Source organism: Vibrio sp. 378 (assembly GCF_033339435.1).
Genome location: NZ_JAWOUO010000004.1, coordinates 173,015 through 230,685, shown reverse-complemented (window position 1 = coordinate 230,685; position 57,671 = coordinate 173,015). Strand labels below are relative to the sequence as shown.

Below are 57,671 nucleotides of genomic sequence, written 5' to 3'. Positions count from 1 at the left end.
ATAAACCACTACTATCACTCAACTGTGCGACATTAAGCGAAGGGCTAATAGATTCCGAATTGTTTGGACATGAATCCGGCTCCTTCACGGGCTCTAAAGGTAAGCATAAAGGGCGTTTCGAGCGCGCCGAGGGCGGTACTTTGTTTCTTGACGAACTGGCAACCGCACCACTTTTAGTTCAAGAAAAGCTATTACGCGTCATCGAATATGGTGAATATGAACGAGTTGGCGGTCATACCGCTCTCAATGCGGATGTTCGACTTGTTTGTGCAACCAATGCCGACCTACCAAAGTTGGCAGAGCAAGGTGATTTTCGTGCAGATCTGCTCGACAGGCTAGCCTTCGATGTCATTATGTTACCCCCTCTTCGCGAGCGCAAAGAAGACATTCTCTCTTTAGCAGAGCACTACGCGATGAAAATGTGTCGTGAACTGCAACTGGAATACTTTGTCGGTTTTACCCCAAAAGCGCAGCAGTCGCTTATTGAATATGAATGGCCCGGTAACGTCCGCGAACTAAAAAACGTGATTGAACGTGCAATTTACCAACATGGTCTGAATGCTCACCCAATTGATGAACTGGTTTTCAATCCTTTTGAAACGGTTTGGCACAGCGCGCTTGGCCATAGTGCAAAACAAGCAGAACAACAAGAAGAGGAAGCATCAAGCAACACCATCCAATTCCCTCTAGACTATAAACAATGGCAAGAGGAACAAGATATCCATTTACTCAATCGTGCATTGGAAGAAGCCAAGTTTAATCAACGACAAGCAGCCGAGCTACTTGGCTTGAGCTATCACCAATTACGAGGGATGGTTAGAAAATATGGTTTGGTCGGACAAAGCTAACTTGACCGAGAGTACTCAATCAATACACGAGCTCGTGACTGCGCTCTAATTCGCATGCATTTATGGCATAACACCTTACAGTGTATGGATTTTATGTTTGGAGCGAGTTCACAAAGGTGATAAATTAGCGAGATCATTTTCGCTTGTTAGCTTTGAAAGAGTAAGATCAAACGAAACGAGCAAGATCCAATGAACATTTCATATTATGAATGCTTTTATAAGATTATCGCTGAGCCTTATTGGGATTAGCCTACTTACCGCTTGTGGCGATGAAATTGACCACAATGATATTCGCAAAGCTGGCTTTGTGTTTTGCGGACAGGGTAAGCCGACCACGTTTAACCCTCAGCTTATTGATAGCGGTATTACCGCAGAGGCTCTGAGCCCACAGCTGTACGATACGCTGCTCACGCTCGATCCTAAATCACATCAGCCCGTGGCAAGCATCGCCGAGAGTTGGTCAGTAAATGAATCAGGGACGGAATACACGTTTAAGCTTAAACGTGGTGTTCAATTCCAAACCACGCCTTGGTTCGCACCCACTCGCCCATTGAATGCAAAAGATGTGGTATTTAGCTTCAAGCGAATCATCGATGTAGACCATCCTTTTCACCAAGTAGGTGGTGGTTTTTATCCATGGTTTGCAGGGTTAGATTTTCAAAACCTACTCCAAGACGTGGTTGCAATAGATGAGCATACGGTAAGGTTTACGTTATCTCAGCCAAACTTTTCTTTCTTGGCCAATATTGCCACCAGCCATGCGGTTATCTTGTCTGCGGAGTATGGACAGCAATTGGCTGCAAAAGATCATAAAGAAGAAATCGACCAACTTCCTATCGGTACCGGCCCTTATCAATTAAAAGAGTACCAAGTGAACGATTTGATTCGATTAGAGCGTCATTCTAATTACTGGAAGTCACCAGCAAAAATGGAACAAGTGGTGTTCGATATCTCTCACAGAGGCACGGGTACATTAGCTAAACTTTTAAGAAACGAGTGTGACGTACTCTCTTCACCTATTTCGAGCCAAATACCTGTCATTCAAGAAAATGACAACCTTGAGCTGACGGCTACACCAGCTAACAACGTTTCCTTTATTGCGATAAACACAGAAACCACCGCGCTGAGTGATGCTCGAGTTCGCCAAGCTCTTAACTTAGCGATCAACCGTCAAAATATTTTAGATTCGGTTTACTACGGAACTGGCTCCCAAGCTTATACCTTGCTACCACCTAATTCATGGGCTTATCAAAAAGACAGCGTAAAAATTCGTTATGACCGGAATTATGCATTGGCACTACTTCGAGATGCAGGCTACGAAGACGGCCTAGAATTGACCATGTGGGTACCACTTGAACCACGTGCTTTTAACCCAAGCCCTCGTAAGACTGCGGAGTTAATCCAAGCGAATTTTGCCGATATTGGGGTTAAATTAACGCTACTGACCGATGATAGGTTTGAACGTGTGGATTTGGAGAACATCAACGATATCGATTTACTTTTAACAGGTTGGATTGGTGATACCGGGGATCCTGACAACTTTTTCCGCCCTTTATTATCTTGCGAGTCTGACCGCGTTGGCCTTAACGTGTCCATGTGGTGTAACGATGACTTCGATTTCTTGCTCGATTTGGCGTTAGAAACTCAAGAACCGCGTTACCGTTTGAACCTATATCGCCAAGCACAGAACATTTTGAATCAAGAGTTCCCGGTTATTCCTCTGGCGCATGGCGTGCAGTTCCGTGTGCACGACAAATCGCTGACAGGCTTCAAATCAAGCCCTTTCAATGCCCAACCGTTTGATAGAGTTGAGAGAATTCACTGATGTTTTGGTATACCGTTCGACGCTTTAACCTATTTATCATCACTTTGATGATCCTTACATTAGTGGGCTTTTCTCTGCTACGCCTTGACCCTCTCTCGCACTGGGCAAACGTTGATTTTTGGTCTGGTTGGCAAACTTACTTAATCAACCTTTCTCAGCTTGATTTTGGCATAAGTAAAAACGGCAACGCGATTTATGACGAGCTCGCCGTTGTATTCCCAGCCACTTTGGAATTGTGTTTCTTTGCCTTTTTGGTGTCCCTTTTGATCGGTATTCCACTTGGAACCGTGGCTGGGATGAAGCAAGGTAAATGGCTCGATACCAGCATTTCATTCATGTCAATGTCTGGTTATTCCGCCCCAATCTTTTGGGTAGCTCTGCTACTTATCATGGTCTTTTCATTGGAATACCAACTATTTCCCGTTGCGGGACGGTATGATTTACTTTACGAAATTGATCATGTAACCGGGTTTGCCATTATCGACGCATTCATGGCGAAAGGCGAATACCGCGCTCACGCACTGCAAAGCGTTATTGAGCATATGGTACTGCCATGTTTGGTGCTCGCTTTGGCTCCAACCACCCAGGTTGTCGGACTAATGCGCTCCTCGGTAGCGGAAGTGATGAGCCAAAACTACATCCGTGCAGCGAGAATCAAAGGTCTTTCGAACCGCGAAATCGTAACTCAACATGTATTGCGGAATGCGATACCGCCTATCATTCCCAAAGTTGGTGTTCAACTTTCGAGTATGATTACCTTAGCTATCATCACGGAGTCTATTTTTAACTGGCCAGGTATTGGTCGTTGGCTTTTAGATGCGCTAGCAAGCCAAGACTATGCATCTATCCAAGCTGGCGTGATGGTACTTGCGACTTTGGTTCTTACCGCTAACATACTCTCGGATTTGATTGGCGCGATGATTAACCCTTTAGTTCGAAAGGAATGGTATGCTAACAAATAACGTTTATCAGGAAGAGCGCATTCCAACACAGTTTGAGCGTTTTTGGCGAAGCTACCGCGCCAACGGACTAGCCATGTTTGGCTTGTGGTGCTTGGTGTTTATCGTCCTTATTACCATTTTTGCCCCCCTACTTGCACCATTTGACTCCCAAGCACAGTCAGGTGAGTTGCTTGTGCCGCCATCATGGGCCCCAGCAGGAACGGTTGATTACTTTTTGGGGACCGATGACTTAGGTAGAGATATTCTTTCGCGCCTGATTATGGGCTCTCAGCTGACATTTGGCGCTGCTGTCGCCATCACCGCAATTGCTGCCGTTGTAGGCTGTTTAATTGGCGTATTGGCAGGTATGACGAAAGGCTTACTGTCGAGTACTCTCAACCACTTGCTCGATACCGTCATGTCGATCCCGTCGCTCTTATTAGCAATCATTTTTGTGGCATTTCTAGGCTTTGGTGGGTTCAATATTTTACTCGCAATATGCTTGGCTTTGATTCCGCGTTTTATTCGCTCCGTTTATATCGCAGTCCACACCGAAGTTGAAAAAGACTACATAATGGCAGCACGCCTTGATGGCGCTAATGATTTCTACTTACTGTGGAGTTCAATTCTTCCTAACATTCTGACGGTCATTGCCGCTGAAATCACACTCGCGCTCTCTGCTGCGATTTTAGATATTACGGCACTGGGTTTTCTTGGCCTAGGCGCACAGGCCCCAAGCACCGAGTGGGGAGCAATATTAGGTGACTCTGTCGAGCTTATTTATATTGCACCTTGGACAGTGACCCTACCCGGCCTGACCATCATGTTTACTGTTATTACCCTAAACTTAGTAGGTGAAGGTGTACGTCAAGCGCTTAATGCGGGGATCGAATAATGCCGTTGTTAGATATTCGACATTTGACCATTGAGATCGAAACACCTCAAGGGTTGGTCAAAGCCGTTGACCGAATGAGCCTAACTTTGAACGAAGGCGAAATTCGTGGTCTTGTAGGTGAGTCTGGCTCTGGAAAAAGCTTAGTTGCAAAAGCGATTGTCGGGGTAAGTAAAGATAACTGGCGCATCACCGCAGACCGTATGCGCCTTGGCAATATTGACTTGCTTCAGCTTACACCAAAAGAGCGTCGGCGCGTCATTGCTCGTGATATTGCGATGATTTTCCAAGAACCTTCAACTTGTCTTGACCCTTCAGAGGAAGTCGGGCGTCAATTGATTGAATCCATTCCATCTCGCGCATTTGAAGGGAAATGGTGGGAGCGATTTAAATGGCGTAAAAAACAGGCCATCGCGCTTTTGCATAAAGTGGGTATTAAAGATCACAAGCGTTTAATGGGTAGCTACCCTTATGAACTGACTGATGGTGAGTGTCAAAAAGTCATGATTGCCATGGCGATAGCGACCAAACCAAAGTTGCTGATCGCAGATGAGCCAACCAACGACTTAGACCCGATTACTCAATCGCAAATTTTGCGTCTGTTGAGCCGCATGAACCAACTTAATAACACAACCATTTTGCTTATCGGCCACGACTTAGCGACCATAACACAGTGGGCAGGACGTATTACGGTAATGTATTGTGGTCAGTCGGTGGAGTCTGCCGATACCAGTAAAATCATTGCGGCACCCAAGCACCCGTACACCGATGCCTTGCTTAAAGCGATGCCTGACTTTAATGATTGGGTACCACACAAGCAAAAACTCCAATCCCTACCGGGCTCGATTCCGCCATTGCAGCATCTGCCTATCGGTTGTCGCCTCGGACCACGTTGCCCATATGCGCAGAAACAATGTGTAGAAATTCCACACACCAGACGAATTAAGAATCATAAATTTAACTGCCACTTTCCATTGAACACGGAGAAAAAGTCATGAGTGCGTTACTTGAAGTCGATAATTTATCGAAGCAATTTGTTACGCGCTCCCGTCTGTTCAAACGTCAGGTTAATGAGGCAGTTAAACCGGTAAGCTTTACTTTAGAGCCAGGACAAACTATTGGTTTTATTGGTCAAAACGGGTCAGGAAAATCCACACTAGCTCGTATGCTTGCTGGCGTTGTTGAACCAAGCTCCGGAGAGATCCGTGTGAATGGCGAACGATTGGAGCACAAAGATTACGCGACACGCTGCAAGCTCATCCGCATGATTTTCCAAGATCCAAACACATCGTTAAACCCACGAATCCAGATTGGTCGTATTTTAGAAGGTCCGCTAAAGCGAAATACCAACATGCCGCCAGATGCGCGCATGCAGCGTGTAAAGAACACCCTGCTCCGCGTAGGATTGCTGCCTGAGCACGCCTATTTTTATCCACAAATGCTAGCTGCCGGTCAAAAACAGCGCGTGTGTTTGGCTCGTGCACTTATTCTTCAACCTTCCATCATTGTCGCTGATGAGGCGTTAAACGGTTTGGATATGGCAATGCGCTCGCAGATCATTAACTTATTCCTCGAGTTGCAAGAAGAGATGGGATTGTCATTTGTGTACGTGTCTCAGCATATTGGCATTGTTAAGCATATTACTGATAAAGTGATGGTGATGCATGAAGGTGAAGTGGTCGAGTTTGGCGAGACCAACCAAGTATTGACTCATCCCGAGCATCCTATTACTCAACGACTAGTCGAAAGCCACTTTTATAAAGCGCCAAGCCATCAAACAAAATAGCTTATCAAAGATGTAATCGTGCAAATGTAAAGAAGCCTGCTTTAACGCAGGCTTCTTTATTGCATGGGTACTAATCAAAAAACTAACGGCGGCTCGCTTGTTTGCGCAGTTCAAAATCAAACTCGTCAGGAAACAATACGACCCCTTCTTCATTTTGATTTGGGAATACAACAATCGATAGCTCGTCATCCTCTAGACCAGAGGTCCAACGGCTGTGCCACTTGTTTAAAGAGATCGCCTCAGGCTCGCAATCTTCCCAATCACCATTCGCCCATTGCAAAGCAAATTCTTCGTTTGGCCATACTGGTACACAATCATCATCTTCTGTATTTAACATGACACAGCCATGTTCGTCTTTCAGAATCCAAACCTTACGATTCGCCACAATCTCTTTTACGCAGTACTTTAAACGTTGCTCTTCGTTGTAGCGATTAATGGTATCCATCTGCTCTTGGGTCAGTTGCTCAGACATATTCGTCTCCTATTTCCCATAGAAAAATGCCCGCAGCTAGGCGGGCATTTAAAGTATATGCTAGAAAATTAAGCTAGCTCAGTTTGAAGCCAAGGCCAACCTTGCTTCTTACGGCTTAGCGTGTTTTCCATCATTAGCATGCCGTCTTTTTCGTGCTTAACAAGCTTCTCAGCCCACTCACCTTTGTATAGAAGACGAGTTTGAGCAGTCGTGATGTCTGTTAGCATTACAGCAGCGAACGCTAGGTTATCTTTCTCACAACGAGATTCTAGGTCTGCTTCTAGTGCTTCGATCATACCGTCAACTTGCTCAAGAGTTGCAAGTTCAACCTGACCAACCACTACGTCACGACCGTTGAATGGGTAACCTTTAAGGTCTTTCTCAACAAGCTCAGCCGCTGATAGACCTTCGATGTTTGTTTTAGCAATTAGAAGATCTTTAGTGAACGCGTCAACATCTTGTACGTCTGCGATTGCCGCTAGTTCAGCAACGGCATCTTTGTCTTTTTGTGTACAAGTTGGAGAAGCAAAACCTACTGTGTCAGATAGAATTGCTGACATCATTAGCTTAGCAATTTGTGGAGTAATCGCGTGACCTTCAATCTTGAACATGTTGAATAGAACAGTGTTGGTACAACCAACAGGCCAGATCCATGCTTCCATTGGGTTTACTGTCATCACGTCACCTAGACGGTGGTGGTCAACAATACCCGCAATTTCAGCTTCTGCGATATCGTCTGGTGCTTGTGCTAGATCTGAGTAATCTACTAGCCAAACGGTCTCACCCGCAACTGATGTGCGAAGCTCAGGAACTTCAGCGCCAGCAACTTCTAGGATGTGCTGAGTTTCACGGTTGATTTCGCCTTGGCGAATTGGCATAGCTTCAACGCCACGCGCTTTTAGAAGTTCAGTTGCAACGAGTGCACTACAAATACTGTCACTGTCTGGGTTCTTATGACCTACAACTAGAATCATGTTTCTTCCTATTCAAGTCAATTTTATACGCCGCCTAATACAGTTAATTAGGGCGTGTTTGCTCACAAAGGCCGATACTTTACCTGATTTCAGAGAGTTTGACACGAAGAAAAGTTCACAATGCTATTGCGAATAAATCTCATTTACATATAATGATAATTATTCCTATTTGCATTTGAGTAAACGATGAACGCGACCCAATTATTACACTCTGCACAACAGTTGTTTCAGCCTACTCAGTTTCGTTTAGCTTATAAGCGATTGCTGATCCCTATCGTCATGCTCATTTTGCTAGGCAATGAAAATACACGTGACGTAGCCGTACAGACGCTATCCGACTCATTCTGGGCGGTGTCATGCTATGTTGCTGCCACATTGGCTATTTATCATTATCTTTCAAACTTTATGTCGAAAACCAATCGAATTACCGAGCTATATCATCGCTCGCGTAATCATCAGGTTTTCTTTGCTTCTTTGTTGGGTGCTTTGCCTGGCTGTGGTGGCGCTATTGTTGTGACAACGCAATTTATTAGTGGCCGAGTAGGATTTGGTGCGATTGTCGCGGTACTTACTTCAACAATGGGTGACGCTGCCTTTTTACTTCTGGCCGCCAAACCAAGTGTTGGATTAGGCGTGGTTGGATTAGGCATTATCGTGGGTACTCTTTCAGGGTTAGTCGTTAATGCTTTTCATGCTGATAACTTTCTGCGACCAGAACCAAAAGAAGCACCTCAGACACATGCTTGTTGCCAACACCAGACAGACCGACACACACCCCTTGAACAACGTGCAATCAATCTACAAGGCGCATTTTGGAAATGGCTTATTGTGCCTGCTAGTGTCGTTGCTGTGTTAATGTCTTTCCAAATCGATATTAATCAGCTGTTGTCTTTGCAGGCCAATACCATTGAATGGCTGGGCGCTATCTTCGCGGTGATCACAATGTCGTTGTGGGCTATGACAAAAGAGCTCGGCGATTATCAGTCAACGGTCTCTGAAGATGAAAAAATCGTGGACTCACACCCGATTCAAAAAGCAGCACAAGATACGAATTTCGTCAGTGCTTGGGTGATCGTGGCGTTTCTGGCGTTTGAACTGACGACCTATTTTTCTGGACTCGACCTTGTAGAAACCTTTTCTCATTGGGGAATTTGGATGCCATTAGCTGGCCTAGCCATTGGTATGTTGCCTGGTTGTGGACCGCAAATTTTAGTCACTAGCCTATACATTTCTGGTGCAGCGCCACTTTCTGCGCAACTGGCCAATGCGATTTCTAACGATGGTGACGCCCTATTCCCCGCTATTGCAATGGCACCGAAAGCTGCTTTGGTCGCGACTATTTACTCGTCCATTCCTGCGTTTATTGTTGGATACGGGTATTACTTTTTATTCGAGTTCTAACGCTCAGAGCATCAAACGAGAAAGGAGCCGCAATAGGCTCCTTTCTTGATCTTGGTATTAGGCGATTTACTTCACGTTATGCTGTAACGATCGCTTTCGCATTGAGCCCTTTATCCACGCTCACCATTAACAACTGGCAAGGTTCTTGGTTTAGCTTTTCCCCTGTCCAGTAATCATACCAGTCCACCGGTTGATCAGACGTCAGCGTAAATTCCATCGCTCCGTAACTCGCATAATTAAACAAACAATGGAGGTCATTCTTCGTCGTTAGTTTTAAAAACGCGTGATTTAAACTCAAAGCGGTAAACTTTGCAGATTGCTGGTTACGTTGTTGACGTAACATGAGCTTAGACAGTGTCTTCTTAGCAAACGGCGTAATCTCAGGGAGCGGGTCACCAGACAGCAGCAAACCACCACTCGCTAATAACACCGTGCGATGAAATTCATACTCTTCTCTAGATGCAGATTGATTAGCTAATGAAGTGAACGTGGCGCAATCCGGGTCAATTTGCCACAATTTTCGATGCTGCCAACTACGGTAAAAGGTTTCTTTGGCTATCTGTTCGAATCGACGACTATGACGCTCTACATCGTCAGAAACACGCATTGCATCCACAAGCCCCAGAGATGGCCACATTGGCGCGTTGCAACCTAAAAGCCACGCATCACCAGCGCCTTTGGCAATCGCTTCCATTCCTAAGCGATACGCCTCAACGCCTGTAATACCAGATTGTTTACGAACACCTTTTAAGGTGCCCCAATAGTTCGCGTCTAGCTTGAACAACTCAACGCCCCACTCTTGTCTCATGACAGAGACTACATTCGTCAGATGGTCTTGTACTTCTGGGTTTGAGGTATCGAGTATGTACCAAGGCGTGCATCGCCAACCACCGTATGTGACATCTTCTGCTTTAAGTAAGCCACCATCCTTGTGGCGAACAAACCACTCTGGATGCTGTTTGAAGATCTCCGACTCAGGCTGTGCAATGAAAGGCGCCATCCAAATTGCCGGCTTTTTTCCTTTTGCACGGATGTTATGAATGAGCTCTTTTACGCCACCAGAAAACTTATCTGATGGGGTTAACCAATCGCCCATAAAGGCTTGATAGCCATCATCCAGAAGTACCCACTCTAGGTCTTCGAGCTTATCTTGCATACAATCTACGTTCTGCATGATGTTTTGCTCTGTCACGTCTGCGTAGTACGCGTACCACGAACACCAACCAACAGGCGCATCTTGTGTCACACCTTGGCGAACAGGATGATGCTCTGCAATCATCTCGCCATAGGTTTGATAAAGCTCGGACAGTGATTGACCGCAGAGTACCGCCACGGACTCAAGTTGATTACTTTCCCAATCCGCCACTTGAGTCAACTCACCATCAATTGCGGCTGATAAAACCCAATGCCCATCACGCAGCACAACATCAAAATAGCCTGCAAAGCGATGACATGATGTGAAGCCAAATAATGTGTAGCCCGCTGAACCTTCCACCACTAAATAGTTGTAATAACGCTTAGGGGCATCTTTAGGGTAGATTCGATAAGAAGGATTATTGTCTGGGCAGCGACCAATATCAACGGGGTGATTGATCGTTCCCGCCGTTTGCGCCAACATTTGAAAACCATCCCCAATTACGTTGGCCTCGTGCTCGTACAAAAACGGCATTTCGAATAACACTTCACGGTCGGTAAAGGTTTTATTGTGAAGACCGGCAAAAGAAAAATGTAATTGATTACCCTTGACTTCAACTTGGGAGTCATTGTTATTCACAGTGATCTCAGTGTGATTTGCTAATTGAATGCTCTGAGCCATAAAGAGTCTACTCACTTAATTATTATTGTTTAGCTTGGCGCATTATCTCCTGCTTGTCTCACCCAATTCGTTACCATCATCACGAATACCAGTCTTGTTTAACGTTATGAAGTTACTATTGAGACAACGCTCACTGAAATTTTGATAAAAAAATACCAGCCCTGAGGCTGGTATTTCGATTTATGCAAACTGCACTAATTAAGCAACTTCGATCGGACCACCAAATGAAGTGACTGGCGGCACTTTACCTGTGAACTTCTCGAAGTCTACGATACATGTGTTCGCAGAAGTCGCCTGTGCAAGCTCAGAAGAACCGATGTCTTGCGTTAGCGTGTTAGGATCACCGTAGGTACAGATTGCGCCCTCTTTCTCGTTTAGAGGACCGTACCATGCACCTTCTTCGATACGAATAACGCCACGTGGGTAGCTGTCAGTCAAAACAGCACCAGCTAACAGCTGACCACGACCGTTGAATACACGTACCAAATCACCATCTTTGATGCCTTTTGCTTTGGCATCCGCTGGGTTGATGTAAACCGGCTCACGACCTTGTACCGCGTAAGTCGCGCGGAACTCTTCAGACTCACACATTTGAGAGTGAAGACGCTTATCAGGGTGGCAAGACTGCAACCAGAATGGATATTTATCTGAACCAGGACCACCGTGTGAACGCTCTGATTTTTCGAACCACATTGGGTGCTCTTGACAGTGTTCGTAACCGTAACGGCCGATCTTGCGTGATGTAATCTCGATGAAGCCAGACGGTGTACCTAGTGGGTTAAGCTCAGGATCTTTACGGAAGTCCGCATGACGAACCCAAGGTTTACCTTCACCGAAGTCTAGTACGCTCTTCTCCCAGAACTCGTTGAATTCTGGCATTTCGAACTTACCTTCGTTCGCTTTTTTACAATCGTTGTAAAGGCTTTCGATCCATTCCATCTCGCTCATACCACGAGTGTATTCTTCGCGGCGACCAAAACGCTGAGTTAGTTCACTCATGATTTGGAAGTCAGGCTTAGATTGGAACAATGGATCAACTAGGCGATGCATCGCAATCAGACCTTTGTTCGAGTATGAACCGTATACGTCGATGTCGTTACGTTCCCATTGCGTACACGCCGGTAGAACGATATCTGAGAAACGACATGTCGCAGTCCAAGCAAACTCGATCGTTACAACCGTTTGAAGCTTGCGGAACGCTTTCTTCATGCGGTTACGATCTTGATGGTGGTGCCATGGGTTACAACCCGAGATAACCATCATCTTGAAGTCTGGCAGTTTCACTTTACCGCCGTTGTAGTTGATCTCTTTGCCAGGCTCTAGCAGACAGTCGATCCAACGTGCAACAGGGATAGTACGACTGTAACCGTTAAAGTCGTTGTTGTCCCACTTCGGTTTCATACCTGTATCTAGGTTACGAGGGAAACCACCAGGGCCCGCGAAACCGGTTGAAGGTACACCGATACTTGAGTAGTGGTGACCGTAAGAGATACCACCGCCAGGTAGACCGATTTGACCAACCATTGCAGCAACCACAGCCGCTGCCCAGTATGGCTGCTCACCGTGCTCTTGACGCTGGATACACCAACCCATCAGGATCTGTGTACGACCGCTGACTAGCATGCGTGCGAATTCACGGATCTTGTCCGCTTTCACGCCACAAATTGCTGCTGCCCACTCAGGCGTTCTCTCTACTTTGTCTTTTGTCTTACCTTGAACGTATTGAATGAACTCTTCAAAGCCTAGACAGTAAGTATCAATGAACTTCTTATCGTACAGGTTTTCGTTGTACAACACGTGTGCCACAGCGAGCATGAACGCTACGTCTGTCAGCGGGTTGATGTACAAGTGATCGTTCTCTAAGTAGCGCTGAGTTTTGTTCTTCACTGGGTCTACAGATAGAACGTTGATCTCACCTTTCGCCACTTTTTCTTTTAGTTGTGCAAGGTACTTAAACGACTCATGCGTTTCACAGTTCCAACCTACTTGAAGGTTTTTCACTGGGTCGTTGGCCCAAAGAACGATGTTATCAGAGTTTTCTAGGATCTCAGACCAAGACGTACCTTGTGCGTAAACTTCGGTTGAACCTAGCACGTACGGCATAATGGTTTGGCCTGCACCCGTCGAGTAGTCACCTACTTTAGTGATGAAGTTGCCATGCATGCCTACTGCACGTTGCATGTGCGCAGTACAGTTGTTGAATGAGCCTGTTTGGTTCCAACCTGTTTGACCTGCATGCAGCGCCCATGGGCCGTAGTCTTTTTGAATACGTTCTAGCTCACGGTAGAACAAGTCTAGCGCTTCATCCCAAGTTACTCGGATGAAACGGTTGTTACCACGAGTATCTGCGCTGTATTTGTGTTTCTTCAACCAATCTAGACGAACCATTGGGTAACGAACACGTGAAGGGCTGTAGATAATGCCCTTGATACCGTTCAACATTTCTGTTGGGTTTTTGTCTAGCTCTAGCGGCTTGATCTCTTGAACTTTACCCGCGTAGATGTGGGCGCGGAACGCGCCCCAGTGAGAACCGGTTACTTTCCAAGTACCTGTCGTCTCAACGGCATTTGCAGAGGCGGACGCCAATAAGCTAGGACCAATTACTGACGCTGCACTTGTGGTTGCTACACCTTTAAGAAAACTTCTTCGTGTAATAGCCATTTAAAATTACTCCAATCCGACGCTTATTAGTGGTGACCTTCAGCATAATCTGAAGAGTGTTTCTGTAGATACTTCAAGATCAGTGCTTCACTGTCTGTATCTAGGTTAACGAACGCCAACATACCGTCGAACATACCTGGCCAGGTGTTCGCGTCGAAGTGCGCTTCCGCAGGTTGAGTGTGACATACAGAACAATTGGTCTTGTAGGCTTCACGAGATTTTTCCCAAACAGGATTGATGTCGTTCAGCATAGACTCTTTCTTAATCCATACTTTCGCCGCTACTTTTTCCCAAGGAAGGCCTGTTAACTCATCCACTTTTTTCTCACCAGTCGTCACAATGTTGCTGTCTGTTGCTGCTTCTTTCATCAGAGACGCAGTCGCAATGTTCTTACCGAAGTCTTCTTGAATTACACGACCAAAACCTTTTGCTTTGCGCCAACCGTCAATTTCGATCTCAACAAACTCGCCTTTGTCTTCAAGAACTTTAACGGTCGATGCAGGATTAAGAAGACCAGCTTCTTTACTGCCTTGCGCATCAAAGTAAATTGGTAGGTGACGAACGCTCACGAGTTGCTGACCAACGCCGTAATCCGTGTTAGAAGTCATACCCTCTAGATCACCCACGATACCGCCAATGCTGTCCATGCCTGCTGGTAGGTTGTGCGCAATACCCTTGTGACAGTCAACACAGCTTTGATCTTTCTCAGCGGCTTGCTTCATTTGGATACGAGCGGTTGGAGACATTTGCTCGAAATCCATCGATTCGTAGTTGTGACAGTTTTTACACTCCAGAGATTTGTTTGCCGAGAAACGATCCCATTCGTGTTTAGCAAGTTCGATACGACGCTCTTCGAACACACCCGGTTCGTCGTAGTTGCCAAATACTTGTGCAAATACTTCTTTAGAAGCTTGCATCTTACGAGCGATCTTATCTGTCCAGTTATGTGGAACGTGACAATCAGGACAGGTAGCACGAACACCAGAGTGGTTTTTCCAGTGCACCGTTTCTTGTAGCTCAACGTACACGTTGTCACGCATTGTGTGACAACTAATACAGAATTCTTCTGTGTTGGTTGCTTCTAGAGCGGTGTTAAAGCCACCCCAAAAGATAACACCAGCAATAAAGCCGCCCATAGTCAGCACACCTAGGCTGATATGTACAGCTGGGCGCGTCATGGTACGCCACAGTTTAATGATTAATGATTTCATTATTTGCTCTCTTAAAATCTTTTCAAAAGTGTGGTTATGAGCTCACTGGCTTACATACCGTGCGCGCCTGGAGGTCCAAAGAAGAAGACTTGCAACATCCAAACGATGAACCCGTAGCCGCCAACAAAGGCCACACTCAGAATTGGGAAGAGAACAACTGCAATGAAGAGGAACGACTTCCACTCCAGGGAGCGTTTTTCACCACTCTCAATTTTATTAACATCACTCATACATTTGCCTATTTTGTATCTAGTGTTATTGAAAAGCCCGCGTAACCAAGCTTAAGTTTTTTACAATCTCTAATGGAAAATGTTAGACCATACTAATAGTAGGGTTCAATCAAATAAGCGACCTCAGACCTTGTAATTCAACACTTTTTTGAGCTCATCCAGAGATATGATGGATTGATGTTATTTATTAAAAAACATGAACAGATGTGACAAAATAAGTCTTTTAAGGAGTTGTTAAATAACCAACATTTAAGAAACATCGATCACATTTAAATCGTAATTACCATGCCATAAATCGACTTAAAAACTCCGAAAAAGATAACCACTTGTAAACAGAATGCTGCGTATTAATGTCTAAAATAGCACTCAAGGTTTACTTTAAGAACAGCAAAAAGTGCACATAGTGGTTCATATAAAGGGGAGGCTTAGATACAATTATTCGCGTATTTTCAAGGAGCGATTATGGATAACGTGGTGGATATAAGCTGGGTCAAACTGGCACTGTTTGGTTTGATTTTATTGGTCCCCTTCTTTATCAATGCCCGCTACAAATTAGGGATAGCAAAAGACACCATAATCAGTGTTATCCGAATGACACTTCAGCTCATATTGATTGGCGTGTATTTAGAATATCTTTTTCAATTGAACAGCTTACTTGTCAATATACTTTGGCTTGCCATCATGCTACTGATTGGTGCCAGCTCAATTGCGGGAAAAGCTCACTTACCTAAAAAGCCACTTATGCTTCCGCTACTAACGGGCCTTACCTGTGGTCTAATACCACTTCTGATAGCAATTACAGTAGGCTTAGTGCAACCATCCCCTATTTACAATGCGCAGTACATGATCCCACTTGCTGGTATGTTATTGGGTAACAGCTTGAGTAGTAATATCATCGCTCTTCAGAATTTGTTTACGGCTTTTGAGCAGAGACAAGCAGAATATGAGGCTGCAATCTCACTTGGAGCCTCTCCTCGCTACGCATCCTTCCCCTTCATTCAGGAGGCTCTTAGAAAGTCCCTTGCCCCGACTTTAGCTTCTATGGCCACTACAGGGCTGGTTACCTTACCGGGTATGATGACCGGTCAAATTCTAGGTGGCGCGAGCCCGATGGTTGCGATCAAATACCAGTTAGTAATTATGCTGGCTATTTTCGTCATGTTGAGTGCCTCCGTAACCATAACGTTAGAAATGACATTGCGCTGGGTACAAACCAAAGAAGGCCGAATCAAGATAAAAATCGAGCAACCCGAATCGACCAAAACTCATGGTTAGCTGGCGCTTGTGGGTAAAGACCGTTAAACAACTCATGTTGCCAAGTCGAACGTACTTATAACTGAATAACTCAACTATTCTTCGAGCACTCATCAAGACGCTTTCAGATGAAAAGTCAGGCAGAATTCTTTTTGATATAAGCCTCTAATTTTATGAAATTTTCTTTGCAAGTTTAGATACGCACGACCTTTGATACAGGTTATCCACAGAAAATGTGGATAAGCCCCCAAAACCCATACGCAACCAGAAACATAGCAACATAAGTGATCAATCGAATCGTCATGCATTGATCACGTGACTGACATGTTCTAATTTTAAAGTAAAGGCAGTGACCACAAACTTGGAGAGACGTACATGGATGTCTTAATGATCAAAGAAAATTACGATGAACTTCTGTCCGATGCACCTCTGGATTGGCTCGTTCAAGAACCAAAGGAAGTAACTTCTCATTGGCTCCCAACCGATTTTGGCATCAACGAAGAGTTGATTTAGCATAACTCGACTTATTTGACATTTGCAGAGACAAATAAAAAGAAAGGCGAACCATCTGGTTCGCCTTTCTTGTGATCTTCTAAACTTATCGCAAATGGTTATCTTCATCGCGTAGATAAATCATCCAATACCACATGCCAACAAATACGCCACCACCAATAATGTTTCCTATCGTAACAGGAATTAGGTTGTTTACGATGAACCCCATCATGTTTAAGTCCGCGTAGTTTGCAATATCTGCCCCTGTCATTTGCCAAAACGCTTCTGGCGCAAAGTACTTAATACCAATCGCCATAGGTACTTGGAACATATTCGCAATACAGTGCTCAAAACCTGCCGACACGAACATAGCCACAGGCAAAATCATGACCGCTATTTTATCTGTCAATGTTCGCCCACTAAACGTCATCCAAACTGCAATACAAACTAATACGTTACACATGATGCCAAGCGCAACAGCAGCAAAGAAACCATGATGTAATTTGTGTTGGGAGATCGCCATCGCGTTGAGACCAACTTGGCCATGATCAAACATATATTGCTTGGTAACTAGCATACAGGCCACGAGCAAAATGGCCCCAATCATATTGCCAAAATAAACCACCAACCAGTTTTTGATAAGTGCTTGCCAAGAGATTTTTCCACTCGCACGCGCAACTAGTGTCAGCACAGAGCTAGTGAAAAGCTCGCCGCCAGTAACCACCACCAAAATCAAACCAAGGCTAAATGCCAGACCACCAATGAGTCGTGTAATGCCCCAAGGCAGCTCGCCTGCGCCTGTCGTTACTGTGGTATAGAAGATGAAAGCAATACCAATATGAAGCCCCGCAGAAATGGCGAGCAGAAAAGATTTGATTGGAGCTTTCGTTGCTTTGCCTACCCCCACTTCAGCCGCGCGTTCCGCAGCTTGTGGCGGTAATAGTGAGTCAAACTGATTAAAGTTCATTCTGGCGTAACATTTAGAAACATTTAAAGAGGCGCGGATAATCGCTCTATTTCCCTATTTTTTCAAGTGCTATTTGGCGTGTTTACTAAAATCGTTGTTATTGGGAGAACAAGCAATAAATGGCGCCTATCATTCGCTACCGTAAGTATCAATGATACTTAACAAGTATTCGGCCTTTCGAACAAAGATCCTGCGTTATATCAGCCTGATAGCGCCATACTTAACACTTCTTGTCGTTGAATGTTGCCCAACGCTACTTTTCAGACTAGCTTGGTAAAAAAAGCGCAAAGGAATCATTTATGAAATATTCAGCTGAACATATCGCCGAATTGAATCTACTTCTTCAGTTCGACCTAAGTAGTGCTGCAACTGGTATTAAAGTTCATACAGACGCGTCAGAAGAAATGCAGGCAGCCGTTGCTCGTCTATATAAGAAGCAACTTTGTACACAGCCTGACGGTGGTTATCTAACAGACGAAGGCATTGAAGTTGCAGAACATGCAGATAAGATTTTAAGAGTTTTGTCTGTGTAATTTGAACAAAAAACGCCACCGAACTCGGTGGCGTTTTTTAGTCCTATATTTTTCCTGTCGATGCCTGTGGCAATAATCGCTTTTTCATTTTGCTAAATGGTTGAACCTTGTCATACAACCAGTTAAAACCAGTGGCATAAAATAGGAAGAAAACGAGGAAGCCGGCTTCCAGCATTAGAGCTTGAAGAAGCGTAATTTCTAAGAACCAGGCAATCACAGGTAGAGAGATAAAGATCAATCCTCCCTCGAAACCAATAGTGTGTCCAAGCCGCATCGCTAAACTTCGCTCAGCTCGATTGTCACCAAACCACTTATCAAAATACAAGTTGTAGATGTAGTTCCATATCACGGTATACATGCTCAACCCGACCCCAACCAACGCGAGATCACTAGAACCCTTTCCAGTGATCAATGAAGCCGCTGGTACAATAATCGCGAGTGCGATTAACTCAAAAAGTACTGCATGAAAAATTCGTTCGTTACGAGTCATATTTCTCTGTCCAAATAGTTCTACTCAATGCTTAGAATTTTATCTATTATTTAGATAACCAAAAGTTAGATACCATCGGTTTAAGCGATATGTTTACCATCGAACAACTGCAAGCTTTCATTGCTACATCAGAAGCAGGATCATTTTCAGGAGCAGCTAGAAAACTGGGGCGAGCTCAATCTGTAGTGAGCCAGCACATCATGAATATGGAGATCGACTGTGGCGTTGAGCTTTTCGATCGATCAGGCAGGTACCCTAAATTAACTGAGAATGGCCTCGCGCTCGTACCTTATGCACAAGCAACAATCAGCCAACTCGACCGCCTAAACAATAGGGCATCACAGCTCTTTTCCACGCCAACGAACAAATTAGTCTTAGCTATTGATGAAGGGATTCCTCTGACTCGCTTGCCGGATGTGCTAAAGAAGTTAGAGCAACGCTTTCCACACTTACAAGTTGAATGCTTAACGGCATCAAGCCCTGATATCATTGAATTGGTTAAGTCGGAACGCGCCACGACTGGGATTATTTTGAGTGATTTACAAATGCCAAGGCACATCGATTTCACCAATCTTGGCAATATTGCATTTGATGTCTATGTCTCTTCAACACATCCTTTAGCAAAGCAGCAAATCACTCACATTGATCAACTAAAACAACATCGTCAATTGGTCATACGATCCAAAAGTGCAGAGCCATGTGGCCTCAATCAAGCATTTAGCCCAGATATCTGGTACGCTGATAACTACTATATTTTGTTGGAATTGGCGAATAAAGGGTTTGGTTGGTGCTTTCTACCACAGCATTTAGTCGTGTATTCACCTAATACATTAAAAAAAGTTGGGGATGATTTCACAAAACTGGCTTGGCAAGTCAATGTTGACCTTATTCAGCACCAGAAATGGCATTCAGATCCCCTCCATCAACAAGCCAAAGCAGAACTGCTCAACCTATTCGGGCAGACATAAGTAAGTAGGAAGACCCAAATGGCAAATACATTGATCGTAGGTGCAGGCTGGCTCGGAACTCCGCTAGCAGAAAAATTGATGAAAGATGGACACTATGTTGTCGTCACTCGTCGTAGCCAAACTCGATTAAAAGAGTTACCCACCTCATTAACTCACTCCGCATTGTTCGATTTCAATCAATTGAACGCCACAGCACGGCTAGATGAGCTGCTCAAACAGCATCAAATTACGCACGTTATCGGTGCTTTTCCTCCAGGATTTCGTAAAGGACGCGGTCAAGAATATGCACAGCAATGGCAAATACTTGCCAACGCAGCTAAGCAAAACAACGTTGAAAAACTTCTCATGATCAGCTCTACAACGGTTTACCCTAACCTTGCTTCCGATATGGAAGAAGCTGACGCGTCAATCTCTTTAGCAGCCGAAAGCCCTTATTTCTCTGACAATGCACGTATTATGCTTCAAGCAGAGCAGCATGTTATCGACTCGAATATTAGCTTTGTTATTCTACGTTGTAGCGGATTAATCGGGCCAGATAGACACCCATCTCGCTTTGCAGCAAGGCTTCAACAAGTTAGTCGTAAAGCACCAGCTAATATGCTTCATCAAGATGATGCTGTCTCGGCTGCGAAATTTGCCTTAGGCAATTTAAGCAACCAAGTCATTAATGTTACGACACCTCATACTGTCAGCAAGGCTGAGTTCTACCAAGCTGCCATAAACAAAATCGGAAGTGAGATACCTCTTCCACCCGTCACAGAGCAAGCTGACAAGCGTATTCTTGCTGACAAACTACTCTCACTTGGTTATCGATTTCACTTCAATTCAACTTTGGATGCGCTATGAGACTCTATAGACATATAGAAACGCTTTGGGATTACATGCAACTTAAACATGAACTGAAGCCTGCGGACTGTTTGTTTGTGATGTGCAGCAATGATGTGCGTGTAGCGGAGCACGCTGCCAAGCTCTACCACCAAAAGTTGGCACCTTTGATTGTATTTTCAGGGGGTGAAGGTCGCTTCACAGATGGACTGTTTGAAAAAAGCGAAGCAGAAACCTTTGCCGAGATTGCAAAGTTGTCGGGCGTTCCAAGCAAAGCAATTTTGCTCGAGACTAAATCCACAAACAGCGGAGAAAACGTCCGCTTTACTGAGCAACGATTAAAAGAGGAAGGAAAACAATGTTCCTCGTTTATTCTGGTACAAAAACCGTTTATGGAGCGTAGAGCAATCGCGACATTTGAAAAACAGTGGCAGTCACCCTACACTCAGCTCCAAGTAAGCTCTGCGGCTCTTCCATTTTTTGAATACATTAATGAAGACATGCCATTAATGATGGTGCTAGAAGCACTAATGGAAGATTTCTCTCGCGTAAAAAGCTATCCAGAGAAAGGATTTCAAACCGAGCAGAACATCCCTCAGCAAGTCGAATCTTCTTACCAGGTTTTACTCGAGCGGTTTGGTTTTGACTTAGTCTAATTTTTTCTAACCGACAACAAAAAGCCACCAAGTTCGGTGGCTTTTCTGTATCAATACGGCTTATTTACCGAGTGCTTCTTTGTAATGTTGGCGGCATACGGAGACATACTTATCGTTACCGCCGATCGCAACTTGATCGCCTTCTTTAATTGCCACGCCGTGTTCATCGGTACGAATAACCATATTCGCTTTGCGGCCACAATGGCAGATTGTTTTGAGCTCAACCAGCTTGTCTGCCCAAGATAATAGATACTTACTGCCTTCAAAAAGTTCGCCTAGAAAATCGGTGCGAAGGCCGTAACACAATACTGGAATATGCAACTTATCAACAACTTCAGTAAGTTGATAAACTTGTTCTTTCGACAAGAACTGACACTCATCAACAAGAATACAGTGACGTTTTTCAACCTCATTCAGAGCTGCGATCTCTTGATACAAATTGGTATCCTGACGAAATAAATGTGCGTCAGATTGAAGACCAATACGAGAGCTCACTTTACCGACACCAAAACGATCATCTAGCGCAGCCGTAAAAATAACTGGCGTCATGCCGCGTTCTTGGTAGTTGAAAGAGGATTGAAGAAGCGTTGTTGATTTACCCGCATTCATTGCTGAGTAATAGAAATACATCTGAGCCACAGAGCATTACCTAAAGTTAAAGTTTTAATTTATGGAAATGGAAAATAAAAGGGCTGAATTATCAGCCCTTTAAAAATGAAAATTCAATTACTTACGACGCCACGTTGTGCCTTCTGGACCATCTTCCAGAACAATGCCCATTTCGGTCAGCTTGTCACGAGCCATATCTGCATTCGCCCAATCTTTCGCAGCACGAGAGTCGTTACGCAGCTTGATCAGAGCTTCGATTTCAGCCACTTCATCATCGTTACCCGCATCACCTTTTAGGAAGGCTTCAGGATCTTGGTGAAGAATACCGATCACGTCAGCTAGTTCACGCATTAGCGCACCGAGTTCGCTCGCTTTCTCTAGGTTTTCTGTCTTCAGGCGGTTAACTTCTCGCGCCATGTCGAACAGTACTGAGTAAGCTTCTGGTGTGTTGAAGTCATCATTCATCGCTGCAGTGAAGCGAGATACGTATTCTTCACCACCAGCAGGCGCCGCGTTTAGGTCTAAACCACGTAGAGATGTGTACAGGCGCTCAAGCGAAGCACGTGCTTGGTTTAGGTTATCTTCGCTGTAGTTTAACTGGCTACGGTAGTGACCAGACATTAGGAAGTAACGCACTGTTTCAGCATCGTAGTGACCAAGAACGTCACGGATAGTAAAGAAGTTACCTAGAGATTTAGACATCTTCTCACGGTCTACCATTACCATGCCGCTGTGCATCCATGTGTTCACGTATTGTGTATCGTGTGCACAGCATGATTGCGCGATTTCATTTTCATGGTGTGGGAACTGAAGGTCAGAACCGCCGCCGTGAATGTCGAAGTGGTTACCTAGGATTGAAGAGTTCATTGCTGAACACTCTATGTGCCAACCTGGACGACCTGGACCCCATGGTGACTCCCACGTTGGTTCACCCGGCTTAGACATCTTCCAAAGTACAAAGTCTAGAGGGCTGCGTTTTGCTGTTTCGATATCAACGCGCGCGCCAGCTTGAAGCTGATCAAGGTCTTGCTTAGAAAGCTTGCCGTATTCGTTGAATTTACCCACTTCAAACATTACGTCACCGTTATCTGCAACGTATGCAAAACCGCGCTCGATTAGCTTCTCAACCAATTCGATGATTTCAGCAATAAACTGTGTCGCACGAGGTTCAACGTCCGGACGTTTCATGTTCAGCGCATCAAAATCAGCGTGCATTTCACCAATCAAACGCTCAGTCAATGAATCGCAAGACTCACCATTTTCTGCGGCACGTTTGATGATCTTATCGTCGATATCTGTGATGTTACGTACAAACGTCAGATCATAGCCCAAGTAGCGAAGGTAACGTGATACAACGTCAAAAGAGACGAAAGTACGACCGTGACCAATGTGACAGAGATCGTAGATGGTAACTCCACAGACATACATACCGACTTTGCCAGCTGTAATTGGTTTGAATTCCTCTTTCTGTCTTGTGAGTGTGTTATATATCTTTAACATGATCTCTATCTATGATTGTGAATGAATAAAAGAAGATGAGTATATCAACTCCAACCTAGTTAGGTAATAGCAATTAACCGATAAAACGATAATCGGCTAAACTTCAAGCACAAAACGAAGAATTTCCTCTTCCTGAGTTTTTAAAGCACTAGAACTTAGGCTAGAATCTCGGGCTCAACACAACACAGTAAAGGAAAGTAGCATGATCACCCTTCACACTAATTTTGGTGACATCAAGATTCAACTAAACGAAGAGAAAGCGCCAGAGACAAGCGCAAACTTCCTTCAGTACTGCCGCGACGGTTTCTACGACAACACGCTTTTCCACCGTGTTATTGACGGCTTCATGATCCAAGGTGGTGGTATGGAGTCTGGTCTACGTGAAAAAGCGACTCGTGCACCTATCAAGAACGAAGCAAACAATGGCCTTAGCAACAAAGTGGGTACACTTGCTATGGCACGTACTATGGAGCCGCATTCAGCAAGCTCTCAGTTCTTCATCAACGTAAACAACAACACATTCCTAGACTTCCGTAGCGAAAGCCTAGATGGTTGGGGTTACTGTGTGTTCGGTGAAGTAATCGAAGGCATGGACATCGTAAATAAGATCAAAGGCGTTAGCACTGGTTCTTACGGCATGCACCAAGACGTACCTCTAGAAGACGTAGTAATCACTGGTACAACAATTGAAGAGTAATTCTTAGGAATTATTTTTAAAAGATAAGTTAATGGGGAGGCATAGCTTCCCCTTATTTCTATGACGACATTATTTATTTCCGATCTTCACCTTACCCCATCACGTCCTGATATCACGGAATGTTTTGTGACGTTCATGCGAACAGAAGCAACAAAAGCTGATGCACTTTATGTACTCGGCGATCTGTTTGAGTTCTGGATTGGTGACGATGACAACACCCCTTTTGCAGACCAAATCCGTGCAGAATTTAAAGCACTGACGGATGCGGGTGTGCCAACTTTTTTCATCCAAGGCAATCGAGATTTTTTACTCGGCAAACGCTTTTGCAAAGAAACCGGTATGACATTACTCGACGATGTCTGCACGATTGATCTTTATGGTCAAAAAGCCGTAATCCTACATGGCGATACGCTCTGCATTGACGATGTGAAATACCAAGAGTTTAGAAAAACCGTTCACAAGCCATGGCTACAATGGTTGTTTAACCGTATTCCTTGGTTCATTAAGAAGAAAATTGTCTCAAAAGTTCAATCCGATATTCGTGATGATAAAATGAGCAAGTCATTAGATATCATGGACGTCAACCAAAATGAGGTCGAGAAAGTGATGTCTCAGAACTGCGTCAACTTAATGATTCATGGTCACACACATCGCCCGAACACACATTTTTTTGACGTCGATGGCGTTAAAAAGACCCGAATTGTTTTAGGGGATTGGTATACGCAAGGCTCAGTTTTAAAAGTAAATTCTGATAGTTTTGACCTACAAACGAGACCGTTCATACAGAATTTGCGTTAAGCATGTAGAGCGTGTAGAAGATTCACGCTCAAGTCGTAGATATTTTGTAAAAAATCGCTATTATCATAATACTAAGTTAAACAGAACGAAGTACCTAATTGAAGTATTCTTACGTAGCTCGCCAACCGATTCTGGATAGAGAAAAACGAACCATAGGTTACGAACTCCTCTTTCGAGACGGCCCTAAAAATACCTTCCCTGAAGTAGAACCAGAGCTGGCTACTAGTCGACTGCTATCCGATCATTTTTTATCGACGCATTACAACACATTAGGAAACAAACTTGGCTTTGTTAACTTTCCGCATCAAAGCTTGGTGAACTTGGTCCCAACTTTGTTCCCTAAAGAATCTCTCGTCATTGAAGTCCTTGAAGACTGCGAACCGACAGAAGAACTGTTAGAAGCCATCAAGCACCTTCATGAGTGCGGATACAAAATTGCTCTGGATGATTTTGTTCCGACGAAAGCTTGGAAGCGTTTTCTTCCATACGTTTCCATGATCAAGTTTGATATTAGACTTGTGCCGATCAAGAAAGCTGCCATTTTTATTCAGGCGTTGAGCCCATTTAAAATCGACTTTCTTGCGGAAAAGGTAGAGACCTATGAAGAGTTTGAGCAAGCTCTAGAAGCCGGTTTTAACTATTTTCAAGGGTATTTTTTTAGCAAACCTGAGATGATCCAGAAAAAACGGTTGAACCCCGCGTTTCTTACCGTCATCCAACTTTGTAAAGAGATTGCTGATAAGCCCATCGACTTCAATGAGGTTGAACGTCTGTTTTCGATTGATGTGACGCTGTCATACAAGCTGCTTACTTACGTAAATTCAGGATATACATTAACGACTAAGATCAAATCGTTCAGACAGGCGCTTATTTATCTGGGTGAAGAGCGACTACGACGCTTTATTTCCTTAGTTGCAATTGCGTCCGTTCAAGAAGATAAACCTGACTCTCTTTACTCTTTAGCGATTCAGCGTGCACGAATGTGTGAACTGTTACTTAGTCAAATGAACACTAGGTATGACCCTGGGCAGGCTTTTTTGACAGGCATGTTTTCTTTACTCGGATCTTTGCTCGATCAACCGCTCTCGGATGTCATTGAAGATATCCCCGTTGACGAAGATATAAAACTCGCATTAACCAGTCGAAAAGGCGTACTTGGTCACTTACTTTCGATGACGATCGCCTACGAACAAGCGGACTGGGAGTTAGCCGAGCGATATTGCACCGTTCTTAAATTAACCGAACCTCAATTAGCAGACGCTTTTAATCAATCGACGGAATGGGCTCAAGAACTGCTGTCTCAAACGCCCTAAATCGCTATAATGCCTCACCTCCAGCCTCGCAATTGTGAGGTTGTTTGTTTTTACCGCTTAATTAATCGAGATTTCATTTTATGGCTTCTTCTTGCCCTTGCGGATCTAACCGCACCTACCAACAGTGTTGTGAAATTGCCCACAATAACCACGCTGACGTCACCACTCCAGAGCAGTTAATGCGCTCTCGTTACAGTGCGCATGTGTTAGGTCTAGTCGATTACGTGGTGAACACGTACCACCCAAGCTGTAATGCAGAAGAGCAACGCGAAGGCATTGCCCAGTCGATAGATAGCGATTGGTGCAAGCTTGAGGTAGTAAAAGCTGAAGCGGGTAGCAGTGAGAATGAAGGTTTTGTTGAATTCAACGCTTACTTTGATGAGGACGGCAAACGCTACTGTATGACAGAACGTTCTCGTTTCGTGAAAGAAGATGGGCTTTGGTACTACATTGATGGCACGTTCCCAGAAGAAGAGCCGGAACAAGATCCACGTTTGAACCAAACAGTAAGCAGTCTAAAGGTCGGCCGTAACGACCCGTGTATCTGTGGAAGCGGTAAGAAATTCAAGAAGTGTTGTGGGTAATCGCACCCACACCTAGCTTATTGAGCCCGCTTTAATGAGATTTCTGATCTCACCTAAGCCCGTCGGAATAACGTGGATATGTGCTTTCGTTTGAAATAGATAACTCTACTTCAAATACCGTTAGAAAATATATCGTCATTCTCAACAACGAAGAACAAGCGTGATTCAGAATCTAATCACCTTAAGCTCTGCTGTCAGGTTTCCCCACCGAATCAACAATATTACATTAAAAAAGCCCCTAGACTCTTGAGTCATAGGGGCTTTCATTTAACTATCGCAGCTTATTTATGACGCTCTTTCAGTTTATTCACTACGTCATTCATCGATAGGCCTTGGTCTTGAAGCAATACCATTAAGTGATAAATCAAGTCTGCCGATTCACACACTAACTCCGCCTTATCGCCCGACGTCGCCGCAAGCGCGACTTCAACGCCTTCTTCGCCCACTTTTTGCGAAATACGCTTGGTGCCACGGGCATAAAGACTGGCAGTATAAGAGGAATCTGGGTCGGCACTCTTGCGGGCAGCCAATAGCTGCTCAAGTTGATGAAGCCACACCATTTGTGACTCCTCTTGAGGGTCCACATCCCAGCAAGTTGTGTTACCCAAGTGACACGTAGGACCAATGGGATTCACTTTCACCAGTAGCGTATCGTTGTCGCAATCTAGCTGCATGTTCACCAATTGCAATACGTTGCCAGAGGTCTCACCTTTCGTCCAAAGACGCTGTTTAGTTCGAGAGAAAAACGTCACTTGACCTGTTGCGCCCGTTTTTGCCAACGCATCTTGGTTCATGTAACCCATCATCAGCACTTGGCTTGATTGAAAATCTTGTACGATGGCAGGTACCAGACCATCCACCTTTTCCCAGTTGATTCGCTCAGCTAGCGAACTTACTTCGGCGGCTTTTACACTCATAGTCGTACCTCAATGCCTTGTTGTTTCAAATACTGCTTTAGTTCACCAATATTGATGACTTGTTTGTGGAATACCGATGCAGCAAGCGCGCCATCCACATTGGCTTTTTGGTAGGCTTCTGCGAAGTGCTCCATGGCACCAGCACCACCCGATGCAATCAGCGGTACGTTACATACTTCGCGCACCATATTCAGTTGTTCGATGTCGTAGCCGTTACGCACACCGTCTTGGTTCATCATGTTCAGTACGATTTCACCAGCGCCACGTTTTTGTACTTCTTGCACCCAATCACGCGTTTCCCATTGGGTCGCTTTAGTGCGTTCTTCATCACCAGTAAACTGGTAAACCTGATACTTGCCGGTCTCTTTGTCGTAGTATGAATCGATACCAACGACAATACATTGCACACCAAATTTATCAGCAAGGTCAGTAATCAACTGAGGGTTCGCCAGTGCAGGTGAGTTGATAGACACCTTGTCTGCGCCAAATTCAAGAATGCGTGCTGCGTCTTCTGCTGACTTAATGCCACCAGCCACACAGAACGGAATATCAATCACTTCTGCAACGCGAGCGACCCAACTTTTATCGACGACACGACCATCACTAGAAGCGGTAATATCGTAGAACACAAGCTCGTCAGCCCCTTCTTCTGCATAACGCTGCGCCAGAGGAACGATGTCGCCAATAATTTCGTGGTTGCGAAACTGGACGCCCTTTACCACTTGTCCATCACGAACATCAAGACATGGAATTATTCGCTTTGCCAACATGCAAACGCCTCCTCTGCTGTGAACTTACCATCTAATAGTGCACGACCAACAATCACGCCAGCAACACCGCTGCCTTTTAGTGCTTCGATATCCGCTAATGAACCGATGCCGCCTGAAGATTGGAACTGCACTTGTGGGTACTGTTTACATAAGTCGACGTAAAGTTCAACGTTTGAGCCTTCTAGCGTGCCGTCACGAGAAATGTCCGTGCAAAGCACATGCTGTAGACCTACCGTCAGATAATCGTTGATCAAAGCTTCGATGGTCACGCCTGAATCTTCTTGCCAACCCGAGATCGCCACTTTACGCGTGCCGTCTTGGTCGATGTTGATGTCTAGCGCGAGAACGATTTTCTCTGCGCCGTATTTTTCCATCCAACCTTTCACAAGCTCTGGTTGTTTTACTGCTGTAGAACCGACTACAACACGCTGCGCACCGGCTTCTAACAGATCAATCACGTCTTGCTCTGTACGCACACCACCACCGATTTGGATGTTCGCTGGCGTGCTTGCTAGTAGCTTTGCAATCAAATCAAGCTGACGCGCTGTTGTGTCTTTCGCGCCAGTCAAATCCACTAAGTGTAGCCAGTTAGCACCCGCTTGGTGATACAAATTGAACTGCTCTGCTGGGTCGACTTTGTACTCGGTTACTTGGCCGTAATCACCTTGATAAAGGCGAACCACCTGTCCTTCAATTAAATCAAGAGCTGGAATAATCACACTAAATCCCTTTTATAATTCTAAGAAGTTTTGAATAAGCTTCGCGCCCGCTTTTGAAGAACGCTCAGGGTGGAACTGCACACCGTAGTAGTTGCCACTTTGTACTGCGGCTGTGAACGGGTTGCCGTATTCACATTCAGCAATCGTGTAATCCCCAACTGGCATCGCAAAGCTGTGCACGAAGTAGAAGTACTCACCTTCTTCAATACCTTTGAACAGTGGGTTACCTGCTTTTGCAGACACCGTGTTCCAGCCCATATGCGGCAGCGGTAAGTCGCCAGTCTGTAGCAACTTCACTTCACCGTCACAAAGTCCAAGACACTCGACTAACTCGTCGGCTTTCTGGCCTTTTTCTTGAGACACTTTGCCCAACAGTTGCATGCCTAAACAGATACCTAGTAGCGGCTTCTCTACCTGTTTTACCAAGCTGATTAGGTCACGCTCTTCTAGGTTTTTCATCGCTTCACTGGCGGTTCCCACGCCCGGTAGGAATAGCTTGTCAGCGGCCAATACAACTTGTGGATCTTTTGAAATCGTTACGTCATAACCTAGGCGTTCAATAGCAAACTTCACCGAAGAGACGTTGGCACAGCCAGTATCGATAATGACAACTTTCTGTTCTGTCACTGTTTTTCTCCTTGCTAACGTTAGCCTTAAAGTACGCCTTTACTACTCGGTAGCTCGGTGCCTTCTACTTTGATTGCTTGGCGCAGAGTGCGACCAAACGCTTTAAATAGGCTCTCAATGATGTGGTGATCATTGTTACCCGCAGAAGAAAGGTGCAGCGTACACGCTAGGGTGTCAGTCAGAGAACGGAAGAAGTGAACCACCATCTCTGTTGAAAGGTCACCCACTTGCTCACGGCTAAACTGCGCGTCGAACTTAAGGTAAGGACGACCAGATAGGTCCAGTGCACATTGTGCCAAGCACTCATCCATTGGCAGGCTGAAACCAAAGCGACCAATACCACGTTTGTCACCCAGTGCTTCTTTCAATGCCTGACCCAAAGCAAGAGCGGTATCTTCTACCGTGTGGTGATCATCAATGTGCAGGTCACCTTCTACTTTGCACACCATCTGGAATCCGCCGTGTGTCGCGATTTGATCCAGCATGTGGTCGAAGAAGCCAAGACCAGTAGAGATGTCATTGCTGCCTTGTTCATCAAGGTTCACCGCAACTTTGATGTCTGTTTCTTTCGTAGTACGAATCACTTCAGCAACGCGTGCCTTCACCGTTAGATCTTTCAAGATCTGTTTCCAACCCATGGTTTCTGGGTTGTATTGAATGCCACGAATTGCCATGTTTTCTGCAAGTTGAAGATCGGTTTGACGATCGCCAATCACAACAGAGTTTTGGAAATCAACTTTGCCACCTTGAAGATACTCTTTTACCAAGCCTAGTTTAGGCTTACGGCAAGAGCAGTTATCTTCATCGAAGTGAGGACAAATCAGCACGTCATCAAACTTTACACCTTGAGATTCAAAGATCTCCATCATCATGTTGTGTGGAGCATCAAAGTCTGCTTGTGGGTAGCTGTCGGTACCCAAACCATCTTGGTTAGTTACCATCACTAGGCGGTATCCTGCATCCTGTAACGACAACAGGCTTGGGATAACAAATGGCTCTAGTTTTAGCTTATCTAAACGGTCTACTTGAAAATCAACTGGCGGCTCAACAATTAAGGTGCCATCACGGTCGATAAAAAGGATTTTTTGTTGTTTGCTCACTCGAACTTCCTTATTGCTATTCTTTTGGCGCTCCCACTATTGAGCGAGAGCGATAAATTTTTTCTCTACTTATGAGTAGTAGTTTCTAATAAATCCAAGTGTTTTTTCGCACTCGTCACGGTTCCCTACACTGATACGTACACAGTTTTCGATTGGCGAGTTACGCAGAATAATACCCGTCTCCCAAGCGGCTTTGAAAAGCCCATCACCATCTGGGAATTTCACCAATAGGTAGTTACCCCATCCTTCAAAAACCTCCAGCCCCGGAATCATCGACAAACCCACCTGTAAGTAAGCACGGTTCGCGTTCAAGTCGAGAACTTGGAACTTCGCTCGCGCTAGGCCTGCTTCAGAAAGCGCTTGAGTGGCAATTTCTGCTACTGGCACCGGTACTGGATATGGTGCGATAACTTTAAGAAGTACATTAATCAGCTCTTCGTTCGCAAGCGTAAATCCACAACGCAGACCTGCAAGCGCAAAAGCTTTCGACAGAGTGCGCAGAATTGCGAGATTCGGGTATTGCGCCAGTAAATCTACCGTTGATGCTTCAGGGCAAAAATCAATGTACGCTTCATCCATCACCACGATTGCACGGTCTTTTGTCATCTCAAGCAGAGAGACAATATCTTCACGCTTAACTAAGTTACCCGTTGGGTTGTTTGGCGAACATACAAAAACCAGTTTCACGTTATCCAGATTAGCTTCGATACCTGCAAGGTCTAGTTGCCAATCTGACGTTAGTGGCACGGTTTTTCGCTCGACACCAATGGTTTCTGCGCTGATGGCATACATACCGTAAGTTGGTGGACAGTAAAGAATCGCATCTTCACCCGGCTCACAGAAAGCACGAATCAGTAGTTCAATGCCTTCATCTGCACCGCGAGAAGTCAGCGTTTGTTCTGGTTTCACACCCGCATACGCTGCGTAAGCGGAAATCAGTTCTTTCGGTTGGCATTCGCTGTAACGATTAAGACGAGCAAAGTCTGTTTTGTATTCATTGTTAAATGGTGATTCGTTGGCATTTAGCCATACGTCACCGGTACCACCAATTCGGCGAGCCGATAAATAAGGGGTAAGTTGTTGGACTTGTTTACGCGCTAGCTTTTCCATCTCATTGTCCTCTTACTTTGCTGCCAATTTTTCTACGCGGATAGTCACTGCACGTTTGTGTGCATCTAAGCCTTCCGCTTCAGCCATTGTGACTACTGTAGGGGCAAGGTTCTTTAGACCATCAGCAGACAGCTCTTGAATCGTCATACGCTTAGAGAAGTCCGCCAAGCCTAAGCTTGAATAAGTACGTGTGTAACCGTAAGTAGGAAGAACGTGGTTAGTACCAGATGCGTAATCACCTGCTGATTCAGGCGACCAATCACCGAGGAAAATAGAACCTGCGTTGTCTAATAGAGGCAGAAGCTCGCGTGGGTTCTTAGTCTGAACAATTAAGTGCTCAGGACCGTAGTAATTGGAAATAGAAACTGACTGCGTCATCGACTCGGAAATAATGATCAAGCTTGATGCCAGAGCCTTTTCTGCGATGTCTGCACGAGATAGCTCCTTAAGCTGACGTTGAACCGCATCCGTCACTTGATCAGCAATCACAGGAGAAGGAGTCACCAATACCACTTGAGAATCAGGACCGTGTTCCGCTTGGCTCAAAAGATCCGCAGCGATAAAGTCTGCATCTGCGGTTTCATCTGCAATCACTAACACTTCTGATGGCCCTGCTGGCATATCAATCGCAGCACCGCGGAAATCATTGCTAACCTGTCGTTTTGCTTCGGTCACGTAAGCGTTGCCCGGACCAAAGATCTTATCTACTTTCGATACCGTCTCGGTGCCATAAGCCATTGCAGCAACTGCTTGGCCACCACCGACGTTGTACACTTCATCAATGCCACACAGTTTCGCGACATAAAGGATCTCATCAGCGATTGGCGGTGGAGAACAAAGAACGACTTTACGACAACCTGCAATTTTTGCAGGAACGCCGAGCATCAAAACAGTCGATGGCAAAGGCGCACTGCCACCCGGAATGTACAAACCCACTTTTTGAATTGGGCGTGTTACTTGTTCACAAAGGACACCTGGCTGGGTTTCCACCTTGATCGGTTGCGGCTTTTGCGCTTTGTGGAACTTAGAAATATTGGCGTAAGCTTGCTCTAATGCGCTCTTCATTGACTCTGACAAACGCTCTGACGCTGCCTTAATTTCCTGAGAAGAAACACGAATGGATTCAGGCTTAACACGGTCAAACTTTTCGGTCAGCTCAATAAGAGCAGAGTCACCTTCTTCTCGAACTTTAGCAATAACTTCGGCCACAGCAGTGGTGATATTGGCACCTTCTGCAATAGCAGGGCGCTCCAAAATAGAGTCTTGCTGATTCTCACTTAATGATTGCCAAACGACTGTTCTCATGATGCTTACTCCATCATTTTTTCAATTGGTAGAACGAGAATTGAACTTGCGCCCAACTCTTTCAGCTGTTCCATTGTTTCCCAGAACAGGTTTTCAGAACTCACTAAGTGAACAGCCATTTTCTGCTTATCTGCAGAAAGAGGAAGAACAGTTGGGTCTTCAGCACCTGGCAGTAGTGCTTTAATTTGATCTAACTTCTCTGCTGGGGCGTGAAGCATAATGTACTTAGATTCTTTCGCTTGCTGCACGCCTTGCATGCGAGTTAACAGCTTTTCGATTAGCGCCACTTTGTCTGCGTCGAACTCACCTGTGCGTTGAATCAATGTCGCTTTTGATTTGAAGATAATTTCAGCTTCTTTAAGGCCGTTCGCTTCCAGTGTTGCACCTGTAGAAACCAAATCAGCGATAGCATCAGCGAGACCCGCGCGAGGCGCAACTTCTACAGAGCCTGTCAGCATACATGTAGAGAATGGAACGCCGGCTTCATCCATGTACGCTTTTAGAAGTTGAGGATACGTTGTAGCAATACGCTTGCCAGCTAAGTCTTGTGGACCGTTGTACTCTTCGTCCTTGTCGATTGCGATAGATAAACGACAGCCACCAAAATCAAGTCGACGAAGCTGAACAAACTCGCAGGGTTCACCTAATGCTTTGCGGTCAAGGCGAACTTCTTCTAGCTCATTTTCGCCAATAAAGCCAAGGTCAACCACGCCATCCATAATTAAACCTGGGATGTCGTCGTCACGAACCAAGAGTAAATCAATTGGCATATTTTCAGAATGGACAACTAAACGCTCGCCCATTACGTTGAACTTTACGCCGCACTGTTTTAGTAGAGCTTGACTCTCTTTGCTAAGACGACCTTTTTTCTGAATTGCGATTCTTAAACGTTGTGTTTGCATTGCTTTGTCCCTATGCAAGATTTTGATATCTAAGTATTTTTCAAACTAATAAAACTAAAAAACCCTCGGGAGATTGAAGTCTCCCGAGGGTTTAAAATCTGCTTTTACTTTGATTTTACCTCCGGGAGTTTCCTGCCTCCCGGGTATGCGTACATCGCCCGAAAGACTAGATTGGGTGATGATGGTGATGAATGTTCATTACAAAATTACGCATACTTATTTAAGGCTCTTTTTGAGTTGCTTTGTTAGTAACCACACTAACTAAGGATTCTATATTTTTCAATACTCAATTGAATATTTTCTAAATATTTTTCACAAGACATTGATTTAAATGAAATTAAATTCTTTTCCATATTGAATACTCTGGTGGAAAGAACACCTCCAATCAGCTCTACTCTGACGAAGAAAGCGAAGAATAGTATGAATATCCACCAAATCAACTATTTAGACCGTACCCAACCCATTAATTGACATTTTTCTCAATAAAGAGACAGCAACTCACGTTTGAGACAAGTCATTCAAAACTATTATTAGAGCGGGGCAAAAAATAGTGATTAACAATGAAACTGCGTAACGGTAGTAATAAACAAGCTGTAGATTTCGACGATACGGCACTATACCCGTTGATCGGCAATAGTGCCTGTATCCAAGAACTTCGTACTGCAATACAAAAGTACGCTCAATGTGATGCTGAAGTCCTCATTCAGGGTGAAACTGGTGTTGGGAAAGGTCTTTGCGCTCGCCTTATTCATCAATTGTCGAACAGACACTCAGCACCTTTTGTGGAAGTCAACTGTGGAGCCATTCCAAGTGGTCTTATTGCATCCGAGCTTTTCGGCCATGAAAAAGGAGCATTTACAGGCGCAATCTCAGAGCGTATAGGTTTTATTCAAAAGGCACATAAAGGCACCCTATTTCTTGATGAAATTGGTGACATGCCACCAGACTTACAAATCCACCTCCTTCACTTTTTGGAGAGTAAACAAATCCATAAAGTCGGAGCGGATAAATTCATTGACGTGGACTGTAGGGTCATTGCAGCAAGCCACGTGGATTTGAAAAATGAGGTCGTACAAGGAGGATTTCGTGAAGATCTATTCTATCGGCTTAATATATTGCCATTAACTATCCCTCCACTGAGAAAGCGTGGAAAAGACATTATTATTTTATCCGAACACTTTCTAGCAGATCTGTCTCATGGTCAGGTACAAAAAATGTCTGATAAGGTAAAAGCCAAGCTCCTCAAACATCGTTGGCCAGGCAACGTAAGAGAACTGCGTAATGTCATCCAACGAGCAATTGTCATGTGTGAAGATCACACGCTTCTCGTCGCTGACTTGGGCCTTGATAACAATGAGAGGCAATTGCTCCCTTCTGTGGACCAAATTGATCTCGACTACCTACTGCAAGCTATCGAAGAAAATAAACACAATATGAGTGCGGCTGCACGTCACCTCGGCATTTCAAGAACAACGCTTTATCGATTAATAAAGAAATACAACTTAAATGTTTAAATACTGTATAGGTGTAACGTAACACTGTGTAACAGGTAACTCTTTAGATATCATTTAGTTAACTCTGCATCGCAACCATGCGGATTTTTCTGTATTAAAAATCAAAAGCTTAAAATGGGCATAGTCTTTGCTTAGAACTAAGAAGAAGATGGATTGCTTTTCCATTACAGCCCATCAAGGAGAGCTCGGTACACAAACAATTCGCTCTTAACACGAGACTTTTATCCCCAAAAACGCGATTGCCCCCCTCACCTAAGTCGCGTTAAAAAAAGCTCCGCTAAATTAGCGGAGCTTCCCTCTGTAACGAATCTATTCAAAACAACTTACGCACTCTGGCAAGACGCTATTTTAGACTTTGAAAGCCATGACAAAATAGCGCAAACGATAACGAATGTTATCGACGCTGCAATGAACGAGAACGCAATTGAAGCAGTCATACCAAGGGCAATAAAGCCGACGCATGAAACAAGCGCGACTGATAATGCATAAGGTAGCTGTGTTGATACGTGATCAATGTGGTTACAACGTGCACCCGTCGATGACAAGATAGTCGTATCTGAGATTGGTGAACAATGGTCACCGAATACCGCACCAGCTAAAACCGCACTCAACATCGGTAGCATTAGCGCTACGTCTGTTGCACCAGCCATGTCTCCGGCGATTGGAAGCATGATGCCGAACGTACCCCATGAAGTACCTGTTGAGAACGCCATCAGGCCAGACAGCAGGAATAAGATAACTGGGAGCCAATGAGGGTTGATATTTCCCTGCGCCATTGTCGAAAGGTAAGTACCAGTCTTCATATCACCGATAACAGAGCCAATGGTCCAGGCAAATACTAAGATTAGAATCGCACCAAACATAGACTTAGCACCAATCCAAAGTGTACGTGCGATCTCAGCCATTGGTAGACCTTGCTTCACAACAGTAAACAGTGCAACTGCTAAGCCAAGCAAGCTACCGTAGATTAGTGATGTACCTACATCTGTATTTTCAAAAGCACCAAGAAGCGCAAACTCCTTACCATCAGCAGCCAATGCTTGGCCACCCGTGTAAAGCATTGAAGCGATAGTCGCGATAATCAGCGTCACGATAGGAAGTATCAAATCTGACACTTTACCCTTTTCACTTTCACGGATATCTAGCTCTTCATTTAGGTCATGCGCTTCTTGCGAGTCATTTTCTTTGTCTTTATCAAAGCCACGACCTTGCGATGCAGAGATCTCATGCTCACGCATTTTACCAATATCAAGACCAAACCACGCAACAGCGAACACCATTAGCAGCGCAAAAACGGCGTAGAAGTTCATTGGGATAAGACGAACATATGCGCCAAGAGCCGAATACTCTGTGATCCCATGTGAGACTAAGATCCCGCCAATAATAGTAATAATGTAAGCACCCCAGCTAGAAGCAGGCATAATTACACACATTGGAGCAGCGGTTGAGTCTAGAATGTACGCAAGCTTAGCGCGAGACACATAAAAGCGATCGGTTACTGGGCGAGAGATCGCACCAACAGCAAGGCTATTAAAGTAATCATCGACAAAAATGAATACGCCTAAAAAGGCGGCAAGAAGTTTGGAGCCGCGTTTACTCTTCACTCGAGATTGTGCCCATTCAGCAAAAGCACGAGTACCGCCAGAAAGCGTTAATAAAGCTGTTGTCATACCTAATAAGATTAGGAAACCAACAATGCTCATGTTCCAAGTGTTAATTCCGCCATCTTCAATAAAGACAGAAGAAACTTGAGAACTGACGTAACCTGCGGTGTCGCTGATAGACCAGCTATTAAGTAGCACCGCACCTAGCACGATACCTACACCCAAGGAAACTAATACACGTCGAGTCAAAATCGCCAAAGTCAAAGCGACAATAGGTGGCAATAATGAAACAGGAGAACTAGAAAAATCTATTAAATTCATGATCTTCAAAAACCAAAGTTTGGCTAGAGATCTACTGCAGACAAGTCACGTAGCATACGATACGTGCTCATGTTGAACTTAGCGACAGGGAAGCGAACACTCCACCCAACCCTACAGTAGCGCTCCATAGTTTAATGTGAATATATACTATGGCAGTGTTGTTCCTTTCAGATACAACCCCAGCAAGTAACTTTGATGAGTTACTTACTTCGGCAATCTTCGCCTTCCACTATTATTCATTGGCATCACCCCAATAATAGCTACTCTTCGAGACCGCGCCTCTACGGCAACAACAAACAATTAACCACTAACTGTACAAATTAACAACAAATTGTCTGCAATATTGCATCAGGTGGCAGCCATTGTACTTATGATGAGAGTCAATGCAACACATCAAACTAAATTAAACAAATAAATAATGACTGAGATAATTTATAAACCTTGCCTACTTCCATAAGTTTTGTGCAACTGAAATCACATCAATCATGTTATTTATGAAACATTATTACTACCTTAGAAATATCATGGTTTATCTTATATCAATAAATTAAGGATATATGACACACCATTAAAGATGGATGCTTCATATTTTTAAGTAATAACTCAAATTTTTTTATAAAAAACCAAGCTGTCGCTCTCTCTATACAATAATGATTGTTGATTTTAGTTCTCATCTAATAATGATTTATTTCGAGTGTAATAATATTAATTGCTTTAAAAAATAGTCAAATTTAAACAAAATCTTGATTTAGCATTTGCACATAAGGAAAAGATAAAGTTAAATATAAGGACTCTTTGTTTATTTATAGATTGGCATTATTTAATCGTAACGATAAAAAGTGCCCAACACATTAACCTTTTAATAGGAATCGTTATGTCAGAGCTGACTAAAACCCTTCTAAATATCCGTAGCCTTCGTGCATTTTCTCGTGAGCTGACTCTAGAACAATTGGAAGAAGCTCTAGATAAACTCACTACTGTCGTAGATGAGCGTCGTGAAGCAGAAGAAGCAGAACGCGCAGCACAAGCAGAGCAAGAAGCTAAGCTTGCAGAGATTGCTGAGAAAATCGCTCAAGACGGTATTGACGTAGAAGCACTTATTACTGCGCTATCTGGCGAAACTAAGACGAAAGGCAAAGCGAAGCGCGCACCTCGCCCTGCTAAATACAAATACACAGATTCAAACGGTAATGAGAAAACTTGGACTGGCCAAGGTCGTACACCTTCGGCGATTCAAGAGCAACTTGATGCAGGTAAATCTCTGGATGAGTTCCTAATCTAGATCCGTGCTATTTTTAAAAGGCTCCCATAGGGAGCCTTTTTTATTTAAACCATTACAAATAAAAAAGCCACATTTCTTAATGTGCCTTTTACTTTAGTTACAGAATAGTTAATTAAACCGCTTCGTATTAACGTTCCCAGTATGCTTCTTCTAGGCTATCTTCTCGCTCAGGAAGTCCGCGCGACAATCGTGGTGAATGTTGCACGAGAACTTCGTAGCTAGCACGGTTTGCGTATTTGCAGACTTGAGAAAAAGAAGAGTAAGTTAAATACTCGTTACTGTGCTTGCTTGAATTAGGCACATTTTCTTTATGGTATTTATTTGCTGCCATATCATGAAGAACAGCAGATAACGCGGCATCACCTGCGCCATTTGTATTCTTAATTTTTTCTGGGCCACCCATATATGGCGAGATATGCGAGTACACTTTTATTGGCGTCTCGCATGAGTCTTTTTTCGCCGGACGACTGAATTCATAACGATTAAATTCAGCAATTGACCCTGGAAGTAATGGCAAAGAAGTTTCGCGCTTCGCGCTATCTTCCGTATACCCAGCCATAAATAGACCTACAGGACCCGCCGTGCACAATACTAGATCAGCCCACTCCAATGTTTTATCAGACGCAGCAAGTGGATCAGATTCCCCCGTCAGAGCTTCTGCTTCATCTTCATTCATCGCAACGACAGAAACGTTATCTCGAATGAATTCTTGCCAATATTTAGGATCATCTTGAATAACAAACTTTGTGCCTAGAGTCAGAACAACAGGCACATCATTCTTTTTCGCGTACTCAATCGCTTTCATTGTTGCTTCCGGCATTGGGTCGCCGTCTTTGCAACGTACTAGATATGACGTCAGTACAAGTGCTGATGCATTTTTAAAGATTTTCTCTGGAATGCTATCAGGATGGAGTTGGTTCATTTGCCCTTCGCTGATAGCAAAAGTACGTTCACCGTCTTCTGTGATAAGAGCAAAACAACGGCCAATTGCACCATCTACACCTTGTAGGTAGTTCAAATCCATGCGGCTTGATGTATTACAAAGATAACGGTAACCGTAGCTGCCAATCTTAATATCCTGGCTCATCACTCCAAGTAGTGTGGAGCGATCATCCGCTAGCACGGAGTAGTTATGTAGCGTGTTACCAATTGTACCGCCCGCATACTCATTGGTAATCAAGTTCTCTTCTTTCAGTTGCTGGTATAACTCTTCTGCTCTTTCGTCATCGATAACCAGAGAGTGACCTTTACTCAGACCGTACTTTTCAATCACATCCGTTGTAACTTTTGCTTCAATATCAACCAAGGTTTGGTCAATACCAATGATGTGAGTGCGCGTCATCTTCTTGCTTTCTTGTGCTTGGCTCACCAGCGGGTCACGAGCATGAACAGGAAAATAGTGCTTCGATTTGCGTTGTCCAGGAAATTTCATATTGTCAGTCTGAGTAAGGGGATGAAAAGGAGAGCGGATTCTATACCGCTAATAATAAAGCAGCAATAAAAGCGATTATAGCAAACGTTTGCTGACTACTTTTTTCTTTTAGGTGGCTTATTCACCTTCCATAAAGCTGAGATCTGGTAGTTGCTCAAGGTGCTCGCTATAACGCTTTAGGTTGAACTCACCCTCATTCTTCATTACATCAAAAATCTCAATTGACATCGCACATGCCATCATCGCAACCGCATCTTCACGTGGTGTGCCAGTCATCATTAAACGCATAAGGGTTTCTTTTACTTTAAGCGGGTTACCATCTTCGAGCTGATTTTCAACAATTTCAATCAACTCACTTTCTTGCATAAATTGGTTTTCTTCTGTCATTTGATGTTTCCTCTTGGATTTTGGCCAACTATGCCATATATACCTCTTCTATACTTGCGAAATTACTCGTTCGAATCTTTGTTGAAGAAAAATCCAGCGAAACGAATTGTGATTTCGATCTCGGATCTGTCACCGGTCTGTGGATTCTGATAGAATCTGCATCCCGTTTATTTAAGTGGTGTTTAGTAATGTCTGATAACAGCCAAAAGAAAGTCATCGTCGGTATGTCCGGCGGCGTTGATTCATCTGTTTCCGCGTATCTTCTAAAGCAGCAAGGCTACCAAGTAGAAGGCCTTTTCATGAAGAACTGGGAAGAAGATGACAACGAAGAATATTGTACAGCGGCAGAAGATCTTGCTGACGCTCAGGCAGTATGTGACAAGCTAGGCATCCACCTACACACTATCAACTTTGCTGCCGAATACTGGGATAACGTATTTGAGTACTTCCTTGCTGAATACAAAGCGGGCCGTACTCCGAACCCTGACATTCTTTGTAACAAAGAAATCAAGTTCAAAGCATTCCTAGAATTCGCTGATGAAGTACTTGATGCTGATTACATTGCAATGGGCCACTATGTGCGTCGCTCTTTCCCAGAAAACGGTGAAAAACCACAGATGCTACGTGGTCTAGATGGCAACAAAGATCAAAGCTACTTCCTGTACACATTAAGCAACGAGCAAATCGCACGTAGCCTATTCCCTGTTGGTGACCTAGAGAAACCAGAAGTACGCCGCATTGCGGAAGAACAAGACCTAATTACTGCTAAGAAGAAAGATTCAACTGGTATTTGTTTCATCGGTGAACGCAAGTTTACGGAATTCCTAGGTCGCTACCTTCCAGCTCAGCCTGGTAATATCGAGACTCCAGAAGGCGAAGTGATTGGTCAACACCAAGGCCTGATGTACCACACACTTGGTCAGCGTAAAGGTCTACACATCGGTGGCCGTAAAGGCGGCGGTGGTAACGAGGCCCCATGGTTCGTTGGTGAGAAAGATCTAGAACGTAACGTTTTGATTGCTGTTCAAGGTAAAGACCATCCAATGTTGAAATCAGAAGGTCTACTTGCATCACAACTTCACTGGGTAGATCGTGAGCCAATTCGCGATGTTATGAAGTGCACAGTGAAAACTCGTTACCGTCAGGAAGATATTCCTTGTACAATCATCCCTATCGATGATGAAAACATTAAAGTTATCTTTGACGAGCCACAAATTGCTGTAACTCCAGGTCAATCAGCAGTGTTCTACAAAGGTGACGTGTGCCTAGGTGGCGGCATCATCGAGCAACGCATTAAATATTCTCAAGCTTAGGAGTCGTTACGTGGCGAATACACTTTATGACCGTACTATCGCTTTCGCTGGGATTTGCCAAGCTGTTGCTTTAGTTCAACAGGTAGCGAGAAACGGACATTGTGATCAAGATGCTTTTGAAACATCAATCAACGCTATTTTGAGCACGAACCCTGCTAACACAGTTGGCGTATTCGGTCGCGAAGCCGATCTAAAGCTCGGCCTAGAATGCTTGGTTAAAGGGATTGATAGCACACCATCAGGCAGTGAAATTACTCGTTACATTATTAGTTTAATGGCGTTAGAGCGTAAGTTAAGCTCTCGTAACGATGCTATGTCTCAGCTTGGTGATCGTATTCAAATGGCCAAGCGTCAGTCAGAGCACTTTGAGCTACTAGACGATCAAATGATCAGCAATTTAGCGAGCATCTATCTGGATGTCGTTAGCCCTATTGGCCCACGCATTCAAGTAACGGGCACGCCATCTGTACTGCAGCAGACGGCAAGCCAACACAAAGTTCGTGCGCTGTTGTTATCTGGCATTCGTAGTGCAGTTCTTTGGCGTCAAGTTGGTGGTAAGCGTCGCCACCTAATCTTCGGGCGCAAGAAGATGGTAGAGCAAGCACAAATCCTTCTTGCTCGTCTGTAGTAAAATATCAAATAAGCAGCTCGCGTTTATCGCGAGCTCATTTTTTTCGACTAAAATAAATCTCGCGCAAACGTTTGCGCAATATTCGTGACAATTGCCACAGTTATTGGTATAAAGCTCACGAAATTTAGAAACCCAATTCAGGAGAACATCATGGAACTGTCAGCATTGACTGCTGTTTCACCAGTAGACGGCCGTTACGGAAGCAAGACAATTGCGTTACGCGAAATTTTCAGTGAATACGGTCTACTAAAGTACCGTACTATCGTTGAAATCCGCTGGCTACAAAAGCTTGCTGCTACTGCTGAAATTGCAGAAGTGCCAGCGTTTAGCGCAGAAGCAAACCAATTCCTAGACGACCTTGCAGCAAACTTCTCTGAAGAAGATGCACGCCGTATCAAAGAGATCGAGCGTACAACTAACCACGACGTAAAAGCGGTTGAGTACTTCCTAAAAGAGAAAGTAGCAGACGTTCCTGAACTGCACGCAGTAAACGAGTTCTTCCACTTCGCATGTACTTCTGAAGACATCAACAACACATCACACGCTCTAATGCTTAAAGAAGCGCGTGAGAACGTGATTCTTCCAGAAATCCGTAACCTAATCGACGCTATCAAAGCACTAGCAGTGGAATACCGCGACATTCCTCTTCTATCTCGTACACACGGTCAGCCTGCTTCTCCATCTACTATGGGTAAAGAAATGGCAAACGTGGCGTACCGTATGGAGCGTCAATTCAAGCAAATCGAAAACGTTGAGATCCTAGCGAAAATCAACGGTGCAGTAGGTAACTACAACGCACACCTTTCTGCTTACCCAGATCTAGATTGGCACAAGTTCTCTGAAGAGTTCATCACAGAGTCTCTAGGCGTAACTTGGAACCCTTACACAACTCAAATCGAACCGCACGATTACATCGCTGAGCTGTTCGACGCTATCGCTCGTTTCAACACTATCCTGATTGACTTCGACCGTGACGTTTGGGGTTACATTGCACTAGGCCACTTCAAGCAAAAAACTATTGCTGGTGAGATCGGTTCTTCAACAATGCCTCACAAAGTTAACCCAATCGACTTTGAAAACTCAGAAGGTAACCTAGGTCTTGCGAACGCTGTATTCGGCCACCTAGCACAGAAACTGCCTATCTCTCGTTGGCAACGTGACCTAACTGACTCAACGGTTCTACGTAACCTTGGTGTTGGTGTTGGCTACGCAATCATCGCTTACACTTCTACGCTTAAAGGCATCAGCAAGCTAGAAGTAAACCGTGAAGCGCTTCTTGCTGAACTAGACAAGAACTGGGAAGTACTAGCGGAGCCAGTACAAACAGTTATGCGTCGTTACGGCATCGAGAAGCCATACGAGAAGCTGAAAGAGCTAACTCGTGGTAAGCGTGTAGACGGCGAAGCAATGCGTAACTTCATCGACGGTCTTGAGCTTCCTGAGCACGAGAAAGCACGTCTGAAAGAGATGACGCCAGCGAACTATATCGGTCAAGCAATCGAGCTGACAGATAAGCTGTAATCCTCCTGTAACGACCAGATACCTAAAAGGTTGACGCGAAAGCGTCAACCTTTTTAGTTAGGGGAGTTAGGTCGGGAGAAAATAATTTTAGTTATATGGCATGGATTATTAATTGAAGATCTTCCCCATTTGTTATGGCTGCTTTTGGAAGAACAAGGTTATTGTTCCTACTTCCACACCAAACTTTTTTATTTTCGTTAGATTGAAAACGTGTCTGTCATCCTGACGGTAAAGCCAATCATCAAAAGCAACCGTCACTGATGAATCCTCCATTTGTAGCTCAAAGTCATATTGCCACTGTAGCGCATTGCCCTGCTCTTCCCCTGTTGCCACACCTATAATATCGTCTGCCTTACCTTCATAACGACCGTCTTCTAATCTAGTGATAACCCAAATTCGCTGGTCCACCTCTCCGTCATCAAACGCGAAGTCTTCCACTAGCGTCAGCGTATCACCCGCTACAGTACCCACTATATCGACTTCAAAGCGACGCGTTTGCTGTCCGGTATAATCTTGCACCATCCCCCACGCCTTTATGTCGCCTTCGAAATAACCGAATACGTCAAAAGTCGGTGTAGAAGAGCGGTAATTATCAATGTCTGCGGAACATGCCGAAAGAAAAACAGCTGCCACTAAAGTCGCTGATTTAAAAATTCGTTTAAACACTATCTAACCTGCCCTATCAATTGTTTTCGGAGTTTCGGAAATTCTGTGTTGGGTGATAACCATATAGCCAAAAATGCATCGTTCATTCGTTCGTCTTCAATGATGCCAACGTTCTTTACTTGCACGTCCCCAACCTGCTTATAAAACAGCTGACCAGATTTTCCATCTGTTAGATAAGTAAGCTCGTCACCTTTTTGAATATCAGGAAACATACGATCGAGCTCGCTGATCCAAGCTTTTCGATATGAGTCAGTAAAACCCAATTTCGCCCACTGCTCATCCGTCACATCAAGCAGCTGTTGCTTACTGATGTCTCTCTTGTAATTAATTTCCAACGCAAGGGGATGTGGCGATACGTCATCGCTTACGATGAACTTTCCATCAGGCGCTTTTAATCTTGAGTGATAAATATCGAAGATGAACCAAGTAAGTTGGGCTTCTCCAACAGTTTTCCATCCCTTCCAATTCGCAATGTTGCTTGCGGCTTCGCTGTTTCCAACAGGTTGAGCTTGCAGAGCAAAAGAGCCAGTTACTATTACCAACGCAAGCAGCCTAGTCAGTCTCTGAGTTAAGTCTCTCTTCAAGCTTTTCATTTCCGTACACCTTGAGTATCAAGAGCATCATGACGCACCATTCGACAAACAACATTGCCAGTGTAGCGCCAGTGCTAAATCCAAATTCAACGGCTTGGAGCTTATAGCCAGCAAAGTAACTCGCTGTTCCTCCGAGTCCGCCTACTATTGATACGTAGGTTTTTGGGAAACGGTACAAAATTGACTTAAGTTGATAGGCATACCAAGAAAACAAAACCCACAAGCATAATAACCAGACTGGCAGCCATGGGGTAGGAAAGACAAAGACCGAGAGTTGTTGATTGAGCGTATCAATCACGAGCCCGCTCGTGACGATCACACCAATACTTTTGAGCGAAGATGCATCGCTTTTCAGACAGTATAGTAGGGTTGCCAAAGTAAGGAATAACGTCACCCATTGCCATTGATAGGTTCCAAGCACCGCTGCAAACCAGCAGAGTTGGAACCATGTCGAAGCAAGAAATACCTTCATAACGAACTACGGGCGTTGAAACGTCATGTGAACTGCACTGATCGTGCGAGCCAAAAAGCCACCTTCACAGTAGCTCAAATAGTAGCGCCACATACGCACAAAGCGATCGTCGTAGCCAAACGAGCGCACTTCATTCTCTGCTCGATTAAAACGTAGGTGCCATTCGTTCAGCGTCTTGGCGTAGTCCAAACCAATATCGAACAAGTCTCGCGTCACTAAGTCACTGTATTTTGTTGTGGCTTGGGTTAGTGAGGTTACCGACGGTAAAAAACCACCCGGGAAAATGTACTTTTGGATAAAGTCGACGTTGTTACTGTAGTAATCGTAACGCTGATCGGCAATCGTAATTGCTTGAATCGCCATCAAGCCACCGGACTTCAACAAAGACTCACAGACCTTAATGTACGAAGGCAGGAATTGTTTGCCCACAGCTTCAATCATTTCAATAGAAACGAGCTTGTCATAAGTGCCGGTTAGGTTGCGGTAATCTTCTTTGAGTAGAGTGATTTTGTCTTCTAAGCCACGCTCTTTGATTTTTTGCTCCGCGTACGCGTGTTGCTCTTCAGATATCGTTGTTGTGGTGACCTGACAGCCGTATTGTTCGGCCATGTAAATCGCCATAGCGCCCCACCCAGTGCCAATTTCAACAACATGATCAGTGGGCTTCAGCTCAAGTTGCTGACATAGACGATCCATTTTGTTGATTTGAGCCTGCTCTAGAGAGTCATCCGCATGATTGTAAAGCGCCGACGAGTACAGCATATTGGTGTCAAGGAACGCTTCGTATAGGTTGTTACCCAAGTCGTAATGCGCATGGATATTTTTACGTGAGTTCTCTTCAGAGTTTCTGTTTGACCAATGGCTGAACTTGTACAGTATTTTAGTCAACCAACTGCCTTGCTCTTCGAGTTTATCTAGAGCACGCATGTTAAGGGCCATCAGCTTCATTAATGAGGTTAAATCGGGGCTATCCCACCACCCATCCATATAAGCCTCACCAGCAGCAATACTGCCGCCCTGCAAGATCCGTGAATAAAAACCTGGATGTTTTACCTCTATAGTAGCGACAACAGGTTGACCACTGTACTCCCCATTTGGCGCACTAAAACGCTCGCTTCGCTCTGTCGTTTCCGTCTTAAAACTTTCAATAACTGTTAAGCAGCCGATTTCCATTTTTTGCAGACATTGAAAAATAACTCCGCGAGCCGCTTTTTGCGTTGTAGTCAATTTACGCGGCAATGTCATAGAACTAGTATTTAACATGCAGAATTCTCCTTGTGCTTTTTATTTTTTTTGTCTGTTTTTTCAGTATCGGCTTCTATTTCTTCATGCGTTGAATATTTAGGATGAGAATAAAAAGGTGCGCCTTTCACCCAAAGTTTTAATGCGTGCCAATAAATACCAACCATTACTTTTACCGTTTGTATTGGTGTAACGATCAAACACCTCAATAAGGTTTTGCTTGAAAGTGGCTTGGCTTTCATAACCATGGTGGCATCAAAGTGTTTCTCTCCTTTGTGACATTCAAGATGAATATTCAACTTGTCTGTCAAAGGTTTAATTCTCCAGCGGTAGAGTTGGTCAATCGGGTTGAATGGTGAAACATGGAATGCTTTAACTTGTTCCCAACCAAACTTTTCTTCTTCTTTATCTGCTGACACCACGTAGTAATGTCGTTCATTCCAAGGAGTGTTACTCACCTCTGCGAGGAGATACTTCCATTCTCCTTCCGTGTTATAAACGTAGTAGAAATTAACGGGACTGAAATAAAGTCCTAGATAACGCAAGTGACAGACTGCGATTACTTTGCCGGTACAGCGAACACCTGTCAGTTCTTCAACTTTGCTGTGCACTGCCGACTTGACGCTACCTTCACCAATGTAATCACTGCGCTTGAAGCGAGCCCAATGCCACCAACGCGAACCAAAACCCCATACTTTTTTCTCTAAAGCATCGAGCTCGTCTACATCGATGGCGGGCATAAATAAAGAGTAGTTCAACTCATGATTCACCGGCGTGAATCGACGGTGACGAACGTTGCCTATAAACAATCGGCTGTTCATTTGGCTATCCATATCACGCCGCGCCTTTTTCAAAAGGAACCACATTTTGTTCACGATACTTTTCTTCTAATCCCTTAACTACGTCAATCGCGCTGCGCACACCATCTTCATGGAAACCGTTATACCAATAAGCGCCGCAGAACCATGTGCTCTGTTTACCTTGAACTTCGTCTTTGCGCTGCTGCGCTGCTATCGACTCCGTTGTAAATACAGGATGATGATAAGTGAACGAGCGCAAAATTTTATTTGGGTTGATTTGATTGGTGCTGTTCAACGTTACGCAAAATGTATGTTCTGATTGAACGTGCTGAAGGATGTTCATATTGTAAGTAAGCGAAGGAAGACGTTGCTGCTCATCTTCGCTACCTTCCAATAGGTAGTTCCAAGATGCCCACGCCGCCTTGCGTTTTGGCAATAGGCCGGTATCGGTATGAAGAACAACCTCATTAGCTTGATACGTCATATCCCCCAAGATTTCCTGCTCGATTGGGCTGATATCCTCTAGCATTCGCATTGCTTGATCACTGTGACAAGCAAAGATAACGTCATCAAACCAATGCGTTTCTCCGCGAACTTGAACGCCAACCCCTTTTTCGTTGCGAACCACTTTTTCGACAGGACTATTAAGACGAATACTCTCGGCAAAGCCTTTGGTCAATGGTGGAATGTATGATCGTGAACCACCTTTAATCACATACCATTGTGGCCGGTTAGTCACATCTAGCAGACCGTGGTTGAGGAAGAAACGTAAGAAGAACATAAGAGGGAATGCGCGCATGTCAGCTAAAGTCGACGACCAAATCGCAGCACCCATCGGTAATATGTAGTTATCGGTAAAGAAAGCACTGAATTTGTGTTCATCAAGGAACTCACCTAACGTCTGAGAGTGCGAGGATTGCTCGCTAGCGAAGCGCTTGGCAAGTTTATTGAAACGAAGTATCTCGAAGATAAATCGATAAAATTTAGGGTTTGCCCAGTTGCGTTTTTGAGCGAACAATGTCGACACTGTGTGGCCGTTGTACTCTAGTCCGTTCCCATCGTTTCTGACACTGAAGCTCATTTGAGTCGGCAGACCTTCAACGCCAATCTCGCTCATCATTTTAATGAAATTAGGGTACGTACGGTCGTTATAGACGATGAACCCAGTATCTATCGCGTATTCTTTACCATCAAGGCTCACATCAACGGTTGCAGTATGGCCACCGATGTAATCGTTCGCTTCAAACAGCGTTACATCATGTTCTTTATGCAAGTAATAACCACAAGTAAGGCCAGAGATTCCCGTTCCCACAATCGCTATCTTCTTTCTTCCTGCTGTTTTCATTCTTATTCCTTCTTATGCTACGAGTTTAGCAGTTAGGCGAGCTTGCCAACTGTATGGAAGTAACGAGATAAAACGTAAAATACTGGTAAATCTCGCTGGGAAATAGATATAGGTCTTGTTGGCGGCTAACTGCTTCCTGATAGAGTCCGACGCTTGCTGAGTAGAAATGATCATTGGCATTTCGAAGTCGTTTTTGTCAGTCAACGGCGTTTCAACAAAACCAGGAAACACCGTTACCACATTGATCCCTTTCTTTTTCAAGTCGACGGCGAGCGTGCGTGCAAAATAACTGACTGCCGCTTTGGATGCGCCGTAAGCTTCAGCACGAGGCAGTGCCACTTCTGATGCGATAGAGCCAACAATAACAATGCGGTGCCCTCTCTCTAAATGCACTTGGCAGCCTTCAACGCAGTTGGCAACACCGACAACATTTACGTTCATCACACGCGCCATGAGTTTCGCGTCGACCACTCCCTCATCCATGTACTCACAATCGCCTGCGTTAAAAACCCATGTGTTTGGCGTAAAGGGCAAATTAGAGAGCGCCTGCTGAGTTTCCTCATAATTTGTCACATCAAACTGCAATGTATGAATTTTGGAGGAAACTGCCTCCAGTTCTGCAAGAACATCTTGATTCCGACCACAAGCAATCACATTCCATTCTGAGTTCGCGTAATCTAGGGCAAGCTGCCTTCCTATTCCGGAGGTGGCGCCTGTGATTAAGATGGTGTTGTTCATTGTCCTAACCTCTGCTTGATGGTTTTAACGACTGAACCAAGTAACGGTAAATGCTCATAGAGCATCTCTCCGAGATCAAAATAGTCTCGGTGATAAATGACCTGACCTTCGCTAAATTTGAGGTGCGAAACACCATTGACGAGAATAGGCGCACCCTTCTGAAGTTTGGGATGCTGAAGGTCCATTGTCCAAGTTAGGAAGCCTGTATCTCCGACTTGTTGATGCTCATGGATTACAAAATCACAACTGATGACGTTGGCATATAATGAGGTGAAATAATCCGAAAGTGCTGGCCATCCTTCTAAACGATGCGCTGCGTCCTCAAATACTACATCTTGGTGATATATATCCTTAAGCAGATGTAAGTTCGCTTTGTTGAGCTTTTGATAGATATTGCCAACAGACTGTATGTCCATTTTTTACTCCTACACGCCCATTAAGTTGTACAAAATTATTATATGTACAAGATAGTTCATTCCACCAAAGTTGTACAAAAATAATTTTGTATAACTTTATTTCTGTAAGTAGTACGTGATGAAGTTCGCACGCGATCAATCGGCGAAAAAAAAGGCTTGGTCAAAACCAAGCCTTTTCAGCAGATTAACAATTATTTAAGTAGGAACAATTAGTATTGCTGGCCTCGCAACGCTGCAATACGTTTATCTAGCGGAGGGTGGCTCATTAGTAGCTCAGTCAGCGACTGCTTGCCATTGATACCAAATGCCATCATGGTGCCATCCAGTTGAGATTCATGACTCACCTTCAAACGCTCTAGAGCCGCAATCATTTTTTCTTTGCCAACGAGGCGCGCAGCACCTGCGTCCGCGTGGAATTCGCGATGACGGCTGTACCACATAGTCAAGAAGCTAGCTAGGAAACCAAATACCAGTTCAAGCACCATGGATACGCCAAAGTAAACCATCATATTTGTACCTTGGCCTTCTTCATCATCGTTCGATGCCACGATATTGGCAATAAAGCGTGATAGGAAGATAACAAACGTGTTCACGACACCTTGCATCAACGTCATCGTGACCATATCACCATTTGCAATATGGCTCACTTCGTGTGCAAGTACTGCCTCTGCCTCATCACGAGTCATATTGTGTAAAAGACCAGTAGAAACTGCGACAAGAGAGTCATCTCGCTTTGCACCTGTCGCAAATGCATTGATATCTGGTGAATCATAAATAGCCACCGTTGGCATACCAATACCCACTTGTTGAGCTTGACGACCCACAGTTTCGACTAACCAATGCTCCGTTTCGTTGCGCGGGCTTTCAATGACCATACCACCAACCGAGCGTAGTGCCATACCCTTTGACATCATCAACGAAATAAATGCGCCACCAAAACCAAATACAGCAGCCATTACAAGTAAACCTGACAGACTGCCTGGTTGCATTCCAGTTACAGCGTAAACAATATTCAGAACAACACTAAGCACTAGCACGACAGCTAGGTTAGTTGCTAGGAATAACATAATTCGCTTCATTACTTTTCTCCGAGGAAGCTTATCGTTTTTTTAAAACGGATTGTTATAAGGAACAAATGGTAATCGCTATAAAAGCCAATTCCGTTGATTTTCATGTTCCGTGCGTTATAGATATAGTCTATCCGCGATAAAAACAAGGTTAAGCAATAAATTGCAACATTTGTTTTCGAGACTGAAATATTTGATTCAAGCGATTTCAAAACATGCTTTGGTAGGAGCTGGAACCTCCGTTCATATACATTTATCAAAATGATGAAATAAGCTCTGACCTACCCATCATCTATTGATAGATGATCTTGGTGTTAAATCTATCACCTCTTAGCAACTTAGCTAGAAATTTTTTAATAGACCAAAAACAATACGTTAGCTCTGCTATAGACTTTGGTCTTATTGTGCGGCTACATGGACATGCTAAATTCGAATGAGATGAACAAAACAGAGCCACTCTAAGTACATTGCAAAAAGTGCATTGGGTGAGCTCAAAAACTCCATGTATTGAGGGAAAAACCATGGTAGAAACTAACGACTATCAGATGGCTATTGATTTACTGCGTTGTCACCTAGGCATCTCAGAGGACGAGGCAAAGCAACAACTTGGTATTTCAACCGATCATCATATGTCTCAGCGTGTTGCAGAAACACAACAAGCATTGATGGGGCTCAGCCAAGATAAGTAATCTGACTTTTTAGGTTACACCAACAAGAAAGGGCTGCATTGCGCAGCCCTTTGGTTTTTTAGTCTTTTACCCTAAACACCATTAGTCAGTGTTTAGCAACGGCTCTACATTAATGTACTTGCCTAGCTCTTTGCGTTTAGCACTTGGAATATATGGAATTTCCCCAAGCTTAGGTGCATCGATACGTGCTTCTAGCATCTCGATAATGTCAGCGTAGTGCTCTGTGCCTGGGTTGACGCGGTTTGCCACCCAGCCAACAAGATTCAAACCATCCGCTTTAATACTCTCCGCTGTGAGTAAAGCGTGGCTCAAACAGCCTAATTTAATGCCAACCACCAGTACAACAGGTAACTGCTCTTCTTTTACCCATGTAGATAAACAGTCCGTATCGGATACTGGCACACGCCAGCCTCCAGCACCTTCAACGAGAACAACATCGGCTTGCTGCTTATGTTGAGCCAGTTTTTGACTCAGAACATCGTAACTTATTTCGACATGTTCATGCTTCGCTGCAATGTGGGGAGAAGCAGGCAACTCTAAAGCGTATGGGTTCACATCATCATAGGCCACATCGAGTGTTGCGACGTCTTGTAAGTGTAAAGCATCAGAGTTGCGCCATCCCGCTTCAGTCTTGTCACTCCCTGCTGCCACTGGCTTATAACCAATAGTGTTTAGTCCTTTTGCTGCGATCGCTTGCAAAATGGCTTTAGACGCTACCGTCTTTCCAACATCAGTATCCGTACCAGCAATAAAAAAAGCATCAATCATAGATGTATTACTCCAAAACAAACCTGATAACTTGCAGGTAGAAGACCTTGATCGTTTTTAAACGCTTGGTACGCATGCTCAACTTTTAACAAAGTCTCGCGACTAGTTAAACCGTGTGAGCGCCCGCTTACGTGATTTGCACCTATACCTTTGAGGTCACGCATAACTGAAAATGCAGAGTCGTACCAAACTGTGATGGTGGTCAAGTCTAGTTGATGGCTGTCACATCGAGATTGCGCTAACGCAATTTTTACCTGATTGAGCGTTAGAAAGTTATTGACGTGTTGATATGCATCAATTTTTTCCCATGATGCACGCAGCTCATACAGTGATCCATCAACCAGTGTAGAGAACCACGCTTTCCCACCATTTTTTAGCACGCGGCGCACTTCTTTTAGTGGGTAACTTAAATCTGTACACCATTGCAGCGCTAAACTTGAAAACACGTAATCGAAGCTATCATCGTCAAATGGTAAGTTTTCAGCATCAGCAACTTGGTAGTGCATTCGTACTGCACCACAACGCTGCTCTGCTTTATCTAACATGGCTTGAGAGATATCGCCGCAGACTACTTCCGCACCGCGTTGTTGAAGTAGTTGGGAGAAATAACCCGTGCCACAACCTAAATCCAATACACGTTTTCCCGTCAAGTTTTCAGGAAGTTTATCAAGCAGCTGATGCCCGACATCACGTTGAAAAGCCGCATGTTTATCGTATGTTTCTGCTGCTTTACCAAACGAAGAGGCAATCGCGTCTTTATCTTGATGGAAACTCTCTAACGCGAGCGTTTGCGCTAATGCGGTAGTTGCATTATCCATTACAGCGCTCCTAATGCTTGCTTCAATGCCATTGAAAGCGTTTTAACTTGTTCGTTGGTGTGATTGGCAGTGAGTGTGATTCGAAGACGAGACGTCCCTTTAGGCACCGTCGGTGGTCGAATAGCGGTAACCCAAATACCGTTTTGGCGACAAGCACCTGCTACTCGCAAAGCCAATTCAGATTCACCAATCAAAAAGGGCTTAATCGAAGTTTGAGTCTCAACAAACCCCTCAAGGTCGCTAAGACTATCTCGATACACTTCACTAAGCTCAGAGAGCTTTTCACGTCGCCAAGACTGCTCTTGAACCATCGAGACTGCATGAGTCAACGCATACGCTTGTGCTGGTGGTATCGCCGTGGAATACACATGGTGACGAGCAAACTGAGTTAAAAAGTCCCCCGTTGCGTGGTCACATAAAATAGCCGCGCCAGACATACCAAACGCTTTACCGAAGGTAACGACCAATAACTCAGGCTTAACCGCGGCAAGCTCGCAAGAGCCACCACCGCATTGACCAAGAACGCCAATACCATGAGCGTCATCGACAGCAAACCAAGCATCATGACTGCGAGTGACTTCAGCTATATCGCTGAGCGGCGCACAGTCACCGTCCATGCTGAATACTCCTTCAGTCACAACTAGATGGTTGCCTTCGCTATTCAACAGCGATTTTAGATGCTCGATGTCATTGTGCTTGAAACGCTTCATCTTAGCTGGTGACAACGCCCCCGCTTCCATCAATGAAGCATGATTCAAACGGTCTTGGATCAATACGTCTGTTTTTTCTAACAAGGTGAACAACAAGGCTTGATTAGCACTGAATCCAGAACCAAACATAATTGCTCTGTCGTAGCTCAACCATTCAGTTAGTGCGGCTTCTAAATTGCTGTGTGCTGCACTAAAGCCAGTCACCATTGGTGATGCTCCACTGCCACTGCCATATACGCTTAAACCTTGCTGCCAAGCACGAACAAGCGCTTGGTCATTAGCTAAGCCCAAATAATCATTACTTGAGAAATTAATGTAACGTCTACCTTCGTGTTCCAAAACGGACTGGTTACCGGCAAACACCACATTCATAGAACGATTCAACCCTTGCGTTTTACGCTCAGCAAGGGCGGACTCGATACGAGATTTAAACGCTGGCATCGTAGAAAAGGTCGTCTTTTGTCGGACGGGCAGCAACACGCTCTACGACGCGATCGAGTAACTCATTTTCTTCGATTTCATCAGGTTTTTGAGACACCTCTTGGCTGTTAATGCCGAGCTTATTGAACAACATCATGTCTTTGTCTTCAGAAGGGTTTGGCGTGGTCAGCAGTTTGCAGCCATAGAAGACGGAGTTTGCACCCGCCATAAAACACAGCGCTTGCATTTGTTCGTTCATGTTTTCACGGCCAGCGGATAAACGAACGGCTGATTGAGGCATCATGATTCGTGCAATCGCAATCAGGCGAATGAAATCGAAAGGCTCAACATCATCCACTTCTTCCAGTGGTGTCCCCTTTACCTTCACGAGCATGTTGATTGGAACGCTTTCAGGGTGTACCGGCAAGTTAGCCAATTCAACCAACAAACCTGCTCGGTCGTTAGCACTTTCACCCATGCCGATGATGCCACCGGAACAGATCTTCATGCCAGCATCACGTACGTGAGATAAAGTATCTAAACGGTCTTGGTAAGTACGTGTGGTAATAATGTTGCCGTAGAACTCAGGTGAGGTATCTAGGTTGTGGTTGTAGTAATCCAGACCTGCGGTTGCCAATTGCTTTGCTTGATCTGGTGTCAACATACCTAATGTCATACACGTTTCTAAACCCATGTCCTTCACGCCTTTGATCATGTCGGTCAAATGCGGCATGTCACGCTCTTTTGGATTTTTCCATGCTGCGCCCATACAGAATCGAGTAGAACCAGCATTTTTGGCTTTTTGCGCAGCATCGAGTACGCGTTCTACTTCCATCAGACGCTCTTTCTCGATGTCTGTGGTGTAACGAGCACTCTGAGGACAGTACTTACAATCTTCTGGACAAGCACCTGTCTTAATCGACAGAAGCGTGCTTACTTGAACATGGTTGGTTTGTTGATATTGACGATGTACAAGCTGCGCTTCGAATAGGAGATCCATGAATGGTTTTTCCATGAGATCGCGCACTTCAGCATGCGTCCAGTTATGACGAACTTCCACGTGTATTCCTTTAGTCACTTTTGTTGTTGTGTTGACAGTCTACTGAGTCTCGATAAACTGTCAACACAACGCAAAAGAACAAAGTTTACACCTGTCTGTTTTTTAACCTCAATTATTATTGGAATCGCACATGGATCTCGCCTTCGACCGCCAGCATATCTGGCATCCTTACACTTCGACATTGACACCTCTGACCTGCTACCCAGTGGCATCGGCAAATGGTGTTCATATTAAATTGGAAGACGGTACTGAGCTGGTCGATGGCATGTCTTCTTGGTGGTCGACGATCCACGGCTACAACCATCCGCACTTAAATCAAGCCGCGCACAAGCAAATCGATCAGGTCTCTCACGTGATGTTTGGCGGGATTACCCACCAGCCAGCAATCAGTTTGTGTAAAAAGTTGCTATCCCTAGCCCCAAGTAATCTTGAACATGTATTCCTTGCCGATTCAGGCTCCGTTGCCGTAGAAGTCAGCTTAAAAATGGCACTGCAATATTGGCATGCAAAAGACGAACGCCGACCGAAGTTTCTTACTTTGCGACACGGTTATCACGGCGATACGTTTGCGGCGATGTCGGTTACCGATCCTGACAACTCAATGCACTCTCTTTACAAAGGCTTTTTGCCTGAACATATCTTTGCGGAGTCACCAACTTGTGGTTATTGGGATGAATGGAAGCCAGAGGACCTTACCGACTTCGAGCACAAGATTGAAACGCTCCACCAAGAACTTGCTGCGGTGATCCTAGAACCTATCGTTCAAGGCGCAGGCGGCATGCGTATCTACCATCCAGAATTTCTCAAAGGCGTGCGTAGGCTTTGCGACAAATACGGTTTGTTATTGATTGCAGATGAGATCGCAACCGGATTTGGGCGTACTGGTAAGTTGTTTGCTTGCGAACATGCAGATATTCAACCAGACATTCTGTGTGTTGGGAAAGCACTCACTGGCGGCTACATGACTCTCTCTGCGACCCTGGCGAGCAAACACGTTGCGGATACCGTTTGTGGTGGTGATGCTGGCTGTTTTATGCACGGTCCAACCTTTATGGGGAATCCACTCGCTTGTGCTGTAGCTACTGCAAGTTTGGAATTGATTGAACAAGGTAACTGGCAACAGCAAACCCAACAAATCGAAGCGTTGTTTTCTGAGTTACTACCAAAACTTGAAGAATACGAGTTGGTAAAAAACACCCGTTGGTTAGGTGCCATTGGCGTAGTGGAAACGCATCGCCCTGTGAATATGGAAACTATCCAAGCCCTGTTTGTTGAACACGGAGTTTGGATTCGTCCATTTGGTAAACTGATTTATATGATGCCGCCGTTCATCAGCAAGCCAGAAGATATTGAAAAGTTAGTGGATGCGATTGATGCGGCGTTGCAACGTAAAGACTGCTTCGCTTCATAGTTCAATTCAATACGAAAACGGTTTGAGTATGAAACTCAAACCGTCTCTTTATTTTTCAGAGCAGTAAAGCTATCGAAGTTGACTGTCTTTACTCGCTCGTCGATTGAACAATGCTTGGCGTTGAGACACCAATTCGATTGTTGACTGACATTCGATACACAAACGAACGCCTTTCATTGCAAGACGACGCGCTTCCGGAATCTCATCACCACACTCATCGCAGTAATGGGCGCTCTCACCCTTTGTGATACTGCCACG

At 44.5% G+C, this 57,671-nt stretch carries 59 protein-coding genes, 1 riboswitch and 1 other annotated feature (2 of these 61 running past the window's edge); of the genes, 24 read left to right on the top strand and 35 right to left on the bottom strand.

The features are described from left to right. The 6 genes from pspF to R7Q48_RS09815 form a co-directional block, all read left to right on the top strand. A protein-coding gene (gene pspF / locus R7Q48_RS09840; RefSeq protein ID WP_017820869.1) for a phage shock protein operon transcriptional activator crosses the window boundary here: on the top strand, positions 1-848 show its 3' portion. The gene continues 160 nt to the left of window position 1, outside the view; only the last 848 of its 1,008 coding nucleotides appear in the window; its start codon lies beyond the left edge, outside the window; the stop codon is at positions 846-848. 205 nt (positions 849-1,053) lie between these two features. After that, positions 1,054-2,673: an ABC transporter substrate-binding protein SapA gene (gene sapA, locus R7Q48_RS09835; protein ID WP_005378121.1), complete on the top strand. Its 1,620-nt coding sequence runs from the start codon at positions 1,054-1,056 to the stop codon at positions 2,671-2,673. Beyond that, the gene (locus tag R7Q48_RS09830) at positions 2,673-3,635 is read left to right on the top strand and encodes an ABC transporter permease (RefSeq protein ID WP_005378122.1); all 963 of its coding nucleotides are present in this window, start codon (positions 2,673-2,675) and stop codon (positions 3,633-3,635) included. The genes sapA and R7Q48_RS09830 overlap by 1 nt, the downstream gene beginning before the upstream one ends. Then, positions 3,622-4,509 (top strand): ABC transporter permease subunit, encoded by an 888-nt coding sequence (locus tag R7Q48_RS09825; protein ID WP_256902848.1) that lies wholly within the window; start codon positions 3,622-3,624, stop codon positions 4,507-4,509. The genes R7Q48_RS09830 and R7Q48_RS09825 overlap by 14 nt, the downstream gene beginning before the upstream one ends. Next, positions 4,509-5,504 (top strand): oligopeptide/dipeptide ABC transporter ATP-binding protein, encoded by a 996-nt coding sequence (locus tag R7Q48_RS09820; protein ID WP_005378126.1) that lies wholly within the window; start codon positions 4,509-4,511, stop codon positions 5,502-5,504. The genes R7Q48_RS09825 and R7Q48_RS09820 overlap by 1 nt, the downstream gene beginning before the upstream one ends. Then, positions 5,501-6,292: an ATP-binding cassette domain-containing protein gene (locus tag R7Q48_RS09815; protein ID WP_005393308.1), complete on the top strand. Its 792-nt coding sequence runs from the start codon at positions 5,501-5,503 to the stop codon at positions 6,290-6,292. The genes R7Q48_RS09820 and R7Q48_RS09815 overlap by 4 nt, the downstream gene beginning before the upstream one ends. Before the next feature lie 82 nt (positions 6,293-6,374). On the opposite strand, the gene R7Q48_RS09810 is transcribed toward R7Q48_RS09815, so the two are convergent. After that, the gene (locus R7Q48_RS09810) at positions 6,375-6,764 is read right to left on the bottom strand and encodes a DUF2750 domain-containing protein (RefSeq protein WP_005378129.1); all 390 of its coding nucleotides are present in this window, start codon (positions 6,762-6,764) and stop codon (positions 6,375-6,377) included. 68 nt (positions 6,765-6,832) lie between these two features. After that, positions 6,833-7,738: a manganese-dependent inorganic pyrophosphatase gene (locus tag R7Q48_RS09805; RefSeq protein ID WP_017634678.1), complete on the bottom strand. Its 906-nt coding sequence runs from the start codon at positions 7,736-7,738 to the stop codon at positions 6,833-6,835. A 186-nt stretch (positions 7,739-7,924) separates the two neighbouring features. Between R7Q48_RS09805 and R7Q48_RS09800 the strand changes: the two genes are divergently transcribed. After that, complete coding sequence (locus R7Q48_RS09800) at positions 7,925-9,139, top strand: putative manganese transporter (protein WP_017820871.1); 1,215 nt, start codon at positions 7,925-7,927, stop codon at positions 9,137-9,139. 76 nt (positions 9,140-9,215) lie between these two features. Here the strand turns inward: R7Q48_RS09800 and R7Q48_RS09795 are convergent, their stop codons facing one another. From R7Q48_RS09795 to torE, 4 genes are all read right to left on the bottom strand, one after another. Continuing rightward, entirely contained in the window at positions 9,216-10,955 is a 1,740-nt protein-coding gene (locus R7Q48_RS09795) for a glycoside hydrolase family 36 protein (protein ID WP_151514683.1), read from the bottom strand. 198 nt (positions 10,956-11,153) lie between these two features. Beyond that, positions 11,154-13,616, bottom strand: coding sequence for a trimethylamine-N-oxide reductase TorA (gene torA, locus R7Q48_RS09790; RefSeq protein WP_256902847.1), 2,463 nt, complete (start codon positions 13,614-13,616; stop codon positions 11,154-11,156). Between the two features lie 26 nt (positions 13,617-13,642). Next, positions 13,643-14,827, bottom strand: a complete 1,185-nt coding sequence (torC, locus tag R7Q48_RS09785; protein WP_005378139.1) for a pentaheme c-type cytochrome TorC — start codon at positions 14,825-14,827, stop codon at positions 13,643-13,645. A 50-nt stretch (positions 14,828-14,877) separates the two neighbouring features. Continuing rightward, positions 14,878-15,057, bottom strand: a complete 180-nt coding sequence (torE, locus tag R7Q48_RS09780) for a trimethylamine N-oxide reductase system protein TorE (RefSeq protein ID WP_005378141.1) — start codon at positions 15,055-15,057, stop codon at positions 14,878-14,880. 462 nt (positions 15,058-15,519) lie between these two features. Between torE and R7Q48_RS09775 the strand changes: the two genes are divergently transcribed. Then, positions 15,520-16,332 (top strand): ABC transporter permease, encoded by an 813-nt coding sequence (locus tag R7Q48_RS09775; protein ID WP_137281860.1) that lies wholly within the window; start codon positions 15,520-15,522, stop codon positions 16,330-16,332. Between the two features lie 366 nt (positions 16,333-16,698). After that, positions 16,699-16,824: a hypothetical protein gene (locus tag R7Q48_RS09770; RefSeq protein WP_254903806.1), complete on the top strand. Its 126-nt coding sequence runs from the start codon at positions 16,699-16,701 to the stop codon at positions 16,822-16,824. Positions 16,825-16,909: 85 nt separating this feature from the next. Here the strand turns inward: R7Q48_RS09770 and focA are convergent, their stop codons facing one another. Beyond that, positions 16,910-17,770 carry a formate transporter FocA gene (gene focA, locus R7Q48_RS09765; protein WP_256902846.1) on the bottom strand — a complete coding sequence of 287 codons (861 nt, stop codon included), beginning with the start codon at positions 17,768-17,770 and terminating at the stop codon, positions 16,910-16,912. A gap of 299 nt (positions 17,771-18,069) precedes the next feature. Between focA and R7Q48_RS09760 the strand changes: the two genes are divergently transcribed. Further along, positions 18,070-18,303: a TIGR02647 family protein gene (locus R7Q48_RS09760; protein ID WP_005387662.1), complete on the top strand. Its 234-nt coding sequence runs from the start codon at positions 18,070-18,072 to the stop codon at positions 18,301-18,303. Between the two features lie 43 nt (positions 18,304-18,346). On the opposite strand, the gene R7Q48_RS09755 is transcribed toward R7Q48_RS09760, so the two are convergent. Further along, positions 18,347-18,793, bottom strand: a complete 447-nt coding sequence (locus tag R7Q48_RS09755) for a PACE efflux transporter (RefSeq protein ID WP_042522041.1) — start codon at positions 18,791-18,793, stop codon at positions 18,347-18,349. An 89-nt stretch (positions 18,794-18,882) separates the two neighbouring features. On the opposite strand from R7Q48_RS09755, the gene R7Q48_RS09750 reads away from it, so the two are divergent. From R7Q48_RS09750 to R7Q48_RS09740, 3 genes are read left to right on the top strand one after another with little or no spacing between them, the layout of a single operon-like run. After that, positions 18,883-19,761: a LysR family transcriptional regulator gene (locus R7Q48_RS09750; protein WP_256902845.1), complete on the top strand. Its 879-nt coding sequence runs from the start codon at positions 18,883-18,885 to the stop codon at positions 19,759-19,761. Between the two features lie 18 nt (positions 19,762-19,779). Then, a complete protein-coding gene (locus R7Q48_RS09745; RefSeq protein ID WP_213868369.1) occupies positions 19,780-20,607 on the top strand; it encodes an NAD-dependent epimerase/dehydratase family protein in 828 nt (275 codons plus the stop codon). Beyond that, positions 20,604-21,242, top strand: a complete 639-nt coding sequence (locus tag R7Q48_RS09740; protein WP_017821723.1) for a YdcF family protein — start codon at positions 20,604-20,606, stop codon at positions 21,240-21,242. Before R7Q48_RS09745 ends, R7Q48_RS09740 begins: the two co-directional genes overlap by 4 nt. A 60-nt stretch (positions 21,243-21,302) precedes the next feature. On the opposite strand, the gene R7Q48_RS09735 is transcribed toward R7Q48_RS09740, so the two are convergent. Together R7Q48_RS09735 and cysS are read right to left on the bottom strand one after the other, a co-directional pair. Further along, a complete protein-coding gene (locus tag R7Q48_RS09735; protein WP_005378154.1) occupies positions 21,303-21,881 on the bottom strand; it encodes a thymidine kinase in 579 nt (192 codons plus the stop codon). A gap of 87 nt (positions 21,882-21,968) precedes the next feature. Next, entirely contained in the window at positions 21,969-23,351 is a 1,383-nt protein-coding gene (gene cysS / locus R7Q48_RS09730; RefSeq protein ID WP_005378155.1) for a cysteine--tRNA ligase, read from the bottom strand. Positions 23,352-23,553: 202 nt separating this feature from the next. Between cysS and R7Q48_RS09725 the strand changes: the two genes are divergently transcribed. The 4 genes from R7Q48_RS09725 to R7Q48_RS09710 all read left to right on the top strand — a co-directional run bounded on the left by R7Q48_RS09725 (position 23,554) and on the right by R7Q48_RS09710 (position 26,743). Next, positions 23,554-24,048, top strand: a complete 495-nt coding sequence (locus R7Q48_RS09725; protein WP_005378156.1) for a peptidylprolyl isomerase — start codon at positions 23,554-23,556, stop codon at positions 24,046-24,048. Positions 24,049-24,108: 60 nt separating this feature from the next. After that, a complete protein-coding gene (gene lpxH / locus R7Q48_RS09720) occupies positions 24,109-24,846 on the top strand; it encodes a UDP-2,3-diacylglucosamine diphosphatase (RefSeq protein ID WP_005389817.1) in 738 nt (245 codons plus the stop codon). Positions 24,847-24,944: 98 nt separating this feature from the next. Continuing rightward, entirely contained in the window at positions 24,945-26,159 is a 1,215-nt protein-coding gene (locus R7Q48_RS09715; RefSeq protein WP_005378158.1) for an EAL and HDOD domain-containing protein, read from the top strand. An 80-nt stretch (positions 26,160-26,239) separates the two neighbouring features. Then, the gene (locus R7Q48_RS09710; protein ID WP_256902844.1) at positions 26,240-26,743 is read left to right on the top strand and encodes a YchJ family protein; all 504 of its coding nucleotides are present in this window, start codon (positions 26,240-26,242) and stop codon (positions 26,741-26,743) included. Between the two features lie 281 nt (positions 26,744-27,024). Here R7Q48_RS09710 and hisIE read toward each other — a convergent pair whose 3' ends face one another. The 8 genes from hisIE to hisG form a co-directional block, all read right to left on the bottom strand. Then, positions 27,025-27,660 carry a bifunctional phosphoribosyl-AMP cyclohydrolase/phosphoribosyl-ATP diphosphatase HisIE gene (gene hisIE, locus R7Q48_RS09705; protein ID WP_256902843.1) on the bottom strand — a complete coding sequence of 212 codons (636 nt, stop codon included), beginning with the start codon at positions 27,658-27,660 and terminating at the stop codon, positions 27,025-27,027. Further along, positions 27,657-28,430 (bottom strand): imidazole glycerol phosphate synthase subunit HisF, encoded by a 774-nt coding sequence (gene hisF / locus R7Q48_RS09700; RefSeq protein WP_004749837.1) that lies wholly within the window; start codon positions 28,428-28,430, stop codon positions 27,657-27,659. Before hisF ends, hisIE begins: the two co-directional genes overlap by 4 nt. Then, on the bottom strand, positions 28,412-29,149 hold the full coding sequence (gene hisA, locus R7Q48_RS09695) for a 1-(5-phosphoribosyl)-5-[(5-phosphoribosylamino)methylideneamino]imidazole-4-carboxamide isomerase (protein ID WP_005390889.1): 738 nt from the start codon (positions 29,147-29,149) through the stop codon (positions 28,412-28,414). Before hisA ends, hisF begins: the two co-directional genes overlap by 19 nt. 12 nt (positions 29,150-29,161) lie before the next feature. Then, on the bottom strand, positions 29,162-29,776 hold the full coding sequence (hisH, locus tag R7Q48_RS09690) for an imidazole glycerol phosphate synthase subunit HisH (protein ID WP_005450758.1): 615 nt from the start codon (positions 29,774-29,776) through the stop codon (positions 29,162-29,164). Positions 29,777-29,802: 26 nt separating this feature from the next. After that, positions 29,803-30,876, bottom strand: coding sequence for a bifunctional histidinol-phosphatase/imidazoleglycerol-phosphate dehydratase HisB (hisB, locus tag R7Q48_RS09685; RefSeq protein ID WP_010449156.1), 1,074 nt, complete (start codon positions 30,874-30,876; stop codon positions 29,803-29,805). A 69-nt stretch (positions 30,877-30,945) separates the two neighbouring features. Continuing rightward, a complete protein-coding gene (hisC, locus tag R7Q48_RS09680; protein ID WP_088880578.1) occupies positions 30,946-31,986 on the bottom strand; it encodes a histidinol-phosphate transaminase in 1,041 nt (346 codons plus the stop codon). Between the two features lie 12 nt (positions 31,987-31,998). Beyond that, positions 31,999-33,291, bottom strand: coding sequence for a histidinol dehydrogenase (gene hisD / locus R7Q48_RS09675; protein ID WP_256902842.1), 1,293 nt, complete (start codon positions 33,289-33,291; stop codon positions 31,999-32,001). 5 nt (positions 33,292-33,296) lie between these two features. After that, entirely contained in the window at positions 33,297-34,193 is an 897-nt protein-coding gene (hisG, locus tag R7Q48_RS09670; protein ID WP_005378180.1) for an ATP phosphoribosyltransferase, read from the bottom strand. A gap of 53 nt (positions 34,194-34,246) precedes the next feature. Further along, positions 34,247-34,384: a sequence feature (His leader region), on the bottom strand. Positions 34,385-34,753: 369 nt separating this feature from the next. Here hisG and R7Q48_RS09665 point away from each other — a divergent pair. After that, positions 34,754-35,707, top strand: a complete 954-nt coding sequence (locus R7Q48_RS09665) for a sigma-54 interaction domain-containing protein (RefSeq protein ID WP_005388056.1) — start codon at positions 34,754-34,756, stop codon at positions 35,705-35,707. A 323-nt stretch (positions 35,708-36,030) separates the two neighbouring features. Here the strand turns inward: R7Q48_RS09665 and tet(35) are convergent, their stop codons facing one another. Beyond that, positions 36,031-37,632, bottom strand: a complete 1,602-nt coding sequence (gene tet(35) / locus R7Q48_RS09660) for a tetracycline efflux Na+/H+ antiporter family transporter Tet(35) (RefSeq protein WP_005378182.1) — start codon at positions 37,630-37,632, stop codon at positions 36,031-36,033. 109 nt (positions 37,633-37,741) lie between these two features. Then, positions 37,742-37,924, bottom strand: a riboswitch (Lysine riboswitch). Between the two features lie 582 nt (positions 37,925-38,506). Between tet(35) and R7Q48_RS09655 the strand changes: the two genes are divergently transcribed. Further along, complete coding sequence (locus R7Q48_RS09655; protein WP_005378185.1) at positions 38,507-38,914, top strand: H-NS family nucleoid-associated regulatory protein; 408 nt, start codon at positions 38,507-38,509, stop codon at positions 38,912-38,914. A 127-nt stretch (positions 38,915-39,041) separates the two neighbouring features. On the opposite strand, the gene R7Q48_RS09650 is transcribed toward R7Q48_RS09655, so the two are convergent. Together R7Q48_RS09650 and R7Q48_RS09645 are read right to left on the bottom strand one after the other, a co-directional pair. Next, positions 39,042-40,346 (bottom strand): inosine/guanosine kinase, encoded by a 1,305-nt coding sequence (locus R7Q48_RS09650; protein WP_005378187.1) that lies wholly within the window; start codon positions 40,344-40,346, stop codon positions 39,042-39,044. 117 nt (positions 40,347-40,463) lie between these two features. After that, positions 40,464-40,733, bottom strand: coding sequence for a hypothetical protein (locus R7Q48_RS09645; RefSeq protein WP_005378190.1), 270 nt, complete (start codon positions 40,731-40,733; stop codon positions 40,464-40,466). 188 nt (positions 40,734-40,921) lie between these two features. Between R7Q48_RS09645 and mnmA the strand changes: the two genes are divergently transcribed. The 3 genes from mnmA to purB all read left to right on the top strand — a co-directional run bounded on the left by mnmA (position 40,922) and on the right by purB (position 44,198). Beyond that, positions 40,922-42,046: a tRNA 2-thiouridine(34) synthase MnmA gene (gene mnmA / locus R7Q48_RS09640; RefSeq protein ID WP_206954051.1), complete on the top strand. Its 1,125-nt coding sequence runs from the start codon at positions 40,922-40,924 to the stop codon at positions 42,044-42,046. A 10-nt stretch (positions 42,047-42,056) separates the two neighbouring features. Further along, on the top strand, positions 42,057-42,674 hold the full coding sequence (gene hflD / locus R7Q48_RS09635; RefSeq protein ID WP_005378194.1) for a high frequency lysogenization protein HflD: 618 nt from the start codon (positions 42,057-42,059) through the stop codon (positions 42,672-42,674). Positions 42,675-42,827: 153 nt separating this feature from the next. Continuing rightward, entirely contained in the window at positions 42,828-44,198 is a 1,371-nt protein-coding gene (gene purB, locus R7Q48_RS09630) for an adenylosuccinate lyase (RefSeq protein WP_206957371.1), read from the top strand. 132 nt (positions 44,199-44,330) lie between these two features. Here purB and R7Q48_RS09625 read toward each other — a convergent pair whose 3' ends face one another. The 9 genes from R7Q48_RS09625 to htpX form a co-directional block, all read right to left on the bottom strand. Continuing rightward, positions 44,331-44,864, bottom strand: coding sequence for a DUF3833 domain-containing protein (locus R7Q48_RS09625; protein WP_206957373.1), 534 nt, complete (start codon positions 44,862-44,864; stop codon positions 44,331-44,333). Then, on the bottom strand, positions 44,864-45,457 hold the full coding sequence (locus tag R7Q48_RS09620; RefSeq protein WP_017821712.1) for a chalcone isomerase family protein: 594 nt from the start codon (positions 45,455-45,457) through the stop codon (positions 44,864-44,866). Before R7Q48_RS09620 ends, R7Q48_RS09625 begins: the two co-directional genes overlap by 1 nt. Next, complete coding sequence (locus R7Q48_RS09615; RefSeq protein WP_206957375.1) at positions 45,417-45,929, bottom strand: DUF2878 domain-containing protein; 513 nt, start codon at positions 45,927-45,929, stop codon at positions 45,417-45,419. Before R7Q48_RS09615 ends, R7Q48_RS09620 begins: the two co-directional genes overlap by 41 nt. A 6-nt stretch (positions 45,930-45,935) precedes the next feature. Then, a complete protein-coding gene (locus R7Q48_RS09610) occupies positions 45,936-47,192 on the bottom strand; it encodes an SAM-dependent methyltransferase (RefSeq protein WP_017821710.1) in 1,257 nt (418 codons plus the stop codon). After that, on the bottom strand, positions 47,186-48,004 hold the full coding sequence (locus R7Q48_RS09605; RefSeq protein WP_206957378.1) for a DUF1365 domain-containing protein: 819 nt from the start codon (positions 48,002-48,004) through the stop codon (positions 47,186-47,188). Before R7Q48_RS09605 ends, R7Q48_RS09610 begins: the two co-directional genes overlap by 7 nt. Before the next feature lies 1 nt (position 48,005). After that, positions 48,006-49,316: an NAD(P)/FAD-dependent oxidoreductase gene (locus R7Q48_RS09600; protein WP_206957381.1), complete on the bottom strand. Its 1,311-nt coding sequence runs from the start codon at positions 49,314-49,316 to the stop codon at positions 48,006-48,008. 12 nt (positions 49,317-49,328) lie between these two features. Then, complete coding sequence (locus R7Q48_RS09595; protein ID WP_033905083.1) at positions 49,329-50,054, bottom strand: SDR family oxidoreductase; 726 nt, start codon at positions 50,052-50,054, stop codon at positions 49,329-49,331. After that, the gene (locus R7Q48_RS09590) at positions 50,051-50,470 is read right to left on the bottom strand and encodes a nuclear transport factor 2 family protein (protein ID WP_005378211.1); all 420 of its coding nucleotides are present in this window, start codon (positions 50,468-50,470) and stop codon (positions 50,051-50,053) included. Before R7Q48_RS09590 ends, R7Q48_RS09595 begins: the two co-directional genes overlap by 4 nt. A gap of 209 nt (positions 50,471-50,679) precedes the next feature. Next, the gene (gene htpX, locus R7Q48_RS09585) at positions 50,680-51,549 is read right to left on the bottom strand and encodes a protease HtpX (RefSeq protein WP_005388085.1); all 870 of its coding nucleotides are present in this window, start codon (positions 51,547-51,549) and stop codon (positions 50,680-50,682) included. A gap of 509 nt (positions 51,550-52,058) precedes the next feature. On the opposite strand from htpX, the gene R7Q48_RS09580 reads away from it, so the two are divergent. Continuing rightward, a complete protein-coding gene (locus tag R7Q48_RS09580; protein WP_005378215.1) occupies positions 52,059-52,226 on the top strand; it encodes a hypothetical protein in 168 nt (55 codons plus the stop codon). Positions 52,227-52,307: 81 nt separating this feature from the next. Here R7Q48_RS09580 and bioD read toward each other — a convergent pair whose 3' ends face one another. From bioD to bioB, 4 genes are read right to left on the bottom strand one after another with little or no spacing between them, the layout of a single operon-like run. Further along, the gene (bioD, locus tag R7Q48_RS09575; RefSeq protein ID WP_005388086.1) at positions 52,308-52,994 is read right to left on the bottom strand and encodes a dethiobiotin synthase; all 687 of its coding nucleotides are present in this window, start codon (positions 52,992-52,994) and stop codon (positions 52,308-52,310) included. After that, positions 52,991-53,812 (bottom strand): malonyl-ACP O-methyltransferase BioC, encoded by an 822-nt coding sequence (gene bioC, locus R7Q48_RS09570; RefSeq protein WP_005388087.1) that lies wholly within the window; start codon positions 53,810-53,812, stop codon positions 52,991-52,993. The genes bioD and bioC overlap by 4 nt, the downstream gene beginning before the upstream one ends. After that, on the bottom strand, positions 53,812-54,963 hold the full coding sequence (gene bioF, locus R7Q48_RS09565; RefSeq protein ID WP_256902840.1) for an 8-amino-7-oxononanoate synthase: 1,152 nt from the start codon (positions 54,961-54,963) through the stop codon (positions 53,812-53,814). Before bioF ends, bioC begins: the two co-directional genes overlap by 1 nt. Next, on the bottom strand, positions 54,950-56,002 hold the full coding sequence (bioB, locus tag R7Q48_RS09560) for a biotin synthase BioB (protein ID WP_086369529.1): 1,053 nt from the start codon (positions 56,000-56,002) through the stop codon (positions 54,950-54,952). Before bioB ends, bioF begins: the two co-directional genes overlap by 14 nt. A 130-nt stretch (positions 56,003-56,132) precedes the next feature. On the opposite strand from bioB, the gene bioA reads away from it, so the two are divergent. Then, on the top strand, positions 56,133-57,413 hold the full coding sequence (gene bioA / locus R7Q48_RS09555; protein ID WP_256902839.1) for an adenosylmethionine--8-amino-7-oxononanoate transaminase: 1,281 nt from the start codon (positions 56,133-56,135) through the stop codon (positions 57,411-57,413). 69 nt (positions 57,414-57,482) lie between these two features. Here the strand turns inward: bioA and R7Q48_RS09550 are convergent, their stop codons facing one another. Then, positions 57,483-57,671, bottom strand: partial view of a DksA/TraR family C4-type zinc finger protein gene (locus tag R7Q48_RS09550; protein ID WP_005437185.1) — the 3' portion only. It continues 78 nt past the right edge of the window; 189 of the gene's 267 nt are visible here — the last part of the coding sequence; its start codon lies beyond the right edge, outside the window; it ends in the stop codon at positions 57,483-57,485.

Coding starts and splice junctions, on each gene's coding strand:
- sapA (WP_005378121.1), top strand. CDS start 1,054: ATGAATGCTTTTATAAGATTATCGCTGAGCCTTATTGGGATTAGCCTA.
- R7Q48_RS09830 (WP_005378122.1), top strand. CDS start 2,673: ATGTTTTGGTATACCGTTCGACGCTTTAACCTATTTATCATCACTTTG.
- R7Q48_RS09825 (WP_256902848.1), top strand. CDS start 3,622: ATGCTAACAAATAACGTTTATCAGGAAGAGCGCATTCCAACACAGTTT.
- R7Q48_RS09820 (WP_005378126.1), top strand. CDS start 4,509: ATGCCGTTGTTAGATATTCGACATTTGACCATTGAGATCGAAACACCT.
- R7Q48_RS09815 (WP_005393308.1), top strand. CDS start 5,501: ATGAGTGCGTTACTTGAAGTCGATAATTTATCGAAGCAATTTGTTACG.
- R7Q48_RS09810 (WP_005378129.1), bottom strand. CDS start 6,764: ATGTCTGAGCAACTGACCCAAGAGCAGATGGATACCATTAATCGCTAC.
- R7Q48_RS09805 (WP_017634678.1), bottom strand. CDS start 7,738: ATGATTCTAGTTGTAGGTCATAAGAACCCAGACAGTGACAGTATTTGT.
- R7Q48_RS09800 (WP_017820871.1), top strand. CDS start 7,925: ATGAACGCGACCCAATTATTACACTCTGCACAACAGTTGTTTCAGCCT.
- R7Q48_RS09795 (WP_151514683.1), bottom strand. CDS start 10,955: ATGGCTCAGAGCATTCAATTAGCAAATCACACTGAGATCACTGTGAAT.
- torA (WP_256902847.1), bottom strand. CDS start 13,616: ATGGCTATTACACGAAGAAGTTTTCTTAAAGGTGTAGCAACCACAAGT.
- torC (WP_005378139.1), bottom strand. CDS start 14,827: ATGAAATCATTAATCATTAAACTGTGGCGTACCATGACGCGCCCAGCT.
- torE (WP_005378141.1), bottom strand. CDS start 15,057: ATGAGTGATGTTAATAAAATTGAGAGTGGTGAAAAACGCTCCCTGGAG.
- R7Q48_RS09775 (WP_137281860.1), top strand. CDS start 15,520: ATGGATAACGTGGTGGATATAAGCTGGGTCAAACTGGCACTGTTTGGT.
- R7Q48_RS09770 (WP_254903806.1), top strand. CDS start 16,699: ATGATCAAAGAAAATTACGATGAACTTCTGTCCGATGCACCTCTGGAT.
- focA (WP_256902846.1), bottom strand. CDS start 17,770: ATGAACTTTAATCAGTTTGACTCACTATTACCGCCACAAGCTGCGGAA.
- R7Q48_RS09760 (WP_005387662.1), top strand. CDS start 18,070: ATGAAATATTCAGCTGAACATATCGCCGAATTGAATCTACTTCTTCAG.
- R7Q48_RS09755 (WP_042522041.1), bottom strand. CDS start 18,793: ATGACTCGTAACGAACGAATTTTTCATGCAGTACTTTTTGAGTTAATC.
- R7Q48_RS09750 (WP_256902845.1), top strand. CDS start 18,883: ATGTTTACCATCGAACAACTGCAAGCTTTCATTGCTACATCAGAAGCA.
- R7Q48_RS09745 (WP_213868369.1), top strand. CDS start 19,780: ATGGCAAATACATTGATCGTAGGTGCAGGCTGGCTCGGAACTCCGCTA.
- R7Q48_RS09740 (WP_017821723.1), top strand. CDS start 20,604: ATGAGACTCTATAGACATATAGAAACGCTTTGGGATTACATGCAACTT.
- cysS (WP_005378155.1), bottom strand. CDS start 23,351: ATGTTAAAGATATATAACACACTCACAAGACAGAAAGAGGAATTCAAA.
- R7Q48_RS09725 (WP_005378156.1), top strand. CDS start 23,554: ATGATCACCCTTCACACTAATTTTGGTGACATCAAGATTCAACTAAAC.
- lpxH (WP_005389817.1), top strand. CDS start 24,109: ATGACGACATTATTTATTTCCGATCTTCACCTTACCCCATCACGTCCT.
- R7Q48_RS09710 (WP_256902844.1), top strand. CDS start 26,240: ATGGCTTCTTCTTGCCCTTGCGGATCTAACCGCACCTACCAACAGTGT.
- hisIE (WP_256902843.1), bottom strand. CDS start 27,660: ATGAGTGTAAAAGCCGCCGAAGTAAGTTCGCTAGCTGAGCGAATCAAC.
- hisF (WP_004749837.1), bottom strand. CDS start 28,430: ATGTTGGCAAAGCGAATAATTCCATGTCTTGATGTTCGTGATGGACAA.
- hisC (WP_088880578.1), bottom strand. CDS start 31,986: ATGGAAAAGCTAGCGCGTAAACAAGTCCAACAACTTACCCCTTATTTA.
- hisD (WP_256902842.1), bottom strand. CDS start 33,291: ATGAGAACAGTCGTTTGGCAATCATTAAGTGAGAATCAGCAAGACTCT.
- hisG (WP_005378180.1), bottom strand. CDS start 34,193: ATGCAAACACAACGTTTAAGAATCGCAATTCAGAAAAAAGGTCGTCTT.
- R7Q48_RS09665 (WP_005388056.1), top strand. CDS start 34,754: ATGAAACTGCGTAACGGTAGTAATAAACAAGCTGTAGATTTCGACGAT.
- R7Q48_RS09655 (WP_005378185.1), top strand. CDS start 38,507: ATGTCAGAGCTGACTAAAACCCTTCTAAATATCCGTAGCCTTCGTGCA.
- R7Q48_RS09650 (WP_005378187.1), bottom strand. CDS start 40,346: ATGAAATTTCCTGGACAACGCAAATCGAAGCACTATTTTCCTGTTCAT.
- R7Q48_RS09645 (WP_005378190.1), bottom strand. CDS start 40,733: ATGACAGAAGAAAACCAATTTATGCAAGAAAGTGAGTTGATTGAAATT.
- mnmA (WP_206954051.1), top strand. CDS start 40,922: ATGTCTGATAACAGCCAAAAGAAAGTCATCGTCGGTATGTCCGGCGGC.
- purB (WP_206957371.1), top strand. CDS start 42,828: ATGGAACTGTCAGCATTGACTGCTGTTTCACCAGTAGACGGCCGTTAC.
- R7Q48_RS09620 (WP_017821712.1), bottom strand. CDS start 45,457: ATGAAAAGCTTGAAGAGAGACTTAACTCAGAGACTGACTAGGCTGCTT.
- R7Q48_RS09615 (WP_206957375.1), bottom strand. CDS start 45,929: ATGAAGGTATTTCTTGCTTCGACATGGTTCCAACTCTGCTGGTTTGCA.
- R7Q48_RS09610 (WP_017821710.1), bottom strand. CDS start 47,192: ATGTTAAATACTAGTTCTATGACATTGCCGCGTAAATTGACTACAACG.
- R7Q48_RS09605 (WP_206957378.1), bottom strand. CDS start 48,004: ATGGATAGCCAAATGAACAGCCGATTGTTTATAGGCAACGTTCGTCAC.
- R7Q48_RS09600 (WP_206957381.1), bottom strand. CDS start 49,316: ATGAAAACAGCAGGAAGAAAGAAGATAGCGATTGTGGGAACGGGAATC.
- R7Q48_RS09595 (WP_033905083.1), bottom strand. CDS start 50,054: ATGAACAACACCATCTTAATCACAGGCGCCACCTCCGGAATAGGAAGG.
- R7Q48_RS09590 (WP_005378211.1), bottom strand. CDS start 50,470: ATGGACATACAGTCTGTTGGCAATATCTATCAAAAGCTCAACAAAGCG.
- htpX (WP_005388085.1), bottom strand. CDS start 51,549: ATGAAGCGAATTATGTTATTCCTAGCAACTAACCTAGCTGTCGTGCTA.
- R7Q48_RS09580 (WP_005378215.1), top strand. CDS start 52,059: ATGGTAGAAACTAACGACTATCAGATGGCTATTGATTTACTGCGTTGT.
- bioD (WP_005388086.1), bottom strand. CDS start 52,994: ATGATTGATGCTTTTTTTATTGCTGGTACGGATACTGATGTTGGAAAG.
- bioC (WP_005388087.1), bottom strand. CDS start 53,812: ATGGATAATGCAACTACCGCATTAGCGCAAACGCTCGCGTTAGAGAGT.
- bioF (WP_256902840.1), bottom strand. CDS start 54,963: ATGCCAGCGTTTAAATCTCGTATCGAGTCCGCCCTTGCTGAGCGTAAA.
- bioA (WP_256902839.1), top strand. CDS start 56,133: ATGGATCTCGCCTTCGACCGCCAGCATATCTGGCATCCTTACACTTCG.